The 57,671-nt window shown below is 58.0% G+C and carries 48 protein-coding genes (2 of these 48 only partly in view); 39 read left to right on the forward strand and 9 right to left on the reverse strand.

Going from position 1 to position 57,671, the window contains the following annotated elements; translation table 11 throughout:
- Together R3F07_03825 and R3F07_03830 are read left to right on the forward strand one after the other, a co-directional pair.
- A protein-coding gene (locus R3F07_03825; GenBank protein ID MEZ5275492.1) for an ATP-binding protein crosses the window boundary here: on the forward strand, positions 1 to 1,356 show its 3' portion. It extends 1,551 nt beyond the left edge of the window; the window shows 1,356 of its 2,907 coding nt (coding positions 1,552-2,907); its start codon lies off the left edge, out of view; the stop codon is at positions 1,354 to 1,356.
- 145 nt (positions 1,357 to 1,501) lie between these two features.
- On the forward strand, positions 1,502 to 4,465 hold the full coding sequence (locus tag R3F07_03830; GenBank protein ID MEZ5275493.1) for an ATP-binding protein: 2,964 nt from the start codon (positions 1,502 to 1,504) through the stop codon (positions 4,463 to 4,465).
- A 6-nt stretch (positions 4,466 to 4,471) separates the two neighbouring features.
- Here the strand turns inward: R3F07_03830 and hflX are convergent, their stop codons facing one another.
- The 3 genes from hflX to R3F07_03845 form a co-directional block, all read right to left on the reverse strand.
- Positions 4,472 to 5,743 (reverse strand): GTPase HflX, encoded by a 1,272-nt coding sequence (hflX, locus tag R3F07_03835; protein MEZ5275494.1) that lies wholly within the window; start codon positions 5,741 to 5,743, stop codon positions 4,472 to 4,474.
- Positions 5,744 to 6,045: 302 nt separating this feature from the next.
- Complete coding sequence (gene ppdK, locus R3F07_03840; GenBank protein MEZ5275495.1) at positions 6,046 to 8,826, reverse strand: pyruvate, phosphate dikinase; 2,781 nt, start codon at positions 8,824 to 8,826, stop codon at positions 6,046 to 6,048.
- Between the two features lie 176 nt (positions 8,827 to 9,002).
- Positions 9,003 to 10,118, reverse strand: a complete 1,116-nt coding sequence (locus R3F07_03845) for a hypothetical protein (protein MEZ5275496.1) — start codon at positions 10,116 to 10,118, stop codon at positions 9,003 to 9,005.
- 235 nt (positions 10,119 to 10,353) lie between these two features.
- Between R3F07_03845 and R3F07_03850 the strand changes: the two genes are divergently transcribed.
- The 6 genes from R3F07_03850 (at position 10,354) to R3F07_03875 (ending at position 19,370) form a co-directional block, all read left to right on the forward strand.
- Complete coding sequence (locus R3F07_03850) at positions 10,354 to 11,853, forward strand: sulfatase-like hydrolase/transferase (GenBank protein ID MEZ5275497.1); 1,500 nt, start codon at positions 10,354 to 10,356, stop codon at positions 11,851 to 11,853.
- A gap of 214 nt (positions 11,854 to 12,067) precedes the next feature.
- Entirely contained in the window at positions 12,068 to 12,955 is an 888-nt protein-coding gene (locus R3F07_03855; protein ID MEZ5275498.1) for a TRAP transporter TatT component family protein, read from the forward strand.
- A gap of 31 nt (positions 12,956 to 12,986) precedes the next feature.
- On the forward strand, positions 12,987 to 14,027 hold the full coding sequence (gene dctP, locus R3F07_03860) for a TRAP transporter substrate-binding protein DctP (protein MEZ5275499.1): 1,041 nt from the start codon (positions 12,987 to 12,989) through the stop codon (positions 14,025 to 14,027).
- Positions 14,024 to 15,910, forward strand: a complete 1,887-nt coding sequence (locus tag R3F07_03865; protein MEZ5275500.1) for a TRAP transporter large permease subunit — start codon at positions 14,024 to 14,026, stop codon at positions 15,908 to 15,910. Before dctP ends, R3F07_03865 begins: the two co-directional genes overlap by 4 nt.
- Before the next feature lie 70 nt (positions 15,911 to 15,980).
- Positions 15,981 to 17,126 carry a cytochrome P450 gene (locus R3F07_03870; protein ID MEZ5275501.1) on the forward strand — a complete coding sequence of 382 codons (1,146 nt, stop codon included), beginning with the start codon at positions 15,981 to 15,983 and terminating at the stop codon, positions 17,124 to 17,126.
- Positions 17,127 to 17,315: 189 nt separating this feature from the next.
- Positions 17,316 to 19,370: a hypothetical protein gene (locus R3F07_03875; GenBank protein ID MEZ5275502.1), complete on the forward strand. Its 2,055-nt coding sequence runs from the start codon at positions 17,316 to 17,318 to the stop codon at positions 19,368 to 19,370.
- A 66-nt stretch (positions 19,371 to 19,436) separates the two neighbouring features.
- On the opposite strand, the gene R3F07_03880 is transcribed toward R3F07_03875, so the two are convergent.
- Positions 19,437 to 20,807 (reverse strand): MFS transporter, encoded by a 1,371-nt coding sequence (locus R3F07_03880; protein ID MEZ5275503.1) that lies wholly within the window; start codon positions 20,805 to 20,807, stop codon positions 19,437 to 19,439.
- A gap of 206 nt (positions 20,808 to 21,013) precedes the next feature.
- On the opposite strand from R3F07_03880, the gene R3F07_03885 reads away from it, so the two are divergent.
- The 3 genes from R3F07_03885 (at position 21,014) to R3F07_03895 (ending at position 25,982) form a co-directional block, all read left to right on the forward strand.
- Entirely contained in the window at positions 21,014 to 21,895 is an 882-nt protein-coding gene (locus tag R3F07_03885; GenBank protein ID MEZ5275504.1) for a xanthine dehydrogenase family protein subunit M, read from the forward strand.
- Positions 21,892 to 24,690, forward strand: a complete 2,799-nt coding sequence (locus R3F07_03890; protein ID MEZ5275505.1) for a molybdopterin-dependent oxidoreductase — start codon at positions 21,892 to 21,894, stop codon at positions 24,688 to 24,690. Before R3F07_03885 ends, R3F07_03890 begins: the two co-directional genes overlap by 4 nt.
- Positions 24,691 to 24,812: 122 nt before the next feature.
- Positions 24,813 to 25,982: an adenylate kinase gene (locus R3F07_03895; protein ID MEZ5275506.1), complete on the forward strand. Its 1,170-nt coding sequence runs from the start codon at positions 24,813 to 24,815 to the stop codon at positions 25,980 to 25,982.
- Positions 25,983 to 26,037: 55 nt separating this feature from the next.
- On the opposite strand, the gene R3F07_03900 is transcribed toward R3F07_03895, so the two are convergent.
- Both R3F07_03900 and R3F07_03905 read right to left on the reverse strand, forming a co-directional pair.
- A complete protein-coding gene (locus tag R3F07_03900) occupies positions 26,038 to 26,274 on the reverse strand; it encodes a hypothetical protein (protein MEZ5275507.1) in 237 nt (78 codons plus the stop codon).
- Positions 26,275 to 26,340: 66 nt separating this feature from the next.
- On the reverse strand, positions 26,341 to 26,571 hold the full coding sequence (locus R3F07_03905; protein MEZ5275508.1) for a hypothetical protein: 231 nt from the start codon (positions 26,569 to 26,571) through the stop codon (positions 26,341 to 26,343).
- 475 nt (positions 26,572 to 27,046) lie between these two features.
- Between R3F07_03905 and R3F07_03910 the strand changes: the two genes are divergently transcribed.
- Positions 27,047 to 27,943 carry a hypothetical protein gene (locus R3F07_03910; GenBank protein MEZ5275509.1) on the forward strand — a complete coding sequence of 299 codons (897 nt, stop codon included), beginning with the start codon at positions 27,047 to 27,049 and terminating at the stop codon, positions 27,941 to 27,943.
- A 574-nt stretch (positions 27,944 to 28,517) separates the two neighbouring features.
- On the opposite strand, the gene R3F07_03915 is transcribed toward R3F07_03910, so the two are convergent.
- Positions 28,518 to 28,991 carry a hypothetical protein gene (locus R3F07_03915; protein MEZ5275510.1) on the reverse strand — a complete coding sequence of 158 codons (474 nt, stop codon included), beginning with the start codon at positions 28,989 to 28,991 and terminating at the stop codon, positions 28,518 to 28,520.
- Between the two features lie 147 nt (positions 28,992 to 29,138).
- A complete protein-coding gene (locus R3F07_03920) occupies positions 29,139 to 29,531 on the reverse strand; it encodes a hypothetical protein (protein ID MEZ5275511.1) in 393 nt (130 codons plus the stop codon).
- Between the two features lie 401 nt (positions 29,532 to 29,932).
- Between R3F07_03920 and R3F07_03925 the strand changes: the two genes are divergently transcribed.
- The 22 genes from R3F07_03925 to R3F07_04030 all read left to right on the forward strand — a co-directional run bounded on the left by R3F07_03925 (position 29,933) and on the right by R3F07_04030 (position 49,434).
- Positions 29,933 to 30,718, forward strand: a complete 786-nt coding sequence (locus R3F07_03925; protein ID MEZ5275512.1) for a hypothetical protein — start codon at positions 29,933 to 29,935, stop codon at positions 30,716 to 30,718.
- Positions 30,718 to 31,014 carry a hypothetical protein gene (locus tag R3F07_03930; protein MEZ5275513.1) on the forward strand — a complete coding sequence of 99 codons (297 nt, stop codon included), beginning with the start codon at positions 30,718 to 30,720 and terminating at the stop codon, positions 31,012 to 31,014. The genes R3F07_03925 and R3F07_03930 overlap by 1 nt, the downstream gene beginning before the upstream one ends.
- The gene (locus tag R3F07_03935) at positions 31,014 to 31,364 is read left to right on the forward strand and encodes a hypothetical protein (protein MEZ5275514.1); all 351 of its coding nucleotides are present in this window, start codon (positions 31,014 to 31,016) and stop codon (positions 31,362 to 31,364) included. The genes R3F07_03930 and R3F07_03935 overlap by 1 nt, the downstream gene beginning before the upstream one ends.
- A gap of 114 nt (positions 31,365 to 31,478) precedes the next feature.
- Positions 31,479 to 32,834, forward strand: coding sequence for a DEAD/DEAH box helicase (locus tag R3F07_03940; GenBank protein MEZ5275515.1), 1,356 nt, complete (start codon positions 31,479 to 31,481; stop codon positions 32,832 to 32,834).
- Complete coding sequence (locus R3F07_03945; protein ID MEZ5275516.1) at positions 32,758 to 35,280, forward strand: phage/plasmid primase, P4 family; 2,523 nt, start codon at positions 32,758 to 32,760, stop codon at positions 35,278 to 35,280. Before R3F07_03940 ends, R3F07_03945 begins: the two co-directional genes overlap by 77 nt.
- A 122-nt stretch (positions 35,281 to 35,402) precedes the next feature.
- On the forward strand, positions 35,403 to 35,681 hold the full coding sequence (locus R3F07_03950) for a hypothetical protein (GenBank protein ID MEZ5275517.1): 279 nt from the start codon (positions 35,403 to 35,405) through the stop codon (positions 35,679 to 35,681).
- The gene (locus tag R3F07_03955) at positions 35,674 to 35,835 is read left to right on the forward strand and encodes a hypothetical protein (protein ID MEZ5275518.1); all 162 of its coding nucleotides are present in this window, start codon (positions 35,674 to 35,676) and stop codon (positions 35,833 to 35,835) included. The genes R3F07_03950 and R3F07_03955 overlap by 8 nt, the downstream gene beginning before the upstream one ends.
- Positions 35,836 to 36,648: 813 nt before the next feature.
- Entirely contained in the window at positions 36,649 to 37,128 is a 480-nt protein-coding gene (locus R3F07_03960) for a hypothetical protein (GenBank protein MEZ5275519.1), read from the forward strand.
- 75 nt (positions 37,129 to 37,203) lie between these two features.
- Positions 37,204 to 37,527 (forward strand): hypothetical protein, encoded by a 324-nt coding sequence (locus R3F07_03965; protein MEZ5275520.1) that lies wholly within the window; start codon positions 37,204 to 37,206, stop codon positions 37,525 to 37,527.
- A 350-nt stretch (positions 37,528 to 37,877) separates the two neighbouring features.
- Positions 37,878 to 38,012, forward strand: a complete 135-nt coding sequence (locus tag R3F07_03970) for a hypothetical protein (protein MEZ5275521.1) — start codon at positions 37,878 to 37,880, stop codon at positions 38,010 to 38,012.
- A 477-nt stretch (positions 38,013 to 38,489) separates the two neighbouring features.
- Positions 38,490 to 39,488 (forward strand): hypothetical protein, encoded by a 999-nt coding sequence (locus R3F07_03975; protein ID MEZ5275522.1) that lies wholly within the window; start codon positions 38,490 to 38,492, stop codon positions 39,486 to 39,488.
- Between the two features lie 14 nt (positions 39,489 to 39,502).
- On the forward strand, positions 39,503 to 40,036 hold the full coding sequence (locus tag R3F07_03980; protein MEZ5275523.1) for a hypothetical protein: 534 nt from the start codon (positions 39,503 to 39,505) through the stop codon (positions 40,034 to 40,036).
- Between the two features lie 2 nt (positions 40,037 to 40,038).
- Positions 40,039 to 40,230 (forward strand): DUF2997 domain-containing protein, encoded by a 192-nt coding sequence (locus R3F07_03985; GenBank protein ID MEZ5275524.1) that lies wholly within the window; start codon positions 40,039 to 40,041, stop codon positions 40,228 to 40,230.
- A 202-nt stretch (positions 40,231 to 40,432) separates the two neighbouring features.
- Entirely contained in the window at positions 40,433 to 42,082 is a 1,650-nt protein-coding gene (locus tag R3F07_03990; protein ID MEZ5275525.1) for an AAA family ATPase, read from the forward strand.
- Complete coding sequence (locus tag R3F07_03995; GenBank protein MEZ5275526.1) at positions 42,075 to 42,455, forward strand: hypothetical protein; 381 nt, start codon at positions 42,075 to 42,077, stop codon at positions 42,453 to 42,455. The genes R3F07_03990 and R3F07_03995 overlap by 8 nt, the downstream gene beginning before the upstream one ends.
- 1 nt (position 42,456) lies before the next feature.
- Positions 42,457 to 42,912 (forward strand): hypothetical protein, encoded by a 456-nt coding sequence (locus R3F07_04000; protein ID MEZ5275527.1) that lies wholly within the window; start codon positions 42,457 to 42,459, stop codon positions 42,910 to 42,912.
- A gap of 76 nt (positions 42,913 to 42,988) precedes the next feature.
- Positions 42,989 to 43,312, forward strand: a complete 324-nt coding sequence (locus R3F07_04005; GenBank protein ID MEZ5275528.1) for a hypothetical protein — start codon at positions 42,989 to 42,991, stop codon at positions 43,310 to 43,312.
- 475 nt (positions 43,313 to 43,787) lie between these two features.
- Positions 43,788 to 45,788, forward strand: coding sequence for an SNF2-related protein (locus R3F07_04010; GenBank protein ID MEZ5275529.1), 2,001 nt, complete (start codon positions 43,788 to 43,790; stop codon positions 45,786 to 45,788).
- Positions 45,763 to 46,821, forward strand: coding sequence for a tyrosine-type recombinase/integrase (locus tag R3F07_04015; protein ID MEZ5275530.1), 1,059 nt, complete (start codon positions 45,763 to 45,765; stop codon positions 46,819 to 46,821). Before R3F07_04010 ends, R3F07_04015 begins: the two co-directional genes overlap by 26 nt.
- 7 nt (positions 46,822 to 46,828) lie before the next feature.
- Entirely contained in the window at positions 46,829 to 47,038 is a 210-nt protein-coding gene (locus R3F07_04020) for a hypothetical protein (GenBank protein ID MEZ5275531.1), read from the forward strand.
- Between the two features lie 866 nt (positions 47,039 to 47,904).
- On the forward strand, positions 47,905 to 48,957 hold the full coding sequence (arsB, locus tag R3F07_04025) for an ACR3 family arsenite efflux transporter (GenBank protein MEZ5275532.1): 1,053 nt from the start codon (positions 47,905 to 47,907) through the stop codon (positions 48,955 to 48,957).
- Between the two features lie 9 nt (positions 48,958 to 48,966).
- Positions 48,967 to 49,434, forward strand: a complete 468-nt coding sequence (locus tag R3F07_04030; GenBank protein MEZ5275533.1) for an arsenate reductase ArsC — start codon at positions 48,967 to 48,969, stop codon at positions 49,432 to 49,434.
- Positions 49,435 to 49,604: 170 nt separating this feature from the next.
- On the opposite strand, the gene R3F07_04035 is transcribed toward R3F07_04030, so the two are convergent.
- A complete protein-coding gene (locus R3F07_04035; GenBank protein MEZ5275534.1) occupies positions 49,605 to 50,069 on the reverse strand; it encodes a hypothetical protein in 465 nt (154 codons plus the stop codon).
- A 671-nt stretch (positions 50,070 to 50,740) separates the two neighbouring features.
- Between R3F07_04035 and R3F07_04040 the strand changes: the two genes are divergently transcribed.
- The 5 genes from R3F07_04040 to R3F07_04060 form a co-directional block, all read left to right on the forward strand.
- Positions 50,741 to 51,142, forward strand: a complete 402-nt coding sequence (locus R3F07_04040) for a heavy metal-responsive transcriptional regulator (GenBank protein MEZ5275535.1) — start codon at positions 50,741 to 50,743, stop codon at positions 51,140 to 51,142.
- Between the two features lie 555 nt (positions 51,143 to 51,697).
- Positions 51,698 to 52,117, forward strand: coding sequence for a hypothetical protein (locus tag R3F07_04045; protein ID MEZ5275536.1), 420 nt, complete (start codon positions 51,698 to 51,700; stop codon positions 52,115 to 52,117).
- A gap of 105 nt (positions 52,118 to 52,222) precedes the next feature.
- Positions 52,223 to 53,497 carry a TolC family protein gene (locus tag R3F07_04050; GenBank protein MEZ5275537.1) on the forward strand — a complete coding sequence of 425 codons (1,275 nt, stop codon included), beginning with the start codon at positions 52,223 to 52,225 and terminating at the stop codon, positions 53,495 to 53,497.
- Positions 53,498 to 53,508: 11 nt separating this feature from the next.
- On the forward strand, positions 53,509 to 54,612 hold the full coding sequence (locus R3F07_04055) for an efflux RND transporter periplasmic adaptor subunit (GenBank protein ID MEZ5275538.1): 1,104 nt from the start codon (positions 53,509 to 53,511) through the stop codon (positions 54,610 to 54,612).
- Between the two features lie 18 nt (positions 54,613 to 54,630).
- On the forward strand, positions 54,631 to 57,671 hold the 5' portion of the coding sequence (locus R3F07_04060; GenBank protein ID MEZ5275539.1) for a CusA/CzcA family heavy metal efflux RND transporter. 67 nt of this gene lie beyond the right edge of the window; only the first 3,041 of its 3,108 coding nucleotides appear in the window; the start codon lies at positions 54,631 to 54,633; the stop codon falls past the right edge of the window.

Raw genomic sequence — 57,671 nt, forward strand, 5'->3', positions numbered from 1 at the left:
GATTTCAGTGCGATGAGGCGGGGAAGTTTTTCCCTTCAGCTGAAAACGGTTCTGCTCAGGAAACTGGTCGAGGAGGTGGTGGGCACGGTCAGTCCCATGGCCGACCGCAAAGGCCTCCGGTTTGATTTCTCGATCGCGGATGATCTGCCTGCCCAGGTGCTGTCGGACGGTGTCCGCCTCAGGCAGGTTCTCTACAACATCATCAGCAACGCGATCAAATACACTCCACGTGGGCGGGTGACGTTCGATGTGCGTCCGGATCCCTTGGAGGCGGCATCGGCGGAGAGGTCCGAAGGTCGGGTTGTTGTCCTGTTTCGCGTGACGGATACGGGCCTCGGTATTCCGGACCACGTCAAGGGTCGTCTCTTTGAGGCGTTCTTTCGAGCGGGTTCCAATTTCGCCGAAGACGAAGGTGGAGCGGGCCTTGGCCTGGCGATTGTCCGGCGTTTGTGCGAATTGATGGAGGCATCGATTTCCGTCGAGAGCGAGGTCGGGAAAGGAACGACCGTCGAAATCCATGCGCCCTTTGAAGTGACCCTGGCGGATACGTCTGCCATGGAATCGATAATTCCGCCCCTGGATGGGGAAGAAGGGATGGCGCCGCCCGTTTTGGCCTGGGAACTGCCGATGTCCATCCTGTTGGTCGAGGACAACACCTTCATTCAGGGTCTTTTCGCGGAATACCTGAGGAAGATCGGTTACCAGGCCGATATTGCGGACAACGGTCGGGACGCGGTCGCCGCCTGCCTCCAGACCCAGTATGATCTGATCCTGATGGATCTGAAGCTGCCGGAGATGTCGGGGCCGGAGGCGGTCAGGGAAATCCGGCGGATTTCCGGGGACGGCGAGCATCCCTGGATTATCGGTTTGTCCGCGAGTACCCGGGACGAGGACATCAATGAAGCCATGAATGCCGGGATGAACGATTTTCTGGCCAAGCCGATTGATCTGCGAGGGCTGGTCGAGACGATCCTCTTCAGCCCCCTCGGCAGAGGAATCGCGGAAGAGCGGGATTTCCTATCCCGGAACCCGGTGCTGGATGAGTCGGTGGACGATTGGACGACGGTCGCGGGTGCGCCGAATCGTGAGCGTGCGTTTACCCTGTTTGTCCTGGAGACACCGGCTCTGCTGGAGGAAATGCGGCAAGCCCATGCGGCCGGTGACCTCGCCAAGGTTCGAAATCGTGCACACTACATCAAGAACAGCGGCCTCTACCTGAAGGAAAGGGTTCTGACGGACCTTTGTGAGGCCATCTGTGCGGATGCTGACAGTGACCGCAGCCGTGAGGTCGGCATTGGATTGGATGCGCTGGAAGAACTGGTGGTGGCCATGATCACGGCCGAAGCCATGGGTTAGGCGCCCGGGTGCCTCACCCGCAGGACGACCGGCCCAGACAAATCATCGACATCGGCAGGGGGTTCGGTCTATTCGTATCGGGGAGTGGAAGGGCGGGAGTTCTTCCCGGAATGAGAGTTGCAATGAGAGTTACCCGAATTCGCGAGTGGAAGCTTACAATCTAGACGATCTCAGTTGGGCTCTGCAGCAGGACTATATCCTCTTCCTGTCGGTGCTGGGCTGGATGCTTGGAGGACTCGTCGCCTGGGGCAATGCGACGTCGGATGATGCTTCTCCGGAGATGCCCTGGCGGCTCCTCGCCATCTTCTGCATGACGCGTGCTTTTGATGGCATATTGGGGATTGCTCTGCTTTTCGGGTCGAGTGGCTGGTTCGAACTGGCCAAACAATTCTTCCTCGTTCTGGGTTACACCACGCTCTTTGAGCTGGCCCGGACGATCTTCAACGCTGTCCATCATCGAAGGGTCCCGGTCTTCACCTCGGTCACCTTTGGGCTCGCGTTTCTGGCCGGAGTCTATGCCGCCGGCCAGGCTGCAGTGTTTGTTTTTGCCGGGTTTGGAACGGCGGCGGGAGTCTGGGCCGGGTTCAGTTTCTTCGGTCGCCGCCGCAGCAGTACGCGGGTGCTGGGTTGGACGGCGATTGTCCTCTTCCTCCTGGGTCCGTCCGAATTGCTGTCGGAGGCGGGTCTCCAGGTGTTTTTCCAGCTTCCGATCAACGACAGCCCGATCAGTTTCCTGGGTTTGCCGAGCGCGGTTCTGGGCAACCTCCTGGCGTGGATCATGGCTCTGGGACTGTGGATGGGAGTGGTTCTGGCACGGCGCTATGTGTCGAAACCCCTGACCGGATTCGCCCTGACCTCGGTCGCCCTCTGGCTCTTTCCGACGGCCCTGATCGTGATCCTGCTCGGCGGCTATTACCTCCTGAACTGGAATGCGGAGCGCGTTCAGCGGTCGGTGCAGACTTTTTATCTTTACCGGGTCCAGACCGCCGCTCTCTCCATCAATCCGGAGGACGTTTCCGAGCTGACGTTCACCGAATCCGATCGGGAATCCGATGTTTACCATCGGCTCCAGCGCCAGCTTGCCGCGATTCGCGATGTCAGTGAGGATGTCCGCTTCGTCTATCTCTGGACGGTCCGCGAGGGCATGCTGGTCTACCCGGTCGACAGTGGAGATGGTGGGGCCCGTCCGGAAAGCCGGTCGGCCTTTGTCCGGCGACGGGCGAGCGTCAACGACGAAGAAGCCTATCTCAGGGACTACTCTTATTTCATGGGTCCGTTCCAGGATCGGATCGGCACGCTGGTGGTCGCCAACGGCCCCATCCCGCATGTCGACGGTAGCGGAACCCTCTGCTGGCTGGGCATGGATATCAATGCCGACAACTGGTTCTCTTCCTATGCCAATGCCCGGGTTCAGACCATTGCGATTGTCGGACTCTTCTCGGCCCTGGTGGTCTTCTTCCTGGCCTACCAGATGTTGCGTGAGTCGGAGGGCGATCTGGTGGTGGCGAAGGAGCGGGCGGAAGCGGCGGACCGGGCCAAGAGCGAGTTTGTGGCGGTCATGAGTCATGAGATCCGCACACCGCTTCAGAGTGTTCTCGGGTATGCCGAATTGCTCGCGCGGAGCCAATTGACGCCCTCGGAGACCGGTTATCTCGACGCGATCCGTTCCCAGGGCCGGACGCTCCTGAGGATCGTCCAGGATATTCTCGATTTCAGTGCGCTGCGCAAAACCAGCTACACCCTGAAAAGTGAACCGGTCCACCTGCGCAAGATCATCGAACTGACCTTCAATACGGCCCGGCCGTTGGCCGACAAGAAGGGACTCGACTACCGTCTGGATATCCATCCATCGGTTCCGGCCGTGGTCGACGGAGACGGAGTAAGGCTGCAGCAAATCCTGCTCAATCTTCTCGGAAATGCGGTCAAGTTCACGCCTTCGGGCAGCATCACGCTCGACGTCACCCAGCTCACGGTCAACCGGACGGTGAAGCCCGCGATAGCGATGATCGAGATGAGGGTGACGGATACCGGGATCGGAATCCGTCGCGAGGACAAGCTCCGGATGTTTGAGCCCTTCACCCAGTTGGGATTGTCCCAGCACGTGCCGCGCGAAGGAGCCGGCCTTGGCCTGGCCATCGTCAAGCGGCTCTGTGAGCTGATGGGAGGATCGATTGATCTTGAGAGCGAGCCGGGCGCGGGGTCCCGTTTCCGGATCGTGATTCCGATGCCGGTCATTGCGGAGGAGGCCGACCCATCCGGGCGCGGTGGGTCGACCCTCCCCGTCGAAATGGACGAGGCGACCGTCAATCTCGCGGCCATGGTGCCCTTGCGGATCCTCGTGGCGGATGACAATCCTTTCATCCGCAACCTCCTGGTCGAATACCTGAAGCAACTGGGGTATTCGCCGCTTGCCCTGTCGACGGGCGGTGAAGCGGTGCGCAACTGGAAAGGACACGATCTCCTGATACTCGATCTGAGAATGCCGGAGATGGATGGCGTGGAGGCGACGGCGCGGATTCGTGCGGAGTCCGGTGATCGTGAACGGCCGTGGATAATCGGCGTTTCGGCCACGCTCCAGGAGCCGGAGATCGAGAAGGCGATGGAGGCGGGGATGAATGATTTCCTGGGCAAACCCTTCTTTGTCTCAAGCCTGCAGGAAGCGATCCAGGCAAGCCCGGTCTTCAATCCGGATGCCGGATCCAGTAGAAAATACGATCCGAATGATGCCGGTGACGAACCGGTTAAGCCCGGGGATCCGTTGGGAGATGAGGATGAGCCGCCGCCGGCATCCTCGTGGCAGCCGCCGGCAAACAACGGGGGCATCTACTCGTTCGGGGTCCTTGACCCGGCCTTGGTGCAACAGGCGGTAGACGAGATTCCGACTTTGTTTGACGAGATGAAGGAGGGCCTGGAGGCGAACGATCTGGAAAGGGTCCGGGATCGGGCCCATTACCTGAAGAACACCATCTTTGCCCTGAAGATGGACGAATTGTTCGAACCCTGTCGGCAGGTTCATGATCTGGCCGGTGCCGGCCGCGTGAACGAAGCGGGCAAGGCGCTCGGCCTGCTGCGGGCGACCTTCGAGGAATGGAAGACGAAGCAGGGATAGCCCGGATCAGAGCCGGAATCCCTCGATCAGGCCGGCCATCGATTCGGGGAAATTGCCCTTGATGTAGACGCCGTCGTCACGTGTATCCTGATTGGTGATACCACCGACTTCATGGATGCGCGAGATCACGTCGTACCGGTCGTGGGGAATGAGCAGTTCGTAGATGGAGGCTTTCTCGTTGAGCAGGTCGGCGATCCGGTTGATCAGGATGTCGAGACCTTTCCCGGTGACCGCGCTGACGCAGATGGCGTCCGGGTGGTGGGAGCGGATGGCGTCGAGGTCGGCCGGCTCGCAGAGGTCGATCTTGTTGAGCACGGTGATGGTGCGTTTCTGATCGGCATCGATCTCGGCCAGCACCCGCCGGGTGGTGGCGGCATGCTTGTCCATGTCGGGGCTGGTCACGTCCATGACGTGGATGAGGAAATCGGCAACCACGACTTCCTCAAGGGTGGCCTTGAACGCCTCGACCAGGCGGTGGGGCAGGCGTCGGATGAATCCTACCGTATCGGTCAGGAGGACGGACTGGCTGCCGGGCAGATCGAGCTGGCGGGTCGTCGGGTCAAGGGTGGCGAAGAGCTTGTTCTCCGCCTGGACACTGGCACCGGTCAGCGCGTTCAGCAGCGATGATTTCCCGGCATTGGTGTAGCCGACGATCGATCCGGTCGGCACCGGGATCCGGACCCGGCGTTTTCGCTGGGTCTGCCGATGCTGAACGACCTCCTTCAGTTCCTTGCGCAGATGGGTGATGCGGTTGTTGACCAGGCGTCGGTCGGACTCCAGCTGAGTTTCGCCCTGGCCGCGTGCTCCGGTGCCGCCGCCGCGTTGGCGGCTGAGGTGGGTCCAGGCACGGGTCAGGCGGGGCAGGGAATACTCCATCCGGGCAAGGGCCACCTGGAGGATGGCTTCCCGCGTATGGGCCCGGCTGGCGAAGATATCGAGGATGACCTCCTGGCGGTCGATCACGCACATCTTCGATTCAGCTTCCCAATTGCGTTGCTGGACCGGGCTGAGATCCTCGTCAAAAACCAGGACGTCGGCCTCGACCGCGCGGGCCTGTTCGAGGATGCTCTCGGCTTTGCCGCTTCCGACGTAGAGGGCGGGATTGGGGGAGCGCAGATTGACCAGCGTGTTGCCGACAACGGCGATATCGAGGTTTTCGACCAGGTCCCTTAGTTCATCGAGGAGATCGGCGGATTCCTTCACCGACATCTTCTGGTGGTGGATTCCCACCAGAAAGGCTCGAGTTGCTTTTTTTTGTATTTCCTGGGCGCTGATCATTCAGTGGTTCATTTCCCGACGCCACAATCTCAGGCCGGAGCCTATGCGAGTCAAGGGGCAGGGCGGGGGTTGAAGAAGAGGTCGGAAATCAGGTCAGGGCGGGACACCGGGATTTGGGGAGAGGACGGTGGACGGATTCTTCGAGGAAGAGGACAGGAAGAATAGAAGAAGGGAAGGTTGAGAAAGAGGGCGGTCTCCGGCGCGGATCGGAAGGCAGGGTCGGCGCTTGAGCGGTGCGAACTGCAGAAGAAGGCCCGCTCCGGTCAGGGAGCGGGCCTTTGAGAGAAACGACTTGGGAGACCTTACTTCGCCTTGGCCGCGAGGGCCGCCTGGGCGGCTGCGAGGCGCGCAACGGGCACCCGGAAGGGCGAACAGCTCACGTAATCGAGTCCGAGTCGATCGCAGAACTTGACGCTCGAGGGATCGCCTCCGTGCTCGCCGCAGATGCCGAGCTTGATATCCTTGCGGGTGGAACGACCGCCCTTGACGGCGAACTCCATGAGCCTGCCAACGCCGGATTGATCGATGCTTGCGAACGGGTTGCTCGCGACGATCTCCTTATCCTGATAGAAGGGCAGGAACGAGCCCGAGTCGTCCCGGCTCATGCCGAGGGTCGTCTGGGTCAGGTCGTTGGTGCCGAAGCTGAAGAACTGGGCATCCTTGGCAATCTCATCGGCCACGAGGGTGGCCCGGGGAATCTCGATCATCGTTCCGACGAGATAGGTCAACTTGACCTTTTTCTCCTTGGAGACCTCGGCGGCGACCCGGTGGACCACTTCAAGCTGGGCCTGGAGTTCCTTGGGAAAACCGACCAGCGGAATCATGATCTCGGGCTTAACCTTGATCTTCTTCTTCATGACGATGGCCGCGGCCTCGAAGACGGCGCGGGCCTGCATCTCCGAGATTTCCGGATAGACGATGCCGAGACGGCAGCCCCGATGGCCGAGCATGGGGTTGAACTCGTGGAGTTCCGCCACGCGCTTGGAGATGGTCTCTGAGGAGACTCCAAGTTTGTTGGCGAGTCCGTTGATCAACCCACCTTCGTGCGGGAGGAATTCGTGGAGTGGGGGATCGAGGAAACGGATGGTGGCCGGAAGGCCCTTGAGCTCCTTGAACATGCCGACGAAATCTTCGCGCTGGTAGGGCAGGAGCTTGGCCAGGGCGGCTTTGCGGGCATCGGTGGTTTCCGCCAGGATCATTTCGCGCATCGCGTCGATCCGGTCCCCTTCGAAGAACATGTGCTCGGTCCGGCAGAGGCCGACGCCCTTGGCGCCAAAGGCGACCGCGTTGGCAACCTGCTCCGGGGAGTCGGCGTTGGCGCGGACACTCATGCGGGTGGCCTTTTCGCACCACTTCATGAGGGAAGCGAAGTCCTGATAGCTGCGGCTCCTGGCGGGCTTGAGCGACTTGTTGATCAGGACCTGGACGATCTCCGATGGGGCGGTGGCGAGCTCCCCGGCGTAGACGGATCCGGATGTTCCATCAATCGAGATGAAATCCCCCTGCTTGAAGGTTTGGTCGCCGACGGTGAGTGTCTTGGTCGCGTAATTGATCTGGAGATCAGCCGCGCCGCAGACGCAAACCTTGCCCATCTGGCGGGCGACGAGGGCGGCGTGGGAGGAGACACCGCCGCGGGCGGTCAGGATGCCTTCGGCCGCGATCATGCCGCGGAGATCCTCGGGTGAGGTTTCCACGCGCACGAGGAGCACCTTTTCGTTCTTTTCTGCGGCGAGGACAGCCCGTTCCGCAGTGAAGTAGATACGGCCGGTGGCGGCGCCCGGTCCGGCCGGCAGTCCCTTGGCGATCAGCTTGGCGTTCTTGATGGCCTTGGCATCGAAGACCGGGGCGAGAACCTGGTCGAGCTGATCGGCCGGAACCCGCTTGACGGCCTGTTCCCAGGTGATGAGGCGCTCCTTGGCCATTTCGACAGCGAAGCGGACGGCGGCGAGGCCGGTGCGCTTGCCATTGCGGGTCTGGAGCATGTAGAGGACACCTTCCTCGATGGTGAACTCGAAGTCCTGGACATCCTTGAAGTGACCTTCGAGCTTCCTGCGGACCGCCTCGAGTTCCTTGAAGGGTCCGGGCATGAGCTTCTTGAGCTCGGCCACGGGCTGGGGGGTGCGGACACCGGCGACGACATCCTCGCCCTGGGCATTGATCAGGAATTCACCATAGAAGACCTTCTCGCCGGTTGCGGGATCGCGGGTGAAGGCGACGCCGGAGCCGGAATTGGATCCGGTATTGCCGAAGACCATGGTCTGGACGTTGACGGCGGTGCCCCACTCGTGGGGGATGCCGTACTTGCGCCGGTAGACGATGGCGCGGTCATTCATCCAGGACCCGAAAACGGCGGATACGGCGCCATCCAGCTGCTTCCAGGGATCGGTCGGGAATTCCTTGCCGGTGCGCGACTTGACGAGGTCCTTGAAGCGGGCGACCAGGCCCTTGACCTGCTCGCCGTCGAGATCGTTGTCCTCAACGTGTTCGCGACCCGGGAAGAGCTCCGCTTTGTAGGCCTCGATGACCGCTTCGAACGGTTCGTGATCCTCGTTCGGGCGTTTCTGGACGCCCATGACGACGTCGCCGTACATCTGGATGAAACGGCGGTAGCAGTCCCAGGCAAAACGCTCGTTCTGGGACTGAGCGGCGAGGGCCAGGACGGTTTCGTCGTTGAGGCCGAGATTGAGAATCGTGTCCATCATGCCCGGCATGGAGTCGCGGGCCCCGGAGCGGACGGCCACCAGGAGAGGCTTCTTCAGGTCGCCGAATTTCCGCCCGGACTGCTTCTCCATCGACTGGATGCCGGCCACGATCTGGCTCTGAAGGACAGCGGGGTAGGTCCGCTTATTTTCGTAATAGTAGGTGCAGACTTCAGTCGTAATGGTGAAGCCGGCCGGAACGGGAAGCCCGATCCGGGTCATCTCCGCGAGGTTGGCTCCCTTGCCGCCGAGGAGCGGTTTCATGGTGCCATTTCCGTCGGTCTTCTTGCCGAAGAGGTAGACGTATTTATGGGCTTTGGCCGTCTTGCCGGCGGCTTTGCGGGCCGGCTTGCGGGCGGTCTTGGTGCGTGCTTTCGATGGCATCCGTGGGTCCTTTTTTGGTTTGGTCTGACTCTGTATTTGGAAACTCCCGTTGATCGACGGAAAAAGGGAGGGTTTTGTAGCAAGGGCCCCTTGGGTGTCAATGGATTATAACCCCAGGGTCCATTCCGGCCTCCTGGACCCGGTCTGGGCAGGTCGGAGGGATCGAGTTGCCGGCCTCAGAAGATCCGTCCAATCTTGAGGGTCAGGATCCGGTTGCGGCCGCCGCGCTCCTCGATTCTGACGACGCCATCTTCGAAGACGAGAATTCCGGTTCCGGCATAGTCGGCCGGAATCTCCAGAAGGAACCCGGCATACCTGAAAGCCTGGCTTTCGTCTGCATCGATGTAGCGGATGAGCCGGCGGTCAAAGATCCTTCCCTTCTCCACCAGGGCCGGTTCCGGCTGGTGCAGGCCGGTGGTCCCGAATTCGAGGCCGCGGTAGAGGATCTTCCCGTTCTCAAGGTGGGCCCAGTGGCTCACCCAGGGGTAGTCCTTGGTCGACCAGAGATAACCGAGGAGCAGACCTTTGTCCGGATTGGCCGCCGTGATCCAGCCGACCGGCTCTTCGATGATGTAGGAAACCACCCAAGGCACGGCGCTGGGGTCCAGATGGCGCATGTCCACCTCAGTGCCGGAGGGACTCAAGGCCGCCGGCCAGCGGACTTCGGGGTCCTCGGGATTGGGCAGGGGCGTCGCTTGCATGAACCCCCGGGTGCCATTGCAGTCGACGATGGTCGAAGGGCCGAGGAATGGTGCCGCGATACTCGGATGCTGGACGCAGTTGTAAACCCGACCCAGTGGCCGGGTGTTGATGATGGTCTCCGTGACCACGAAGCAGGACTGATCACCAATCAGCGCGACATCGCGATCGACCCGCAGACCCGCCATCGGGAGAGTCGCGGACAATCGGGCTGTCGTGCGATCGGCTTCTCCAGCCGGTGGCGGGTCAACGTGCCACCAGACGACTGAAGCCTCTCCGTGTGGGCCCATCCCGTGGGCTTCCTCGGCAGGGGTGGCGGGTCCCCATCGGTCAAGGCAGAGGAAGTGACCCATCCCCCGCGGATCGGGTGTCGGCGGCAGTTCCGGGGTCGGACCGAGGCTCCAGGAATCCCAGTTCAGCGGGTTGAGGTCGCTGTCCGTCAGGGTGAAGGAGGCGATCGATCCGCCGCCCAGATCCGTCACCAGGCGGGCCCGGGCGTTTTCCAGAATCAAGGAAGGTCGCGGATCGGAAGCGTTCATGTTCGTCGGGATGGAAGCGGCGGTCAGGGCGAGGAGAAAGGGGACGCTGCGCATGAGTAAGTGAGGTTCGGGGTGACTGGATTGTGAGATCAGGACAGGCCGGCAGGCAATCCCGATTCCCGCTTCGATAATGGCCGAGGCAGGTCTTGTAGAGGCGTGGCTCCGTCTTCGCCTGGCCAGGCTCAGGCACGCAAGTGACGCGCTCGGGTGAGCGTCCGCTTTCCCGGTTTATGGCATGGAAAATCGAGACTGGCCGTTCCTCTCGTATGCGTAAATTCTCATGCCCGAAATGCGTCGTCCCAATCTCATCTTCATCCTGACTGACCAGCAACGCTGGGACACGATCGGTGGGTGGGGATATTCCCATATGTTCACGCCCGCGGTCGATTCGCTGGTTGAGGGTGGACTGTCCTTCACCAATGCGCATTGCCCGGGAGCGACCTGTGTGGCTTCTCGTGCGGCGATCTTCACCGGCATGTATGCCCACAATACGGGCGCTTACGCTTTCAAGAATTGGGGGCACCAGCCGAACTGGGTCGAGGATCTCGCTCGCGTCGGCTACCATTGCGCCAACATCGGCAAGATGCACTTCATCCCGCGCGACGTGCCGGGCGGCTTTCATGAACGGGTCGTCGTGGAGAATCCGACCAATCGCGCGGCCGAAAACGGTCAGCCCGATGATGATTGGGGAAAGTTTCTCGCCGCGAACGGACTGAAGCGCCCCAACGGACGCCACCGAACCGATCCGCAGTGGAAGGCGAAATTCCAAGGGGTGCCCTGGGAGTGGGATGAGCGTTTTCACAGCGACGCCTTTGTCGGCGACTCGGCGGCGAATTGGATCCGGAGACGGCCGGTTTCGGATCAGCCCTTTTTCCTCGAGGTCGGCTTTCCCGGTCCCCACGAGCCCTGGGATCCACCGCAGTCCTGGGTTGACCGGTACGCGGACTGTGTCCTGCCGGTTCCGGTCGATTTTCCGTGCACCCTGGAGGGTCGCCCCCCTCATCATAGGGCGACCAGGGAACACCATGCCAAGACCGACCACGAATCCCGTATTGCCATGCCGGAGGCTGAACTGGAGGACGTGATGCGGATGCGGCGGCACTATTATGCCAAGATCTCCTTTGTTGACCACCAGGTGGGCAAGGTTTTGTCGGCCCTCGAGCAAGCTGGTCATCTGGAAAACTCAATCGTTGTCTTTGCCTCGGATCATGGGGAGATGCTTGGTGATCATGGCTCGGCCTACAAGTGGCTGATGTTCGAGTCGGTGACCCGGGTGCCTTTGGTGGTCAGGGATTTTCGAATGCCGACTGCCGGGATCCGCACCGATGATCTGGTTTCGCTGATCGATCTTGGGCCGACATTCCTCGACCTGGCCGGGATTCCCGTGCCGACGCGATTGGAGGGGCGCTCGCTGCGACCCTACCTTACGGGGGAAGGTATCGAACCCAGGGAGGCTGTCTTCTGCGAGGACAACTACCTCGTCATGATGCGCAAGTCGGTTGACAAGATCGTTCATACGATCGGCGCATCCTACGGTGAGTATTACCGGCTGGACGAGGATCCCGGGGAATGCTGCAACCTCTGGGATAATCCGGAATGGGTCGAACGGCGAAAGGCCCTCCAGATCGAGCTGTTGGATTGGCTGGCTTCCAGCGCCTACCACAACGGAGGTTTCAAGACAGGTGAATCCGTCCAGGGAGGTGGCGATTACCCCATCCGCTGGCATGCCGACGGCGACGCCCGACTCCACGGAGCGAATTTCCGCCCGAAGGGGCATCGCTTTCACTGACAGGGTTGGGACACGACTTGGCCGCGTCTTCCTGGCATGGCTCCATTCCCCTGAAGGGACCCTCTTTTTGAAGAGGGCGCGCGCAAGACGCATCGCCACAGTTTCAAGCTCCTGAGGAAAATTCTCTGGATTCGCTGATCCGAATCTCGGTCCAGCCTCGCATGGGTGGATGATGAAAATGCATTTGCCGGTTCACAGGTGGCTTTCAACGGCCTTGGTCGCCGTAATCCTCAGCGGTTCGATGACGGGCTGTTCGGTCAAGAAGATGTCGGTCAACATGATCGGCAATGCCCTGGCGGGAGGGGGGACGACTTTTGCCTCCGACAATGACCCGGAATTGATCAAGGCGGCCGTGCCTTTCAGTCTGAAACTGATGGAGAGCCTTCTGGCCGAGAGTCCGGAACACGAGGGCCTGCTCTTTGCCACGGCCAGTGGCTTCACCCAATACAGCTACGCGTTCGTGCAGCAGGATGCGGACGAGCTTGAGGACGTTGACCTGGCGGCCGCCCTCGAGCTTCGGGCCCGGGCCCGGCGCCTTTACATCCGGGGTCGGGATTATGGATTGCGTGGTCTGGAGGCACGACACCGGGGTTTTGCCGCAGCACTCGCCACGGATCCGGAGGGAACGGTCCGGCTCGCCGAGGTGGATGATGTGCCGCTGCTCTACTGGTCGGCCGTTTCCTGGGCCGCCGCCATTTCGGTCTCCAAGGATGATCCGGATCTGATCGCGGATCTGCCCCAGGTCGAGGCGCTGATCGACCGCGCCATGGTCCTGGACGAAGCGTTCGATTTCGGAGCGATCCACTCCTTTCTGATCACTTATGAAATGAGCCGGCCGGACGGGCAGGGCGACCCGACAAGACGGTCTCGTGCGCAGTTTGCCCGTGCGGTTGAACTCTCGGGCGGAGGGCTGGCCGGACCCTATGTGTCCCTGGCGGAGGCGGTCACGGTCCAGGAACAGGATCGGGAGGAATTCGAATCCCTCCTGGCCCATGCCCTGTCGATCGACCCGGATGCGCGGCCGGAGTGGCGCCTGGTCAATCTGATCATGCAGAGACGCGCGCGCTGGCTGCTGTCCCGGAGCGACTCACTCTTTCTGTAGGCATAACCAGGATACAAAACACAAGGGAACGATGAAAGACAAACGACTGTTTCTAACGGGGTTGGTGCGCTTTGGCCTTTTGTCGGCCGGTGTCCTTGCCTCCGCCCTGATCCTCTCGGCGGCCGACCGGCAAAAAGTCAATCTCGGGACCCTGGCTCCGCGGGGTTCCATCTATCATCAGGCGCTTCAATCGATGGGCGAGCAATGGCGCGAGGCCCCCGGTGTGGAGGTGCTGTTGAACATCCACACGGATGGGAGGCTGGGCGGGGAGGCCGACATGGTGCGTCTGATGCGCAACGGCACCCTGCAGGCGGGACTCTTCACCGCGGTGGGTCTGTCCGAGATCGAGCCGGGAGTAGCCGGACTCCAGAGCTTTCCGATGGCCTTCCGCGATCTCGCCGAAGTGGATTACATCAACGAGAAGCTGGGCCCGATGCTGGAGGAGCGTCTCGCGGCCAGGGGTTTCGTGGTGCTTTTCTGGCTGGACGCGGGCTGGGTGCGTTACTTTTCGACCGTGCCGCTGGCCGGCCCGGAAGACATGAAGCGGATGAAGACGTTTGTCTGGGCGGGAAACCCCGACCAGGTCGACATGATGAGGAAGGCCGGCTACAAGCCGGTCGCCCTGGAGACGGCCGATATCGGCAGCGCTTTGCGCACCGGTCTGATCGAGGTGGTGCCCTCGCCGCCGATTTTCGCCCTTGCGACCCAGATCTATCGCCCGGCGCCGCACATGCTGGAGTTGAATTGGGCGCCGCTGGTCGGTGCGGCCATTGTCCGCAAGGATGTCTGGGACGGCCTCGCGCCCGAGGCACGGGACTATCTCCGGAGCGTGGCCAAGGAATCCGGTTTGAAGATCAAAGCCCGGAGCCGTCAGGAGAGCAGTGAAGCAGTCGCGGCGATGCAGGAACGGGGTTTGGTGGTCCATGCGGTGTCGCCGGAAATGGAGACGCAGTGGCGGGCGGCGGCCGAGGTCCTGTATCCCGAGATCCGGGGAACCCTCGTCCCTGCAGATATTTTCGATGAGGTCCTTCGGCTCCTGAAGGACTACCGGGAGGGTTCTGCGATCCGATGAGCTCGCTGGTGCTGACGTCGGGGAGTAGCGGAGCCGCCGGCCGCGAGTGGATCGGGTGGCGTCGGTTTCTGACTTTCGGCGAGAACCTTGCCCTGGTGGCCGTCTTGCTGGCGCTGGTGGTCCTCCCTTTGCTGGAAATGGTGCTTCGCCGGTTTGATTCCGGCGTTTCCGGCTCGATCTCGTTTGTGCAGAAATTCGCTCTGGTCGTGGGGATGATCGGCGGAGCGATCGCCGCGAGAGAAAACCGGCTGCTTTCGCTGTCCACCTTCACCACCTTCCTGAAAGGCAGGGCGCAGTCCGTTGCCCGTTTCTTCAGCTACTCGTTTTCGGCGGTTCTCTGCGCTTTTCTGGGATTCGGGAGCCTCCAGTTTGTCTTGAGCGAGCGATTGGCCGGTGGAGTCATCGCCTACGGCATCCCGATCTGGATCTTTCAACTGATCATGCCGGTGGGGTTTGCGGCGATCGCCGGCAGCCTGATCTGGCACTCGGCGCAAAGCTGGAAGGGGCGAAGTGTCGGGCTGTTGTCTGCCCTGGCCGTGGTCGTGTCGGTCATGGTGCTGCCACTTGAGCCGGCCCGGATGGTCTTGCCCGCCCTGATCGGGTTGTTGGTGGCGACGTTCCTGGGGGCGCCCATTTTCGCTGTTCTGGGAGGAGTTGCCCTGATTCTTCTCTGGGGTGCCGAATTGCCGATCTCGTCGATCGCGATCAAGCACCACTCCCTGGTTGATCAACCCCTGCTCCCGACTCTTCCTCTTTTTACTCTGGCAGGCTACTTCTTGGCGGAAGGCGGTGCCTCCCGTCGGCTGGTGGCGGTCTTTCAGGGTTGGTTCGGACACCTGCGCGGCGGCCCGGTTGTCGCATCGGTTCTGGTCTGCGCATTCTTTACCTCGTTCACCGGTGCTTCGGGGGTGACGATCCTTGCTCTGGGCGGGCTCCTCCTGCCGGTGCTCATGCGGTCGGGCCTGACGGAGCGGCGAGCGTTGGGGATTCTGACCGGCTCCGGTTCGCTCGGCATGCTCTTTCCCCCCTGCGTGCCTCTGATCGTCTACGCGATGGTGGCGGGAATCATCTCGGCAAATCTCGGGGTGCCTGTCGACATCAGCATCGAGAAGATGTTTCTCGGTGGGATCGGGCCGGGAGTGTTGATGGTCGTTCTGGCAGCCGGATTGGGTTGTCTTCAGTCGCCTGCGATCAAGGTTGAGCGACCGAAGTTCGATCTGAGATCGGCCTGGGCGGCGCTGTGGGAAGCCAAGTGGGAATTGATGCTGCCGGTCGTCGCGCTCGTGCCCTTCTTCACGGGGCTGGCCGTCCCGATCGAGGCGGCGGCGCTCACCGCCTTCTATGCCCTGTTCATCGAGACGTTCGTCTATCGCGACCTCCGTGTGTTCCGCGATCTTCCCCGGGTCATGACGGAATGTGGACTCCTGATCGGAGGCGTCCTGCTCATCCTCGGTGTGGCCATGGGGCTGAGTTATTACCTGACCTTTGAGATGATCCCGGATCAGGCGGTCGACTGGGTACAGGCCAACATACACTCGAAGCTGGTCTTCCTGCTGGTCCTGAATGTCTTCCTTCTCCTCGTCGGCTGTCTCATGGATGTCTTTTCTGCGATCGTCGTGGTGGTGCCGCTCATTCTGCCGATGGGCCTGGCCTTTGGAATCGATCCGGTTCACCTCGGCATCATCTTTCTGGCGAACCTCGAGCTTGGCTACCTGACCCCGCCGGTGGGCATGAACCTCTTCCTTTCATCCTACCGTTTTGACAAGCCGGTGCTTCAGGTTGCCCGGTCCGTCATCCCGATCCTGCTTGTCCTCCTGGCCGGGGTCCTCGTGATCACCTATTTTCCGGCGCTCACCACTTTCCTGCCGGGGCTGCTGGACTGATTTCCGACGGTCCGTTGAGTGGACGGGGAAATCGTTGACCTCACGCCGGTCATCGCGGATGAAGGGAAACATGTCGTCCTGCCCCCACGATCCTTTTGAAAGGGCCCGTATGGAGAAGGGCGTGCTCGCCGCTGATCTGGACGGTGACACCATCCCGATGATCCTCAGGCACAAGGACGTCCGCGAGGCTTCCCGAAACTGGAAAGTCTTCAGCTCGGATGCGCCTTTCCGCGTGCCCATCCCCTCGGAGGAAAAGAACCGCAGTGTCCGGCAGTTGCCGATTGAGACCGATCCTCCGGAACACACGGAGTGGCGCGCAATCGTCGAACCGTTTTTCCGCCGACCCAAGGATCCGGACTTCATTGAAAAGATGAGTCACCTGATCGGTCGGCTTGTGCAGGAAACCTGCAGACGAGACCGCATCGAGGTGGTTCGCGATTTTGCATTGCCGCTCCAATCGCGCGCCCTGACTCATCTTCTAAATGTGCCCGAATCGGAGGCCGAGATCTGGATTGGCTGGGCTGTGCACGTTTTCCGTGACGGTGAAGACGGTGAACCGAGAGGGATGGAACTGGAGGACTATATCCACGCGCAAATCGACCGGGCGGCGGCCCATCCCGGCGACGATTTCTTCAGTGCATTGACCCGTGCCGAATATCGCGGGCGCCGCTTGAGCCGGGACGAAATGGTCGGGTTTGCCAATCTCACGTTTGCCGGCGGCCGCGATACCATCATCAATACGGTCGCCTGGATTGTTGCCTACGTGGCGGAGCATCCGGAGGCGCTGGCTGCTTTGCGGGACGATCCCAGGTTGATTGTGTCGGCCTCGGAGGAGTTTGTGCGCGTCATTTCCCCCCTCACGCATATCGGCCGGGTTTGCCCGGTTGATACGGAGGTGCACGGTTTGAAAGTGAAGGCGGGAGAGCGCGTCTCGCTCTGCTGGGCGTCGGCCAACTTTGACGAATCCGTTTTTGACGCTCCCCAAGAGATACGCCTCGACCGCCGGCCCAATGCGCACATGGCATATGGCAGCGGGCCGCATCTTTGCCTCGGGGCATTCCACGCCCGTCTGATCATCCGCACGCTATTGCAGACGCTCTGCGACCGGGTCGGCTCGGTGACGATCCTGGATTTCGAGGAACGCGCGCCGAGCGAGGCGGACTTTCAGCGCAGTGTCGGTTATGAGTCACTGACCGTCCGGATGACCGGGCGCTAGATCCACCTTTCCACCGCCGGGATCCGCACCCATTCCGAACGGGATTGTCCTGCGACGCGGGAACGGATTTCCTCTTGTTCCATGAGCAAGGTGTGCCGTTGTGTCCTGAACTCGTTTTTTTCAGTGTGTTTTGGGGGCGCTTTGGCCGCCGCGGATTATCGCGTGGCCGGTGACCTCGACTCCCCACAAGTGTTGTTTGGACTTGAGCGCCTCGAGCGGGCGGTCAAAGCACGGGGTGACCGGGTGATTCCCGGTTCCGGCAGCGGCGGCCCCGTCAACCTCAGGATTTCCATCGAACCGGGCGGTCCGCAAGATGATCCCGAGAGCTATCGGATTGAGGGTCCGACCGACGGCGGGGCGCTCACGATTCATGCGGTCGATTCGCGCGGCGCGATGTATGGCCTGCTCGATCTATCGGAGCAGCTCCGCTCGGGGGTTCATCCTGACGAGATCGTGCCGGTCTCGAAGACCCCTGCCACCTCTTTCCGCGCGATCAAGTTCAACCTGCCCTATATGTCTTATCGTCGGGGTGAGGCACTTGAGGTGCACTGGGACACGTGCCGCGACCTGGGCTTCTGGGAGTCGTTTCTCGACATGATGGCGGAGAACCGCTTCAACGTCCTTACCCTCTGGAGCCTGCATCCCTTTCACTACATGATCCGGCCGGAGAGCTTCCCGGAGGCCTGTCCGTTCAGCGACGAGGAATTGGCCGAATGGAAGGCGATGTGGACCGGCCTCTTCCGGATGGCGAAGGAACGGGGAATCGAGACCTATCTGGTCAATTGGAACATCTTCGTCTCCCCGGAGTTCTCGAGGGCGCATTGGGCCGCCGACTACAGTCAGGAGTGGCAGATTTTCGGGGCAGGGGAGACGAGCGACCTGATCGAACGCTATACCCGGGAGGTTGTCACCCAGGTCATCGATGAGTATCCCGACCTGACCGGTCTCGGAATCACCCTGGGCGAGCGGATGGGCGGGATGGACGCCGATCAACGCCGGACCTGGCTCGAGCGCACCTTTTTTGCGGGGATGAAGGAGGCCGGCCGAAAGATCAAATTCCTCTACCGGGCCCCCCTGTCGGCCAACAGTGGTTCGGGCGGTTCGACCAGCAGGGAGAACGACCTGAAAACCCGTCGCCAGATTGACGGGATGGATTTCGTCGAGCCCCCGGTGTATGTTTCATTCAAATACAACTGGTCGCATGGGCACTCTTCGCCCAAGCTCTATATCGTCCACGGCGGAGAACTCTCCGATGCCTACTGGAACCCGGTTCCGGAGAATCACCGGGTGGTCTGGACGATCCGGAACGAGGATTTTCACTTTCTGCGCTGGGGCCAGCCGGACTTCATCCGGCGACACATCAAGGAGGCCAATATCAGGGAGTATGTCTCCGGCTACATGATCGGCTCCGAGATGTACATCCCGGCCTTTGACTACATCACGGCGCCCGGTCCCCACAAGACGTGGCGCTACGCGTTTGAGCGCCAATGGCTCTTCTACTCGACCTGGGGGCGCCTTCTTTTTGACCCCGCCACGCCGGATGCTTTCTTTGAGATGGAGTTGGAGGAGCGGTTCGGTCCGGGTGTCGGGCCGGATCTCCTGAGGGCGTGGAAGATGGCCAGTGATGCCCCCCTGCACTTCGCGTGTCAGTACGAGGGACACAACGACCACTCGCTTTATGCCGAGGGGTTCTGCACCTGGCAGGAGCATGTCGATTTCATATCGGTCGACCGTCTGATCGAACGTAAAGCGCTCGATGAACGCTACATGAATGTCCGGGAGTTTGTCCGGGGAGGTGAACCGATCATTCCCGGGATGCTCCCGCCGCCGGTCCTCGCCGATGTGCTCGACGGTAATTCCCGGGATGCAATGGCCATCGTGGGGCGTCTTCGAAGTGCCGGTCCAATCTCACCGGTTCTCGCTGCCGAGTTGGCCGATATCGAGGCCTGGGCGGACTATTCGGCCTATTTTGCCGCCAAACTCCGGGGTGCGGTCGCCCTCGAGCGTTATCGGCAGAAAGGCGGAGAGGCCGACCGGGTCGAGGCGGTGAATCATCTGGAATCGGCGGCTTTGCATTGGGCTGCGCTGAGCGACGCCGCCAGTCGCTACAATCACCGGGAGCTTGCCTTCCGGACCTATGACCGTGTCCGCTTTTCCTGGGCCGGACTGCAGGATGCGGTCAACGCCGATATCGAGATCGCCCGCCGGGCGGCTCCCGGTGTCTCGCCGGCGTCGGATCAATAAAGCGAAAACTGTCTGCGGGAAGTCCGGTCGCCCCGGTCGCTTTCGGCGGTCCGAACCTGCCGGAGCTCATCCACCCCGGTCTTCGCGCGGTGGCGAAGCAACCTGCACGGTATCGGCCTCACGGTGACGCAGCGACAGGTAGAGGATCCCGGTAATGAAGGCGAGAGCTGCCAGAAACATCAACGAGGCGTTCCAACTGAAGGTCTCAGCGAGCAGCGGCATGATCAGGTTGGCGCACATTTCACCGACGATGTATCCGAAGAGGCCGACAAAGCCGACCGCCACCCCCGCGGTTTTCAGGGAGACAAAGTTCAGGGTCAGGATGTTGACGATGAGCTGGGGGCCGTAGATCAAGGTCCCCATCAATCCCGTACAGATGAGCAGCAACGGGTAGCTCTTGTTGCCCATATAGAACAGAACCAGCCCGGCGAGGAGAGCCAATCCCGCGAACCCGACCACGGACTGCCGGTTCGGCAGGGCGACCGACAGCCACGCAAAGAAGAACGAGCCGGGGATGGCAATCCATTCGAGACTGCTGAAAGCCATGGAATACTGTGCCTGGCTGAATCCCATCTCGGTGCCGAGAAAGGCGGGCATCCAGTTCAGGATGCCGAAGCGCAGGAAGTAGAGCAACGCGTTGATGCAGGCGACGGTCAGGACGACGCGATTGGTGAAGACATCCTTTCTGATGATCGCCCAATAGGAGGTGGTCGCCTCGTGATGGATCTGGGGCGTACCGGCCTCGCCGTAGATATCGTCGAGGGTCGGCAGGCCTTCCTTGTCCGGGCGGTCCCCGCCGATTTTCCAGAAGAGAAAACTGATCGCCAGGACGACAGCGCCGGGGACCCAGAAGGCGACGGCGAGGTTCCCGGGTCCGGTCCATGCCAGCAGGCCGGTGATGATGAGCGGCAGTCCCGCGCCCCCGAGATTCTGGGAGGTATTCCAGATCGCGATGCCGGAGCCGCGCGTCTTGTTGGGGTACCAGTTGGCGATCATAGTCATCGACGCCGGAGCGAGGGCCCCTTGAACCATGCCCAGCAGGAGCATCGCGACGAAGAGCAATGGAAGGCTGCGGATGAATCCGATCCCGATGCAGATTCCGGCACTGACTCCAAGCGCGAGGGAGAAGGTCTTCCGCAAGCTGGTGCGATCAACCACCATGCCCATGAAGAACCTGCCAAACCCGTAGGTAATGGTGAAGGCGGTCAGGATCAGGCCTACCTGGGTGAGACTCCATCCGTTGGCCAGGCGCATCTCCTCGCTGGTCAGTTTGAAGTTGTTGCGCACGAGATAGGCGCAGACGTACCCGACGTAGGCCACGAGGAAGACGATCTTCCGCCGCGCGAGGTAGCGGGCGAAGGTTTCGGGGCGCTCGCTGCGAAAGGCCTCGGATGCATCCGGGCCTTCGGCGGCGTGGTCGGATCGATCAGGCTTCATTCAGACAAGCGGGAGAGAGGGTCACGAAGGACGGGGGCGGGTGGAGGGTGGGGTTGGATCCCGATACCTCAACATGAAACACCGCAATGGTATCCCGCAATCACCAAGATCGCGGTCGGATCAGGTCCCGGATCCGCGAAGGGCGGGCGATTCACCCCCATCTCACAGATTGACTCGGCTGCCCGGAATGGGCCTAGTGTTTGAACATGCAGCCGTTCCACTATCACGCCCCGGGAACGATGGTTGAGGCAGTTTCCCTGTTGGCCTCGGCACCTGAGGATTCCAAGGTCATTGCGGGAGGTTCGGATTTGCTGGTCCAGATGCGCCGCGGGAGTCTCCACCGGTCCCATGTCGTCGATGTGAAGCGGATTCCTGAGTTGAGTGAACGCACCTTCGACCCCGGGGCCGGGCTGCGGTTCGGGGCCGCCGTTTCGTGTGCCGTGCTTTGTGAAGATGAACAGCTCAGACGCCATTATCCGGGGTTGATTGATGCCTTTTCCCTCATTGGCGGGGTGGCCACCCAGGGGCGGGCCACGATCGGCGGCAACGTCGGCAACGCCGCGCCGAGTGCGGATTCCATTCCTGCCCTGATCGTGCATCGGGCGACCGTGCATGTCGTCGGCTCAAAGGGATCGCGGACGATTCCCCTCGATCAGTTCTGCAAGGGGCCTGGCACCCATGTTCTCGCCTCCGATGAGATATTGGTATCGTTCCACGTGCCGGCGCCGGCTCCATCCTCGGCAGGCGCCTACCTCCGCTTCATTCCGAGGGGAGAAATGGACATCGCGGTGGCCGGAGTTGCGGTCTGGCTTCGGCTGGATGGCGATCAGATCGCTGAGGCGCTCATGGCTCTTGCCTCGGTCGCCCCCATTCCCTTGCCGGTGCCGGCGGTCTCCGAGTTTCTTGTCGGGAAGAAACCGACGCAGGACCTTCTTGCTGAAGCTGCGGTCATCGCGTCCAATGCTGCCCGACCGATCACCGACCATCGGGGAAGCTCTGAGCAGAGACGTCACCTGGTCAAGGTGCTGGCAACACGTTCGATGGAGACGGCGCTCAGACGAATCAGCGGAGGAGGGCGATCATCATGAACATCGCATCCCTGCCCGTCCGCTGCACTCTTAACGGTGATGCCACCGAGTTCCTATGTCGACCGCACCAGAGCCTGTTGGAGGTTCTGCGGGACGTACTCGGTCACACCGGCTCAAAGAACGGATGCAGTGATGGCAACTGCGGCGCGTGTTCGATCCTCCTTGAGGGCCGCCTCGTCAACTCCTGCCTTGTCCTGGCCGCGGAAGTCGAAGGAAAGACCATTGTGACCGTCGAGGGACTTGCGGAAAAAGGACGCCTGGACGTCATTCAGCAGGCCTTCATCGAAGAAGATGCTCTGCAGTGCGGGATCTGCACGCCGGGCATGGTGATGGCCTGCCGCGCCCTGCTCGACAGGCATCCGGATCCGACGGATGCGGAGATCCGGCTGTGGCTGGCGGGAAATCTTTGCCGCTGCACTGGTTACGAAACCATCATCCGGGCGGTGAAACGGGCGGCGCTCATCCAGGCAGGCGCATCGGGTGATTCGCTTCCGCCGGCGGCCACCACCGACCCATCGAAGCTGGAGAATTCCATAATCGGCAGTCGGCCGCCGCGAAAGGATGGTCGGGCCAAAGTGACCGGAGCGGCCATCTACGGGGCGGACTTCCATCAAACTGGCGCGTTGGTCGGACTGGTGCTGCGGAGTCCCCACGCCCACGCGAATATCCGGTCCGTCGACACCTCGGCTGCCGAATCCCTTCCGGGCGTCCGTGCCGTCATCACGTCACGGGACCTGCCGCAAAGCGAGGACCTGATGGCGCGACTCGGCGAATCGGTCGAGAATTACCGGTTTCTCTGCGACAATACCCTGGCGTCGGCGAAAGCACTCTACGTTGGTCACCCGATTGCCGCCGTGGCGGCGGTCAACGAGGACGTGGCCCGTGAGGCTCTCGCCCGGATCAAGGTCGACTTCGAGGTACTTCCGGCCGTGACCGACGTTCGCGACGCGATCGAACCGGGTGCGCCGCTCCTGCATGAAAACCTTCGGACTGATGGGCCGGACGGGATGGCGGAGCAACCGAGCAATATCGCGACTCACTCGCGTCAGATCAAGGGCGACCCGATTGCCGGGTTTGCCGAAGCCGACCTGGTCATCGAACGGGAGTACCGGATCGAAACGGTCCACCAGGGCTATATTGAGCCGCAGTCCACGACTGCGGTCTGGAATGCAGAAGGGCAAGGATCGGTCACCGTCTATACGACCACGCAGGGTGCCTTCGACATGAGGGGACAGATTGTCCAGATGCTGAAGCTGCCCGAGGACCGGGTTCGGGTGGTTCCGACCGAAATGGGCGGTGGTTTCGGCGGCAAGGTCCGGGCCACGCTCGAGATTCCGGCCGTCATGCTTTCACGCAAATCCGGCCGGCCGGTGAAGATGACGCTCAGTCGGACGGAGGTTCTTCTTGGAACCGGACCATCTCCCGCCGCCTTTGTCCGGGTCAAACTCGGGGCGGCAAAAACCGGGCGGCTGGTTGCCGCGGAAGCGTCCCTTTACTATGAAGGGGGCGGCTATCCCGGGGCCATGATCGGAGCCGGCGTCCAGAGCATCCTGGGAAGTTACGATATCCCCCATGCGCGCATCGATGCCTACGATGTGGTCGTCAACAAACCGATGGTGGCGGCCTATCGCGCGCCCTGCGCCCCCCAGGCGAGTTTCGCGGGTGAACAGGCCATCGATGAGATCGCCACTGGACTGAAGATCGATCCGTTGCAGTTCCGCCTCATGAACACGGCGTTGAACGGGACGGAACTTGCCAATGGTGTGGTCCATGCCGGCATCGGTTGCCGTGAGGTTCTCGAAGCCCTGCGGGATCATCCGCACGCTCGCAGCGAATTGACCGGGCCTCATACCGGCCGGGGTGTCGCCGTGGGGTGCTGGGGCAACTGGGGGGCCCGTTCCAGCTGCAAACTGGACGTTCTGGCCGATGGGACCGTCAGTTTCGTTACGGGATCCGTTGATGTCACCGGGACGCGGACCAGCCTGGCCATGCAGGTGGCGGAGGTGCTGGAGATCCCGCTGGACCGGATCCGGGCTCGTTTCGGCCATACCGACGAGGTCGGGTTTGCCAATACTAGTGCGGGCAGCCGGACTACGGTGGCGACGGGGGTGGCCGTTCTTCGGGCGGCGGGGCTGGCCTTGGACGCCATGAAACAGCGGGCCGCGACTCTTTGGGACACCGTCCCCGGGAACGTGACCTACTCCAGTGGACGGTTCACCTTGACCGGCCGATCGGAAGCCATCGCCTTCTCCGACCTGGCGGCGAAACTCCCGGACACCGGTGGAATCATCTCGACGGTTGGCGATGTGAACGTGGAAAAGTGGGGAATTGCCTTTGCCGCACACATGGTCGACGTGAAGGTGGATCCGGAGACCGGCAAGGTTGAGATCCTGCGCTACACCGCCGTTCAGGACGTGGGCCGCGCCATCCATCCCTTGCAGATCGAGGGTCAGATCCGGGGAGGCGTCGCCCAGGGGATCGGTTGGGCTCTGTATGAGGGTTACGACTACAACGCGAAGGGCCAGATGATGAACGCATCACTTCTTGATTACCGGATGCCGACGGCCATGGATGTCCCTTCCATCGAGACCGTCATCATCGAGGTGCCATTTCCCGACCATCCCCTGGGGAGCAAGGGGGTGGGCGAAGCCCCGATCATCCCCCCGCTCGGCGCCATCGCCAATGCGATTTTCAATGCGACCGGCCGGCGGGTCACCCATGCCCCCATGACATCGCGGCATGTCCTCGAGGCACTCGACGTCATCGAGCCACTGACCAAAAACGGCCGAAAATGAAGAACGCGATTGAATGGTCTCCTGTTCGACAGGAAATGAACCAGTCGGATCCCGCGCGGCCGGGAGATCCGGTTTCCCGATCTGGTCGGCTGGATGTGCTCAACGGTAAGTCCTGAATCCCCATGCTCAACATTGCCTTATTTGGTCCACCCGGTGCCGGCAAGGGCACCCAGTCGGAGTTTCTCATCCAGAAGTACAAGCTCTTCTATATCTCAACGGGAGATCTCCTCAGAAAGGAGTTGGCTGCGAAAACGGCACTCGGACTGGAAGCGCAGAACATCATCGCGTCCGGCGGTTTGGTCTCCGATGAGATCATTGTCCAGATCATGGAAAAGACCATTGCGGAGAACTCCCAGGCCCACGGGTTTCTCTTCGACGGTTTTCCCCGTACCTACATTCAGGCCTACATTCTCGAGGGGCTGATGATCAAGCTGAACACCTCGCTGACCTGCCTGATCGACCTGAAGGTTCCCGAGGAAGTATCGGTCAAGCGTCTGCTCAATCGTGGAAAGACTTCGGGCCGGAGCGATGACAACGAGAAGGTGATCCGGAACAGGCTGAAGGAATACAACGAAAAGACTCTGCCCGTGCTCCAGTTCTACCAGGACAAAGGCGTGCACTTCGAGGTCGACGCAACGGCATCGATCGAAAAAGTCAGCGAGCGCGTCGAAGAGATCGTTCAGCATGAGCTCAGCAAGAACCTCCTGAATATCGTACTTTTCGGCTACCCCGGGTCGGGACGCGGATCACAGGGAAGGGCTCTGGCCGAGAAGTACGGTCTGGAGTATGTCGCCACCGGGCCGATGCTGGAGCAGGAGGTGGTCAAGGGGACTCCGCTCGGGCGCAAAATCAAGGACCTCTACGAGAGCGGTCAGTTGGTGACCGACGAAATCGTCGTTCCGTTGATCGAGCAGAAGCTCGAATCCTCGAAGGACGTGAGGGGCTTCATTTTCAAGGGGTTCCCACGCACCCTGGTGCAGTCCTATATCCTCGACGGTCTTCTGAAGAAACGGGGCACCCGGATCTCCCGGGTCATCGAAATCGAGGTCCCCACTCTGGAATTGATCCGGCGGCTGGACGAGCGCAGCAAGACGGACAAGTGCATGCCCTACGACACCAGCACGGCCAAGATCGTGAAGCGATTGCAGGAGCATGAGCAGAAGACCGTTCCCGTGATCAACAAGTACAACCAGTTGCACGGGGTGACCAAGATCGATGGCATGGGCCCCTTCGACGAGATTTTCCAGAAGCTCTCCGCCGAGGTTGAGGACGGATTCAAGGGACACCGGTGACCTGGTGTCCCGTCCGCACCCGGTGAGACCTTCCCGGTTCGACCGTGCGCATCGTTCAGTCCCAGGAAAATCCGATGCTCATCGTGATCGCGTTGTAGGTCCCATCTGTAGGGTTTCCGGCGCTGTAGCTCACGGAGAAGCTCTTATCCGCAAACAGATGATCGCCCGTGCCCAGCAGAAAACAGAGTCCGCGACGATTCTGCTCGCCCCATCTCCGATTCCAGTGACATGGACACCCGGCTCCCGCCTTGGCGTAGAAGCTCGATTCACGGTTGGGGTAGAGACGGGTCACCAACAGGTACTGGGCGAACGCCTCGGACGCGGGGTTGGCGCACGCCTTATGACCGGCTCCTCTCTTCTACGCCGGGTCCCCCATCGGATCCCGATGGGTGGTGGAGGTGGCGGGAGTCGTTCCGAACGAAGTGACAAGACCGGGTCCCGCGAATGCGGGAAACCGGAACACCGCAGGTGAGACCCGCCGGTAGACAGTCTCTCGCAAATCGTTCAGCGATTTGCTGGCGACGCGCACCAATTCCGCATTGCGGAATTGGTGGAGGTGGCGGGAGTCGAACCCGAATCGGGTGTTCATCTCATTTCATCAGAAATCCGTAACATGCGTATAAATGGTATGTTAGGAAATTGTGATGAAGAAGGGAAATGAAGGCAAATGCACCAAAATGAGGCCGTTTTGGCAAACTTTTGGCAAACTTCCGGAATCGAGGATTTCCGTGTGAGCCGGAATTTGTCTGCTCCTCGGCGGTGAAAGGTTGCGTATCCAATTGAACAGTGGTCCCCCACCACCTAAGTGTGGGGATGCCAATCTCTGTGGCCTATGGCCGGAGTCCCGCCCCATACCCCTTTGGGAGCGGTACTCGGAGGCTTTCGCTCTTGATACGATCAATGCTCCAATCCTCGTCAAGAACTGACATGAAGAGGAAGGCGAGATGTGACCACGAATTTGTCTGGAACACTAGGCTCTACTGGACATTCTACCACCGCTCTAGCCTCGATCGTTGCAGACCTGACTGAACACCTCTCAAAATGCAGGCATAGGACTCCGAAATATGGACACTATTCTTGTCATACTCGGCGGTTTAGCGTTGGTGGTTCTAGGTTTCGTCGCCACGCGGAAAGAACAGTCAACTAAGATTCGTCTCTTGGTGATGGCCGGGGGTGTTTGCGTGATCTATGGGTCGTGGCTTAGTGAGCGCGATGCAGAGCTTCAGACATCGAGACTCATTGATCTGAATACGATGAATCTCAGTCTAGCAGAGAGGAATGCAGCACTGACCGAAGGCATAGCGCAAATGTCGGAAAGGAACGTCCAACTTTCGGAAGATATCCGAGGAAATGCAACTGGGGGCAATGCATTCTGTTACTTGACCCCGCTTCAATTTGGTTCGGGAAGTGTTCGATTGCTTCTGCAATTGGGGGAAGGCGAAAGATATCCGATCCCCGATCTCCGTGTTCGAGTTCTCGATAGAAATCGGCAGAATGCGATGAGGATTGAATTGTTCCGAAAGATCAAAGTAGACCGTCGCAACAATCCTGGTCTTCCTAGAGGCTTCAATCTCTTGGATGAAGGAAACGAAGCCTACCGAGATATCTGGAAGGCGATTGACGAGCGATGCTTTGAAGAGGTCTATTCGGGGACGTTGCCTATTAGGGGGCGTCCTCAGATTTTCGATCTCGAGCTGGAATCACCCATCCAGCGATATCACATCGAATTCAACGCTCGGAACGGGTCCTGGTGGCAGGAGCTCGTTTTCGTTCGGCGCGACGAAGACTCCGACGGTTATTTTCCGTGGATTGTTGCCTCCCAGGTAAGCCTCGGTGCGGGAAGGGTCATCGAGGATGTGCCGGACGGCTTTCCTCTAACCGAAGAAGGGGTGGTGGAATGGGACGGAAGGCCGGACAAGCCTCGTGTGACCGATAGCGATAGTCCTTACGTTGTACCGTAGGGATATCCTCTCACGGCGACTTAATACAACAGACGAAATAACCGTTGCCGGATGAAAAGACAGAACAGATCGATACTATCTTCAAGGAGCGGGATAGACCAGATTCTCCAGGAACAGCGATCGCCGTTATCCGGAATGGGAAGCCTCTCTACGAAAAAGGGAGCGGGACCCTTAATCTGGAATGCGGTATTCCCATCAGACCGGATACCGTCTTTCATGTGGCGTCCGTATCCAAGCAGTTTACCGCGATGGCACTTGTTCTCCTGGAGGTAGATGGGAGGCTATCGCTGGAGGATTATGTCCGCATCGCTCTTCCTGAGCTACCGGAATATGGTCACGCGATAACGATTCGAGATCTGCTGCAACACAGCAGATCTGCTTAACCAACAAAATCCCTCCATCTGAGCTGATCTCTCCACCGGCAAAATCGACTTCGATCATGCGGCCATTTACGCTTGAAGACCCGATGCCATTGAGGCATATATTCTTCATCGCGTGTTTGGTTTGTTTATTTGCTACCCGCTGACTGTCAGAGGGTAACCAGACTCGAGATACGCTTTTCGAAAAGTCCGGACTAGGGTTCTTTAGGTGGTGAGGCTGTCCTGAAATGAGGCCCAGGAGATTGGTCAAAGTTAGCTTCTGAGTCACCACCCCCGCCGCCAGAGGGCTTGGTCAGTTTTTCGAGCTGCTTTTTGTCGATCGAATCGGAGGAATCGATGAGAAGCTGGACTTGCTTCGTGAGTGTCTCCTGAGAGGCGGCCAGAGTCTTGATGTAGGCGACCACTTGGGAGAGCTCCTTGTTCTCGTCAACTATGGCCGACTCTCCCTCTGATGGCTGTAGGTATTTACGGGTTGAGTAGAGGGGATCTACCTCGGTCTTGCGCCGCTCCCATTCGTCCACCGCCGCCTCAAGATAGGGAACCATCCATGAGGATGGCGATCGGTTGTCAGCTGCTGCGGCCTTCTTGAGCCGTTCGAAGAGCTCCCCGGGCAGGGTGGCCGTATAACGAGTGCTATTGTCGATCGATGCTGAACGAGGTCTTGTCATGATTTTAGGAGACTAACGCATCTTTTGGATTATTCCACCATTTTCTGCTTGCGTAGTCATCGTTAATCATCACTAATATGCAGCGATGACGAACGCAGAACAAGGAATCATAACAGTGACCATTAGGGTTCCGGAGGGAGTAAAGACTCATTTGGATGCGATGGCTAAGGACCAAGGGAGCAGGTCGTTTTCGTCCCTGGTGCGGCAAATCTTGGAGGAGCGACTAGCAGCGGCCAAAGACAAGGAGACAGAAGCGTGAACCTCCATCGCACCGAGAACGGCCTGGAGGTCCACCACGGCGGTATCCCTAATGACCGCGAGATTGTGTCTTTGCACGAACTTGCCACTGCCCTCAACAGTGTGGCCAAGGCATCCCGGCAGATGGTCGCTTTCGCCGAAATGCTTTTCTGGCGTCTGCCCGCGAAGGATCGCACTGAAATCCTCGGTGTTTCCTCGAGGACAGAGCGAAGGATTCGTCGGGATCGAGTGGTCCGGGATGTGTTGGAAGGGAGGGCCGATGACAGGGTTCCCTTCTTTCACCGTTTGGGGACCTGGCATCCGCCCTACCTTCTGCACCCGCCGGTAGAAGCAGGGAACCTCAGTCGTTTCAGAAAAAAATGAAAACGAATTTCAGAATAAGAAAATATTAATCATGACCCTCGCAATCATCGCCCTTAGCGCCACTTCAGGCGCCGTTATCATCGTGGTCGCGGCACTGATCCTACAGCGGTGGAACAAAGTGCGATGGCTGCGTAAACATCAGAAATGCATGGAGATGGAACTCCGAGCGAAAGCGGTTTCAGGAAATAATGTGCTCCCGCGGAAAGTCTGAGCTCAGGCAATACCTGGTGACGACTCCTTAACTGCAACCGCTCGACACAGATGTGAAAACTGCGACATCCCGACCTTGAGCAGTCAACTCCGTCACCCTTTCGCCCGACATGCCTGGCAGAATCTTCAGAAAAAAGATCAAACCCAAAGAAGAAAGAAGAACTATGAAAATAAGTAATACTAACTCGGGCGGCTTTAAGCCTTGCCCCGATTATTCAGGGTCCGCGGTTTGTGTGGACGTCACACCTCCTCAGACGGTGCATAGCCAGTATGGAGACAGAAAGGTCTTCAAGGTGGTCTTTGAGGTCGATGAGGCACGCGAGGACGGCAAACGGTTCGCTGTATGGAGTGCGCCCTTCACACCGAATCTCGGTGAGAAGGCAAACTTTCGGAAATTTACCAGAAGTTGGTTTGGCCGCGACCTGACCGCACAGGAACTCGATGAGTTCGAGACCGAGGATCTGATCGGAAAACCAGCCCACCTGGTGGTCTCGCAGCAGGAAGCGGAGAACGGCAACACCTACTCGAACATCGTCGTCATCAAGCCGGACAAGAGCACCTCGCCATTGAAGCCCAGCGGCGACTTCGTCCGCAAGAAGGACCGCGAAGACAAGCCGACCGAGGGCAGCGGGTCTCGCTACTCGCGGGTCGAGCAGCCTGAAGGCGCCAGCCGCGAAGACTGGATGAAGACTAAGGTCCATGTCGGAAAACATGAAGGCGTGGAACTCGGTGAGCTCGATGAGGATGCCGTGATCACCCTGATCGAAAATTGGCTGCCCGGGTTCAGGGGCACGAAGAAACCGCGGGCTGCTGACAAACGCTTGGCCGCGGCCCTGGTCGAGGCCGAGAAGGCTCTGAATACGACCGCAGAGGAAGAAGAGGAGAGCCCCTACTGATGAGCACCATATCTGCACCTGTCATCCGAGTTCGACTGCGCGGAGTTACTCGCCCGGTTGAGAGACCCATCGGCGTTGTCGGTGTGTCGGTTCTCAAGGAGAACGACCTCCACGTGGTTTCGGCCAAGCACCTAGGGTGCGGCGCCAAGACGTGTAGTGGAGCCGACTTCGCTGGGCTGTTCGAAGAGGACCGCCAAGCGGCGATCGAATACTTGGAGAACGACATCCGCATGACCTACGACTGTGCCGTGCGCATGGGCGTGGTCTTCAAGCAGGATCTGGTCGCCGCCTACTGATGCCAACTCTCAAGGAAAGATTGGCCGCCAAGTCAGCTACCAAACAAAAGGGGATCCGGATTACTCGGTCGGACCCCTCGGAGGCTCCGGCGAACCGCCCCGAGCGGCCGGAGCCCAGGGAACTCGGGAGGACACACGGCGAAGACATTCCTTTCGATCAGCAACCAACCGAGGAACCGGCGGCGAGCTGGCACGAAGTGCGGACAGCCCTGGACACGACGGATCTGGGGATCTGGATCGACCAGGAACACGCGTGGATCGCAGTGGAGAGCCGCAACGGCCAACCAGGACTGATCCTGATCTGCCGCCTGCCCCTGCTGAACAACCGCAAAGAAAACGAACCCTACTAGAAATCACGCAGCTGCAGACCCCGCTCATCCTGCCGCCCCGAGGCGAACCTTTCCAGCGTCAGGCTGACGGTTCTCTGCTCTGCTGGAACTGGGAAGACACAGAAGAACAGGAATATGAAACTTGATCCACACCAACAGGCCGCCGTCGACCTGATGCAGGGAGGCGAGAACGTCTTCGTGTCAGGCATGGCGGGGACCGGCAAGAGCGCGGTCACAGTGGCCTACCTAGGCCAATCGTTTCAAGCAGTGGCGGTGTGTGCGACCACTGGTATCGCGGCCTTGAACCTGCAGCAACAGTTCACCGAGCGGGCTGGATTCCCGGTGGCCGTTCATACCATCTATCGATGGTCCGGCATCCAACTGGGCCCGAAGCCAGGGCAGCCGTTCCAGCAATACTACGATTACCTGATCCACACCATGACCCGCAGTCGCCTGGCTGCCTTCAGGCGCATCGAATTGGCCGAATGCGTGGTCATTGATGAGATCAGCATGTTGCCGGGTCGGATATTCAGGTTTTTGGATTTCCTCTTCCGGATGCAGCGTGGGGTCAATGAGCCATTCGGCGGCTGCCAGATCATCGCGGTCGGTGACTTCCTGCAGCTGCCGCCAGTGGCAAAGGATGGCAAATATGATTGGGCGTTTCAGACCGAGCTATGGCAGGCCATGGGGTTCCAGAATATCTACCTCACAAGAATTCATCGTCAGGATGAGCCAGCCTTCATCAATACCCTCAACGATTTCAGGGAGGGCAGGATTCGCGGCGAGACCGCCGAGATAATGATGAAGCGAATCGCCCGGTTTCCCGACCGCAAGATTCTGCGGCTCTTCACTCACAATGTTCAGGTCGATAAATGGAACGCTTACCAGCTGGGCGAAATCGATGCGCCCGAGCATGTGTTCGAAGCCACACTGACCGGCAACGAATTCGAGCAGAAGTATCTCAGAAAATGCCTGGTCACTCCGACGCGCCTGGTCGTCAAGATCGGGGCTCGAGTGATGGTGACAACCAACCTGTCCCAGGAGGGCCAGCTGGTGGCCGTCAATGGCCAGTGCGGCACGGTCAACTCGGTCAGGGAAACCTGGATCGGTGTTGAGCTGGATGGAGGCAAACAACTGGCAATCGAGAGATATACCTGGCAGGCCGACGCCCAAAACGACGATAGCGCCAAGTTCACCCAATACCCGCTGCGGCCAGCGTATGCGCTGACCATCCACAAGTCGCAGGGCCTGACGCTGGACAGCGCTCTGATCGACATAAGGGCGGCACGTGAACCAGGACAAGCCTACGTGGCGGTGAGCCGTTTGCGGCGCTTGGAGGGTCTTCATCTCAAAAGCTATTTCAAGGGGATTTTTGTAAGCCAAGATGCCATCAACTTCTATCGCAACATCGCCAATGACCCTGCGCGAAATCCTACAGGCCCAGAGCCAGCAAAACAGTCGACCAACAGACCCGTTCTGCGGGCAGGTTAGCCTGTTTGACAGCGCGTTTGACTCCGAGCCTTCGGACTCCCCAAGGCTCGGGACGCTGCTGGACATGATTCAGGACGGCGAGTGGGCAGATGAAGTCAACCGAGTGCGGCAGGTGCTGGCCCGTGGCAACCGCAAGGCATATGATGACGCCAAACGCCAACTGCCGGCCTTCTGCATGTCGGCCTTGGTATCGACCCGGGACAAGGCCGTGCCAGTCGCTGATCGCATTCAACAACACAGCGGAATCCTGCAGGCTGACTTTGATCGAAAAGACAACGGGCAACTGCAGGATCTAGTCGAAATAGCCCAACTGCTCCAGGATGATTCACACGTCGTTTTTGGCTTTATCTCCCCATCAGGCGAGGGCATTAAGTGCGGAGTTCGCATCGACGGTAGCCGCCACCTTGAGAGCTTCCAGGCGGCCGAGGCATACTTCCTGAAGAACTATGCCCTGCAGATTGACCGCTCTACCAAGGATCCGGTCAGACTCTGCTTCGTCTCGCACGATGCCAATCTCTGGCGAAATCCAGAGGCTGAGATTTTGCCGATTCCGAACAAGTCCAAGGTCCGCAATGTTGAGACGTGGCATCCTCCGCTCGAGAACACGGCTGAAGACATCCGCGAAATGCTTGGATTCATCCCAAATCGGCCGGACTACGATACCTGGTTACGAATTGCCTCAGCCGTCTGGTCCGCATTGCCGTTGGAACAGGGCACCAGGTTGTTGATCGAATGGAGTCCGGAAGAAAAGGTGGGCGAATATGCCAAGAAATGGCCCCATCGGCTGACCGAGGTTCACGTCGGCACCCTGGCCTGGTATGCCTCACAGCACGGCTTTGATGCCAGAGCGGCCGCCAGGCGCAAGCGCTGGGCCGGTCGGATCAGATTTGCGGCTGACAATCGGAATGGCGGTGAAACCGAAGACCTCGGAATCGAGCCACAAGAGGTCGCGGCCGTGGAAGTATCACGCGAGATCGTATGGGATTGCCTCGAGCGGATGCAGCGAGGCGATGCCGAACTGTGGGCGATCACCATGCGTGGGCACCTTGTGTATGATCACTATGCAGAATGCTGGCGTCGATATAAGGATGGGCTCTGGGAACGTGACGACCTGCATCAGGTGCGAATCGATTATATAGATACTCTCACGAGAGCATATAGAGGGCTCAAGGATTCTATTATAGATGATATTGCCCGCACACCGGCACCTGATGGCGAAAAGGACGCCCGATTCAAGCAGCTGGCTAAGGCTGATTCACGGATAGCCAGGCTATCCATGGCAGGCTATGCCAACGGCGGTCTGGACTTGTCCCAGAGCCTGCCGGGTATGGCTGTCCGAGCCACGGCGTTTGACAAAGCGCCGTACCTGCTGGCGCTCAAGAACGGTGTCATTGACTTTGAGAAAGGCGAAAAGCGCGAATTTCGGCCTAAAGACATGCTAACCGTCAGGTCGCCGATTGCCTATGATCCGGATGCCACCTGCCCGGAGTTCGACGCATTCCTCGAGTTCTTCCTGGACGGCAACCAGGACGTGATCTCCTTCCTCTGGCGGGCCATCGGCTACAGCCTCACCGGTTGGGTCGACAAAGACGTCCTGTTCTTCTGCTACGGCAAAGGCGCCAACGGGAAGAGCACCTTCAATAACGTGCTTCGCATGCTCCTGGGCGAACTGATGACCGTCATCGATGTCGGCACGCTGCTTGATAAACGCTCCGACGCCAATCTCGACTACAAGAAATCCATGCTCGAGGGCAGGCGGGCAGTTGTGACCGATGAGATTCCCGAAAACAAGCGACTCAACGAATCCATGGTCAAAACCCTGATCGGTGGCGAAGAGATTGTGGCCAGAAGGCCGTATGAGCGACCCTACACGTTCGAGCCCACGCACAAGGTCTGGATGGTCGGCAACCACAAGCCAACGATCACAGGGACCGATCTGGGCATCTGGAGGCGCATTCTGCTGATTCCCTTCCTGGTCACGATTTCCGAAGAGAAACGCCGAGCTCGACATGAGGTTCTGGCTGAGTTCAGAGCTGAGCTGGCAGGCATCCTCAATCGGGCGCTTAAAGGATTTGAGGAGATGCGCAAGATGAACGGACTGAAACCGCCCAAGGAGGTTCTGGAGGCAACGGCCCAATACCGGCAGGACTCAGATCAGTTGGCTTCTTTTCTGGAAGAACGAACCCAGAAGGATTCGGCGAATGAGATCAAAGCGACCGCTCTTCTCAAAGCCTACCTGGCATGGTGCGAGGACAACGGTGAGCTCCCTCTTTATCGGTCATCAAAGAAGCTCGTAAATCATCTGCGAGAACGAGGATTTCATATCGAAATCGGACATGCGCGTTCACGAGTCATCGTTGGGATTCGACTCACTCCAACTGCACCCTTGGGTGAACATGGTGAAGAACAAACCGGAACTTTCGCAGAATTCAATAATGAGGGTTGAGGCAAATATGAGGCCAAAAGTGGTGAACTTGGTGAACGTTGAAGAAGGTTTCCGTATACTTTCGAATATGAATAGGTTTTTATTTATAGTACAAGGAGAGAAGGTACCGGAAAACCGGGTCAATGTTCACCAAGTTCACCAAATGGGGATTCGGAGGGAAGATGCCGCGTTTGACGCTCGATGAGCTCAGAAAAGGCAAAGTCAGCGATGCAACCCGCCAACTCAATCCGGGACTATTCGGTGCTGGTGCTATGGGTCGATTGGGTGCCAAAGATTACGGCAAATCGAAGGGAACACTGGAGCGTAAAGCACCGCCGAAACGCAGCCGCAAGAGTCGCGCTGCAGGAGGCCCTCAATACTACATCACAGGTCACTGCACACCTGGGATCACGAATGGATGACGACAACCTCGCTCATGCGTGCAAACCACTCAGAGACGCCATTGCCGACAACCTCGGCATCGACGACGGAGACCGCCGCCTGCGCTGGAAATACGGCCATGTCGAAACCCGCGAAGAAAAAGGCACCGCAATGCGAATCCAAAGGCCCCAATGACCTGGCCTGAAGAAAACTCTCCCAGCCTGCAGCCGATCGGCCCTTGCTGGTGCCTGGTGGTCGCTGCTGCTGATTGCCGTGGTCACTGGGATGGCTTTGGGGGATATCCTAAAGAGCGACGAAATTGAAAACGGGCCGTCAGATACCACTATCGGCATTGGCGACCTTCTATGATCGGACCCCAATCGCGTGCCTACTTAGCTGAATCGGGTGTCACGGTTCAGACAAACCTCAGTGTTTCTGGGTTCCCCCGCTATTGGGCAAGAGAAAGGTAGGATGGTTATTACATAGCCCGTGAAGGTCGTCCCCCCGGAGCCCCCCCCTTGTTACCTATTTATCCATAAGTAACCGAAAAAGGTTAAATCGCTGGTAGTGTCGGAGTTAGTCAGCCGACCGGACCAAGCGGACCGGGGGCGTGAGGGGTTGAGACTCCGGCAGCTCAACCGGCACGGGTGCATTGACGCCGAAGTCGGAGTGGTGATCCTGATGGAGACGTGAAGTACATGTCTGCGCTAATGATAACGCATTATCAATAAGGCGCGGTGGCGTGATGTCCTGGGATGAAAGGACCGGAGTTGATACCGGGCGGAAGCGGATGTCGGACCAAGGACTCAGTGTGTCCTTGGAGAACCCAAACGGGTCAGGCGAGGTATCGGGAAGGTGCACGTCGAAACCTAGCAGAGTAAGGGCCGACTACCCGTGACTGGACAGAGTCCAGAGGGACAATGAATCCCAAGGAAATCCCCTTACGGTTGTTCTCTCATGCGCCTGCATGGTGCGGACGCACGTTGAACAACTGAAAAGGAATAAGATATGACTCAACCACAAGTTGATGTACCCGCTCTGATCTCTGATGTGATGAGCTTTGAGGAAATGCAGGTGATCCTGCGACTCGCAGCACTCAAGGAAGAGAAGGGCGAGGAATTCAAAGCAGCAAGGGAAGCGTTCATCGCTGCCTTGCCCGTCGCGACCAGTGAGCAGGTCAAGGCTCTGGTGGCGCTGGCTCGCGTGGAGGCCGAGTATCCTGAAGGCATCAAGCCCAATCAGGATCTTCGGCTCACGAGCGAACAGCAGGACCAGATCAACGCGGCCAAAGAGGAACGGGCCGACGAGTTGACCGCGAAGAAGGCCGAGATCCTCGATGAACTCAAAGGAGATGGATCGAGGTTTGTGAGCTTCAAAGTTCGGGCCACGGCCAAACAGACCACGAAGACTTTGCGCTTTGTGAAGAAGCACGGATCAACCGGAGGGGGAAGCGGGCTTGTTGACCAGCTCCGCCGTGAGCTTGCGTAGCGTGAGCAAGTGCCTGTCACGAATCGTGGCGGGCACCACTCACCCTATGTGAACCAACCGAAAGGAGAAGAAGATATGGCCAAGACACAACCAGGCTACATGCCGTGGTATGACTTCAAGTCGTCCACGCCACGCCGTCCGAAGATGCGTTCGGATGCCTACAGGAACGAAAAGCGACCTCGCCGACGTTCGTGCGAGTTCTCGCTCACGCTTATCTGTGACAAGATCACTTCGAGCAAACGCAAGGGATCGATCCGGCTGGTGGAGGTGTTTCCCGAACTGACGGGCAAGCTACTGACTTTCACAAACCGCGAAGCCGTGGCGATGGATCCGGCCGTTGCGCAATGGTTGGAGACCAATTGGTCGGGTACCCTCAGTGGTGCGCAATCCGGGTTCTGAGGAAACCGAAAAGGACAATTTTCATGGGTCACGCCGTCAATGGCGTGGCCTTTCTTGTAACCAGAAACAACGAAAGGTGAGGTCATGATTGATAGAAACAGGCAGGGGTTGGACAGCCTCCGGGCAACCTGCTCCGAGCTGGTGGGGGAGGTGCGTCGAGCACGTGGAGATCCCGTTACTCAGGCGGAATTCGACCGACTCAAATTGATCCGGGATGAAAGGACGCTGAAGGGTCCGACTCACGGTACGCTCAAGGAACCGGGCCGACCGGGAGTGATAAGTTCGGCCGAGATCATCCAAGCTGCTCAGCAAGCGATGGAGCGCATGCGTCTGGCCCGAGAGTTGGAGGGATGAACATCGAGATACGGCGTTACAAGCGGACTCGGTTTTGGGCCGTCTACGTCTCAAACGAACTGCTTGCGGTCGTCGTCTACAAACGCGGAGCCGAGTCGATCGTTAAGGCGATCTCGGTCGGCGACAACTGAGGGCCCCCCAAAGACCTGACCGAGACCTGATCCGACCGTGGGCGAGGTCAGCAATCCCGCAAACGTCCTGATGATGGTGGCGCGGGGTAAGCCTCACCCTTGAGGCAGTCATCAGGGCACAGAACGAAAGGCAGAAGATGGGTCTTATCTACAAGGCACGTGGTCACCAAGTTGGTGGCCTGAACTCTGAGATCGCTTATGAGGATCTTGGATCATTCAAGTCGGAGGTCGTCGTGACGGGTCGCCGCAAGAAACCGAGATTCCGGGTCAACATGATCTTCACTGATCGAGCGACAGGACTTCGGGGCGTTGGAAGGAACAGAACCTGTGCCTTCCATGCCTGCATGGCAGAGGTGGCCCGTTTCCGTTACTCACAGTGGAAACGGTCCCCGAAACCCTCGCCGATCGTGGACATGAGTGTCCTTCGCGCGGCTTGATGTCATGAGCGAGACACAACAAGACCAACTGAGTCGGGCTGTGGATTCGATCAGGATCATTGACTTGAGCATTCCGTCGCCGGGTCACCGGGTCAAAGACGCGAACGTAGGTGCGGAGGTCGATCGGATGAAGCATGCATCGTCGGGCACGGCCTCGGTGACGAAACCTCTCTACTCCCGAGATCAGGCATCAGCCTTCTTCGGGGAGATCAACCAGGTTCGGAACTCCATCCGCAGGTGGTATACGATGAACACCAGCCAGTGGGGCAGGCACAGGGCGATGAATGTCTCCGGCGGAAGGCTTGAGAGGTTCCGTGAGCAGTTCGTCGCGTGGAAGCAGACGCTGCGAAGTGCCGTCACCCGATTGGGAGACACATCCCAGGACGGGGAGCCCTTCACCTACACGGTTGAGACTCGGGACCGGGAGGAAACCATCACAGCGTTCACCCCATGGGAACTGATGGCGCGAGTGGCCCCCTATGCTCTGGGTGATTGGTATGACGCCGATCAGTACCCCACCTGGGAGGAATTCCTCAGGCTCTACGAAATGGATGACTTCGAGGTAATCTCGGTGAATCCGGATGACCTGCCGGTTTCAATCTCCCAAGAGGAAAGGGATCGGCTGCGGGAGGAAGCGCAGAGCCGGTTGTACCAGCGGATGCAGGAGAGTTCCCTCTCATTGGCGAACCAACTCCTGTCATTGGTGGCCAACATGGCGACCGTGCTCTCCAGGGAGAATCCACGAATCTTTGAGACGCTCACGACGAACATCGCCGAACTGTGCGATAACGCCGGCGCTCTCAACGTGGCCAATGACCCGGCCATCAACGAGGTCATCGAAAGAGCCCGCGGCCTCACCGCCTACCGGGCGCGCGATCTGCGGGCGTCAGCTGAACTGAGGCAGTTTGCCTCTCACGATGCCCGTGAGGTCGCTGACACCATCCAGAACGTGGCAGCCCGTCTCAGGGGAGGGGGAACCCGAATCCTGGATCTTGATAGCACCGAAGACACTGAAGAATCACGGCAGCGGTCAGCATAAAACAAAAGGATAGTATGTCACACTGGTCAGATATCAGAACTGAGTTTGTCTCTCTCAAGACGATTGAGGCGGCGCTCAAGGAATTGGGAAACGGGAGGACTTGCCTCCTGCTTGATGAGAAGATTGCTCTCGGATATGGCGGTAATCGTAAGGAATGCGACTGCGTCATCCGTGGTGGGATCCACTACGACGTTGCGGTAAATGTCAGCAAGGAGGACGGGAAGATCAGTCTGACGACTGACTTCTACACCTACAAGAACGGCGGCCCGAAGGAGGACAACACGCGGCCGGTTGGTGAAGTCCTGGGCGGGGAGTTCTCGAAGTTGAAGGCCTATTACGCCGCCCACAAGTCGTACGCAGAGGCGCGACGGCGCGGAATCCGAGCCTCCATGCATCGGGTCAATGGTGGTAGCCACGAGATGAGGGCACGAAACGGCAGGTGGCAGGCAGTTAATGCCTCCATTTGGACGAGAGTGAAGAACCGACTTCCGTTCCGGGAGACAAAACAGGAGAACGCGTCGCGCCTTTGGGTGCAGTGCGAAGTTTGATCATGAAGACGATCATCATCGAGTGTGACCTGGAGACAGGGGCGACAAAGATCGAAGCCCATGGTTTTCAGGGTAAGCAGTGTGAAGTAGCCACGCGCCCGTTCGAGGAGGTCCTTGGCATGGTCGACAAGCGGGTGGCCAAACGCGAAGTGGTAAAGAGGGAACAGCCGCAGTTCATCCGGGCGCGTGAATGAGAAGCCCCATGCAGCTGATAATTCACTGCGATTTGGCCACGGGGGATGTGCGGTTTCTGCACGATGATACACTCGCTCAGATCGTACCGGGCGAGATGAGGACGACCCGAGCCTCCAATATCGTATTCAACCACGATAGGCAGAAGTGGGAGGTCCACCTGTCATCGGGAGAGGTGGTCTATTCGTCGGCGAGCAACCGAGAGTGCTACGGCTGGGAACGCAGGCACTTCAACAGACCACCGGGAAAGTGACAGAAGCTGAATGTTTATGCGCCCAAATGGGGAATGATGGAAGTCAACGAGAGCAAAAGGGCTCAATGAAAGAACAACTGAAAAATTGGATCCGGGCAGGTTACGCTTGCCTTGATGTCCTCACCTATGAGGAAAACAGGGTTCAGGCTGCTATCGCGGATGCAGTATTTGAACTGAAGAATGAATACGCGGTCTTCACTTGGTCTGTAACCAAGGGACTGATGCGTTTGCCTCGGCCGGAGAGCGATGAGTATTGGGATCCCGAACTGCAGGACGAGTTTGGGGTCCTCGAAGCAATCGAACAGCTCAACCCGTTCTCGGTCATCATGCTTAAGGACTATCACATGTTCATCGAGCCGACCAACGCTGTGCATGTGAGGCAGATCAAGGATCTGCTTGAGCACTGCCGCGGCCAGCAGAAAACGGTGATCCTTTTGGGGTGTCGCAAGATCATCCCGCCCGAGCTGGAAAGGGAGATCACGATTGTCGACTTCCCGCTCCCGACCGAGGCGGACTTCGATGTCATTATCAACCGACTGATCGAGCAGAATCCGAAGCTTGAGCGTCCTCAGGATGAGGATCTGATCCACACCTACGACTCCCTGAAAGGGCAGACAACATTGCAGGTCGAGAATTCGATCAGTATCTCAGCCGTCCAGGGCAAGGCGTTTGCTCCGGTAGTCCTGGCCGAGGAGAAGAGTCAGAATATCCGGCAGTCCGGGCTGTTGGAGGTTGTCCCGATCACGGTGACAAGGGATGACATCGGAGGGCTGGAGAACTACATCGACCATTGCGATCAGGTTCGTGGCCTTCGCCGACCCGAGGTGCAGGCGCGGTACCCCAACCTCAGATCAAGAGGGGTGATCCTTACCGGTCCCCCGGGAACAGGGAAGTCGCTCGGTGCCTTGGTTACCGCGAGCATCCTGAAACTGCCGCTCTACCGGCTGGATGTATCCAAGCTCAAAGGCGGGATCGTCGGCGAATCGGAGACGAACATGAGGAATGTCCTCAAGCTCCTGCAGGCGAATGCACCCTGTGTCTGTCAGATGGACGAGATAGAGAAAATGCTGGCAGGGGTGGAGTCGTCGGGAAGGACCGACGGTGGCACGACTTCAGGAATGTTCGGGCAGTTGCTCACCGAAATGGAATCCGGGCTCGATGGAGTCTACTTCATCGGCACATGCAACGACATGACTGTCCTCAAGCCGGAACTGCTCCGCAGATTTGATGAATTCTTCTTCGTGGACTTCCCGAACGAAAAGGAAAGGGAGATCATTTGGAGAATCCACCTGGGCAAGCAAGGGCTCAATGTGGATGAGTTTGATATCGAGACCCTGTCTGCGGTCAGTGACGGCTACACAGGGGCGGAGATCGAGAAGAGCGTGAAGAAAGGGATCCAGTTCGTGGCGTGGAAGGATGAAGATCCGACCACTGGCTCCATGGTGGAGGCTGTGGGGCGCACGACACCGATTTCCACCACAATGAAGGAAGAGATGAATCGCCTACGTCAGTGGTGTTCGGGTCGTACCCAGACCGCTGGTCGGGCGAGTAACATCACGCAGCAAGTAGCACCCAAGAACATGAGAACAATCGATGTCTGAGTTCAGGATTCAGGATCTGAGTCCTCGTGTATCGTTCTCCGCACGCGAGGTACTAACGGGCCTCATCAGGCTTCATTTGGCCGAAGCCTTTCTGAAGCAGAAGAAGAGAACGAAGGGAACGGCATCATTTGTCGCGATCAGAGATCAGACCCTTGTGATCGTCATTTTTGCCACTGATCACGATGGGATGTTCGGCGCCTCTTTCTCTGACCCCCGGTTTCGGGCGATAGCCGAACATCGATCAGGGTCGGAACTGAACAGGATTATTGCGCCGTACATGAAGATGATCGGGTTCAAGCCGGCCAAGGAAATCAAGACGGACCAGCAAAGATGGTCAGAATATGTAAAGAACAGATTAGGAGGAAGGAATTGATATGAATAGCAAAGATACTCCGGAGATATTCTCCACATTGAAGAAACTGTCTGACGACAAGAAGCAGCTGATAAACAACTACGTTCGTGAAACGCACGGCCGACCGAACGTAGCGATTTGGGCTGTGAAGAGTAACGCAGAAGAGCAAGAGGAGCTGAATAGTCAGATCAATGCTGCATTGGAGAGCGGCGATTGGTCTCACTTCAGTGTCGGGAAGACCGAAGGACCACAAACACCTACGGTTAAGGACAACGAGCCCCAGTCTGACCGAAAGGTTGAAAAGGCCGATTCAAGTCCTTCCAGACCTCCCAGTGAAAGCGAGGTGTTCGAATCGGTCACACCTGGTTTCGGAGATCGAGTCAGGCAACTCATCGATGCGGAGATCGATCGGCGGGTAGCTGATGTTCGTGTCCGAGTAAGGTCAGAGGTAATCGCTGAACTCAGGTTGTGCGGATGAATCGCCTCAAGGGATCTCTTGCAATTGACCTGATGACGAACGCCCAGCGTGGGGCAATTCTAATAAAAGTACATATATGTGGATACAATTCAACGACTGCTTCTTTAGCATTGTAGAAGACAGCTACAAGAAAACCAATCTGCTCGTAAGAGCACGTCGGCGTGGTCACCTTGAGTTGATTGTGGGGCCAGATGTTCATATCGAGCATACCCCGAATCGCGATTATCTCTACCGGTGCTCCCTGCCCAAAGAAAAAGTGGCAATGATTCTTCACGATCGTATAGCCACTATCGACTATCCGAACTTTAAGGATTCGGTGAGGTCCAGACCGCTGGAAGAACCCTATTGGAACGTCTATTCAGCGCTGATGGAAGCCGATGATAGAAGGTCTACCACGTGAGGATTGCGATATCTTCCTGACGTCGAGCGGAGAGATTAGGGCTCCAACCGGCAGAAGGCGAATGGAAGACCGAGGGTTCGATAGCGCGGACCGAGGATTCCTTTTTATGATCGGAGGGCGGACACCAGTTTCGCTATCGATGGAGTCGGGGCACCTGGGGGACATCCGAAGGCGGATTAACAGTGGTCGTTTTGCGATTGAACCTAGGTGCTTTCAGGCAATTGCCGAAGTGCTCGATCAAACCGATACGGATCGGGCTCCCTTGATGCCGGCGGGTGATCTGGCACTCATTGGTGAAGTTGAGAGTGGAAGCAGCCTGACTTGCACGACCTCACAGTTCGGCTTCATAGCAGGCCGGAGTTACAGAGTTGTTCTGAAGGAATATGTCTTTGTGAAGACTTTTGTGCGCAGGCGGGTGCATTGGGAAGAGGGACGAGGAAATCACGTGGTTCGGCATATGTGCTCTTTGCGAGGCGTGGATAGGAAGCTCGTGTTTGAGAACGGCAAGCAGTTCCTTGGCCACCCGGAAGACGACAACCTTGACCATATCGCTGACACCAGGATCTGGGATGTATTCCAGAGGCCGGAAATCCAGACGATTGCCGAGACACACACTGATGAGTTCCAACAAAACCTCAGTGTTCTCACTGCGATTGAGGAGATGGGTGGATTCACCTACCTCTCCGGTCAACGGGACTACATCGCCCGGATGGGAATCAAGGACTACGGATATGCCGTGGGGGAGACAGGCGTGGGCAAGACGCTCATCGCCATCTCCATGATCACCCTGAAGGGAGCTGACCGGACCCTGATCGTCGCACCGCAAGGCACCATCAGGGGAGACGAGCACACCACCAGTCAATGGTTGTCAGAGTTGCGAAGATTCGCTCCGTTCCTCCGAGTCTTCGAGCTGTTTAGGAAGGAGGACTACGAAAGGATCATACGACAAAATGGCGGCGGGCTACCAGCGGGTGTCTACCTCACCTACTACGAGGCCATGTTCCAGAACGAGGCCGTTGAGAATATCCCAACCGATTGTTACGGGTTTCCAAAATGGAGCGATGCAGTCTTGTTTGCTAAGGCGAAGGTCCCTGGTTCCGGATCGGGTGGCGGGTACGAGTTTATCGCGGGAGTGGGGGAACGAGTCAGTGGGATTCGATGCGTTGCCCGGCCCTCGTTGGCGACATTGATAGGAGATTCCTTCGACATGATCTGTCTGGATGAGGCTCAGTATTGCAAGAACTCCTCATCTAATCGGACGAGGGCTTTCGTTCAGTTGGAGGCGCGTTACCGGTTTGCTTTCTCGGCAACCCCCATTCCCAACACGGTCCGTGATCTCTTCCCTGTCATGGGCTGGTTATGTGTGCCGAAGTGGTGGAGGGGAGGGTGCGCTAATGCGGCGTGGCCCTATCGACTGGAGGATGAGAGCCGGTTTGCCGCGCAATTCACCTCGATGGAACGCGACTATACCCGTGAGCAGCTGAATCGACGGGCCAACGCACGATGGCGGGGGAGGTGCGAACGGTCGTCACCAGTCATTGCTTCTCCGGTTCGCCTTCTGAGACTGCTTCAGCCGACGATGGCATTCATCGCCAAGCAGGACTGTTCGCCGGTCTACGTGCCGCCGATCATTCGGGATATCCGAGTTAAGATGGGTAAGGGGCAACGGCGGCTCTACGGCTACTTCATGGACCCCGGGAATATCCGCAGGCTTGATGGTAGGCGGTATCGCGACCAGCGCATAGCAGCTGGGATACAAGCCAACAGGCTGCGGGCGGTCTGCACCGACCCTGCGAATGTCGATGCTGAACACGGTGGTCCGGTTGTGCGGTCGAGTTTCAACCCGAAACTGATCGCCGTCCTTGAGCTTGTGCAATCGACGTTGGCGAAAGGTCAGCAGGTGGTGATCGTAAACTCCCGAATCGGTATCACCCACGAGGTCGCGCGCAGGCTTGAAGAATGTGGTGTCCCATATTCCAGAATCGACTCCACGAAATCGGAAAAGGCTAGGGAGGCGGCACAGTTCAAGGCGGGGGCGGCGAGGGTCATGCTAATGGGCATCAATTGTGCCTCGGGCTATTCGTTCGACCAGTGCAGCACGCTCGTCATTTCGTCCATCGAATACACCCCGGGTTCATTCACCCAGGCAATCGGTCGTGTAGACCGGGTGACCAGCCGTGGGTCCCAGATCTACTGTGTCCTCTGCGACCACACCATCGAGTCGATGATGTTCGACACGGTCGCCATGAAGGATGACGCAGCCAGAATTTGCCTGCATGGGGAGCGAATTCCGAGGAGCTTCATACCGGTGGACATGGAGGAAGTCCTTGCCGACGCGATCACGTCCTGGAGTGACGTTGGCGAGTCTCCGTTTGAAGATGAGTGTGAGGAGCAATGGCCCCGGCTCAGGGATGCCATCAGACGATCTGTAATCCACAGAAGATCGGAGTATGAGAACAAGGCTCAGGAAGAATAGAGGAGGCACCTATTCGGTAATTGTCAGAGACGCCAACGGTCGCGAGAGGTCGATCGGGACAGGTGCCACTAACAGGGAAGATGCGGTCCGAATCGCCAGTGATTCAGGGGTTGAGACTATCCAGATGGCGGGGGAAGCTGGCCTACTGAGGGATCGGGCGATTTCGATCCTCATGGCCAACAAGAAGCTCAGCTGTGAGGACGCGGTGGTGGAATACCTGAAGTCAATGCGACTTCGGGGAAGGTCGCCCGCCACAGTAGAGCATACGAAGGTTATGCTCAACCAATGGGTGAGGGTCTGTGGGACTAGCGAGACCATGATCGGGGCGGTCACCGAAGAGGACATCGATCGGTTCATCAACGCTGAGGATGAGACCGTTCTGGCTACCCGGAAGTCCAGACTCAGCGCACTTCGTGGCATGTTTGAATGGGCACTTGAGCATGGCCTCCGGATTGGGAATCCAGCCGGGAAGAAACGGGTGGCCATCGACATGAGAAGGCTGTCACATGCTCAGAAGGAGCCTAGGGTGCGTCAGCCTATCAGCCCGGAGGAGTTCGCGAGGATTACAGGGGTAGCCGAAGGTTTCTGGGCCTATGCCGCTCAATTCTCCTATTGGACCGGGATGAGGATGGTCGACGTCTGCACTTTGGAATGGGACCAGTTTACCGAGACTGAGATCATCGTCTGGACGAGGAAGAGCGGGGCAAGGGTGGCCCTTCCCATGAACGATCCTCTGATTGGAGGGGGAATCCTCTTCGATCTGCTCGGAAAGATCCCGATTCTTAGCCCAAAGTTTGTCTTTCCAGTCGAACGGGTTGTTGCGATTGATCCGTCAGCCCGGCCGCAGCTGTCGGTGCAGTTTGGACGCCTCCTGAAGCAGGCGGATGTTTCAGGGAAGTGCTTCCATTGCTTCCGGCACTCTTTCGCAACTCGCCTCAGCCTGGCGGGAGTGGATCTGTCCTCTGTCGCTCGCCTCATCGGACATCGGAGCGAAGAGACCACGAAGGTCTACACTGTCGGAAGAGACCTATAAGTGGGGTGTGTTCAAGTTCGATAGCGAACTCAGCAGCCCTTGGTTTGACAAGCACCTTGAGTCGGTTGTGGAAGCAGGTATGGTTTGGTTTCGAAATGACTTTATGGCCGAACAGGAAGCGGTGGAACGTGATCGAGAATGCAGTTTTGATCCGCAGTTGCTTCGCAAACGCCAGAAGCGTTTCGAGTGGTTCGACGAAAAGATTATCGCGATGTGAAACCTACACGCAGAAATGCAGCGGCTCTTGCTGAGACGTGGAGACCAAGAACCACGCCCCTCCCTCAAACCCACTTGGGAATAGTCCAATCTTATACCCCTGACTTGAAAATGCCAAAAAAAAAGGGTCGCCGAAAACCCTCACGTTCCCGCACCTCAGGAACCCCAAAGTACATAGAGCGTAAGCGCCTAATTCGTGAACAGCGCGAGCGTCGTAATCTGGCCTTGGGCTTGAGTGCTGCAACAATGGCAGTTACTGGCGTCTTTGGATATGTCAGGCACCGCGCTCTTGAGAATGATGGCTATTTCCAAATTTCCTCAGGATCCCTTCTCTGCGTCGGTCTACTCGCGGCAGGTGCCGCCTGGAGTTTGTTCGATTGGTTGAGGCACAGGTAGTCTGAATAAGCGATGATGCTCCATCGATATGAACCGCTTTCAATACCACACCCACGAGCATCAGAGTCGGGGGATGGTTTGTTGGCATGTGGCGAATTCTCGCTTTCACCTGGGTGGGAAGACACCGCTTTACATACATTTCTGGTGCTTAGGGGGGCCGGCCGGACTATCCCTCATACTTGCGGCCATTTACTCTTGATAACCCGACGCCCTTGAGGCACATTCTCTTCATTGCGTGGTTGGTTTGTTTATTTGCTACCCACTGACTATCAGCGGTTAATCAAGCACGCGATACTTTTTTACGAAATATCCGGGCTAAGGGCCTGTCGGACTTAGGAAACGTGCACCCAAGATAGGCTGTTGAAGGCATGCTGCGTTGCGTATTCGACAGATTCTGCGCCGTCGTCTGCAAATACAGGATTCTAGCTCAGACAATCGCTAAGTCCGCCAGACTCCTAATCCATTCCTCTTATGTCAGAAGCTGTCGCCAAGAACATGTCATTTCTCGACCGTTACCTGACGGTCTGGATTTTCGCAGCCATGGGACTCGGGGTTCTCCTGGGCCAGTTCGTGATCACCGACCCAGCGGCGTTTTTCGCTCCGCTCACAGTGGGCACGACCAACCAGCCCATCGCCATCGGCCTGATCCTCATGATGTATCCTCCACTGGCGAAGGTGAAATATTCGCAGTTGCCGAAGGTCTTTGCCGACACCCGAATCCTTGGTTTGTCGTTGGTGCAGAACTGGATTGTCGGCCCGGTGCTCATGTTCCTGCTGGCTGTGATTTTCCTGCGCGATCGGCCGGACTATATGGTGGGGCTCATTCTGGTCGGGATCGCCCGTTGTATCGCAATGGTGCTCGTGTGGAACGAACTTGCCAAAGGCAGCCGCGAATACGCCGCCGGTTTGGTCGCCCTCAATAGCATAGCGCAGATCCTCTTTTACAGCGTGTTCGCGTGGGTCTTCATCACTGTGTTGCCGCCGTATTTCGGTCTCGAAGGCCGTGTCGTCGAGATAGCGATGAAGGACATATTCTGGAGCGTGATGATCTATCTGGGCATTCCTTTTGCCGCCGGTGTGTTGAGCCGCGTGATCCTCGTGCCGCTTAAGGGTGAAGAGTGGTATGATCAGGAGTTTATCCCGCGTATCTCGCCGATCACACTGACGGCATTGCTCTTCACCATCGTGGTGATGTTTACCTTCAAGGGTGAGGCCATCGTGGACCTACCGCTCGACGTGCTGCGCATCGCTATTCCATTGACGCTTTACTTCGTTCTGATGTTCTTCGTCAGCTTCTTCATGGCCAAGAAACTCGGAGCCGACTACCCGCGCGCGACAACCCTGGCCTTTACTTCTTCGGGCAATAATTTCGAGTTGGCGATTGCGGTGGCCATCGCGGTCTTCGGTCTCAACTCGGCTGTGGCTTTCGCGACCGTGGTTGGACCGCTTATCGAAGTGCCGGTTTTGATCGGCTTGGTGCATGTAGCTCTACGGTTTCGTCGGAAGTTCGACCCAGTCCCCTGATACTTGATCATGTCGAGACCTTCCATTCTCATTCTGTGCACTGGAAACTCCTGCCGCAGTCAAATGGCTGAAGGTTTGCTGCGAGCCGCAGCGGGCGACATCGTTGATGTACATAGTGCAGGGGTTAAGCCTTCTGGCGGAGTGCATCCACGTGCAATCGCGGCGATGGCCGAAATAGGCATCGAAATTTCAGGGCAGACCTCGAAGCATTTGGATCAGTTCCTCAAACAGCGGATTACCACGGTCATCACCGTTTGCGGAAATGAAGACGATACCTGCCCTACATTTCCAGGGAAAGTGAACCGTCATCATTGGGGCTTTTCAGACCCGAGTCATCATGTGGGCTTAGAGAACGAAATCACAGCCGAGTTTCGCAAAGTGCGAGACGAGATGAAACGTATCTTCGACGCCTATGCAGTCGGATTGCGAGAGGGCGCCGCATTCGCCACCACCAAGCCCCCTGTCGTCGATGGTTGAACCGGCACCGGATTGAGATGAGATCCAATGGATTGAAGATTGGCCGCGAATTTCCAATGCTGGGCGATCCTACCTTCTGCTGCGCCCATTCAGTCAGAGCTTTTCTACTAAGGCATCAAGCCCCACTCTACGGTGCGACCTTGAGTTTCAGCAGTTGCCGGATCCGCAGTCTATTCAGAGGTTGCTCTGACCGCGGCGGCGACGTTGCCGAGGCAACAGGATCCCTGGGGATTGCGGATCTCGCAGGCGCAGTTGCCGGCCTTGATTTCCGCCTTGATGCGACCTGGAATTGTTGTGTTGCCGTTCGCACCAATTTCATCCCGCAACATGCCTTCGGTGAATCCAAAGCAGTAGCATAGCGGCCGTTCGGGTCCCGATGTTTTCTGGGTGATTAATTGGCGGAGCTCGCGAGTTTCGAACCGTCGGCCAATGGCAGAGAAGTAGGCGACTTCACATTCCGGGGATGGGCAGAAGTAGTAGGCCTTATCTGCTGAGACACTTTCAATGAAAAACGGCCTGAGTTGGTGCTTGAGCAAGCGAGGGGTGACTGATTTCCCTTTTGCCTTACACGAGGGGCATTCAGCTTTCTGTGATCCTTTCGTCTCGGTTTCTGAATTCTGCCAGCAATCTTTCATGGATGGTTTTCTGGAGCGTTGTCGGGAGGAAAGCCTGTGGCCCTGATAGCAGAGCGAAGACGGGGGAGGTCTGTCACCGCAGGATCAAACAGTATGACGGCCTCCTTGTCCGCGTAGGTGACTTCTGCCGCCAATACTCCATCTTCTCTGCGGAGCGTTGACGCTATCATGGTTGCGCAGGCCGCGCAGTCCATTGAAGGGATGGAAAACCTGATTGAATCGGATTCTGCTCCTTTTCTTGAATGCATCATCGATTGGCTATCGGAAGCTGTGATGGCCACTCTCTCTGCAAACCAGGGGTAGGCTGCGAGTCCGACGGTGAGGAGGGTGGCGATTGAGAGTAGGGTCACCGTAGTTCGCTTGGGTGGAGCTTTTGTGGAGCACGATTCGCCTGCCGCGCAACTGCTCCTGGATCGCAGAATCAGTACCCACGAGGCTCCGAGAAGACCAAAGGTAAGGGCGAGAAGCAACGGCCGGTAGGCTGCAAACCAGGATGCCGCCGCGAATCCTCCTAAGCCAACGGCAAGCATGACGACCGGTCCGATGCAGCAGAGGGAGGCCGCAAAGGCGGATGTTAGCCCCGCACCGATGAACCAGAGGGTTCGCCTTGATTTCATGTGGAAACTCTACACCCTGTAGCATACTTCAGGGTCAAACTCAGTTTTTGGGCAATGACAATCGGCGAGCTATCGAAAAAGGCGGGTGTCAGCGTGGAAGCCATCCGGTATTATGAGCGGGAGGGCATTTTGCCGCGAGCGTATCGCTGGAGCGACAACAACTACCGTGATTTTGATGAAGACGCTCTGATGCGCCTAAAATTTGTCCGATCAGCCAAGGATTCAGGATTCACATTGAGAGAGATCAGAAAGCTGATGGATCTCAATCTAGTGCCCGGTGAGGCCTGTGCAGATGTCGAGAAAATGATCGACCAGAAATTGGAGGTCATCGAGTCGAGGATTGGCCGAATGCGCCGACTCGAAGCGAACTTGGTCGAAATGCAAAAGGCATGTCGTGCCGGGCTTGTTGACGGGAAATGCCCAGCTCTGTGGCAGTTCAGTGCGAGCCTGGAATAGGTTTCAGCAAACGGACAAACCGTAAGACGTACAATGTGCCAATATATTACCCGATTCAGAGTTCACTCCCTATGATTCGGGACTGGCCAAGCGCTCCGAAGGCGGCGGGACGGGGACCAAACGCAGAATGAACGCTTAACGACAGTCCGAATACTTCGGTGGTGGAACCTCTAGCGAGTCCGAATCCCACCACCAGACCGCGATCGGCAGTAGTTGGCCCCCAAGTGACTGCCAAGCAGAAAGTAACATGCGTTGGAAAGGCTCACTCATCTGGGAGTGCTGGTGCGATGTAACGGACGGACCTCTGTGTCGAATGCTTTTGGCAGTTCCAAGATGCGCTGGGATAGGCCAGCTAGGTTCACCCAGTTTAGGACGCCACTCGTTCTGCAAATTGCGGATTGAACACTGGATCAAGTAGACGTGGCTGGTTCAGAGTCCAGTAACCCTCGACCATTGGGGATCAATACCTCCGGGGATTGAGAGTCTCTGAAAATTGAGTGAATCGCCGATGTAGCTCTTGACAAAATGGCATAGTCACAGTTGGTAACTATCTTAGTGCCGAAGAAAGTAATCACAATATGGCTCTCAAGCCTGTTTGCGCTGAACGCGGTTTTTGGTGCGTACGGCGGGTTACTTCTGTGCATCCATCAGAACCTGATTGTTCATACGGAATCGGGTGTGGCAGGCGGCTTTCGTTGTGAGGCTGGGTCCAACAATGGACTGTCCGATTTTTCTTGTCTTTCCGGGTCTGAGCCCTGTTTGGACGTCGAACTCATTGGAGGAGCTCTTCCGGCGTTTAGAGCTGGAGAGTTTCATTCCATATCCAGCGTTACGCAGGTCTGCGGCATCGTAGAAACGGCTGCTGACCCGGTTTTTCCCCTATTTGAAGTTGCCAAAGCAGTGCAGCTTCGGGCTCCGCCGGTAGTGCGGGCGACGAGTGTTCTCGTCGCGCAGGTAGTCAATCTGCGCATCTGATATCCTGATAGAGTTAGGGTCGAAATCCATTCCGTGGGAATGGCTTTTCGGAATGCAGCACCCTCCGAGAGGGTCTGTTCATCTCAACTTTTATCAGGATCATTGATGCACCGCCTATTAAAACGTAAACAAGTTCTATCCATTCTCCTTTGTGCTCCGATTGGAGCTCTTTCTGCCCAAGAATTCGACGCAAGCCGTCAATCGACCATCAGTTACGAAATCGCCCTGAACCGGGCAATTGACACTGATCCCGAATTGCGGGGATTTGAAGCCAGAGTGGAAGCAGCAGAGGGTCAGGTCGAACAGGCCAGCCTTCGACCGAATCCTGTCGTAGGAGCAGACATAGAGAATTTCTTTGGTTCGGGTGATTATCGCGATGTGCAGGGTGTGGAGCTCACCCTCGGTGTGGCTCAACTCATCGAGACCGCAGGCAAGCGGGCCAAGCGAACTGAGCTGGCCCGCACCTTACGGGACAATGTCGCTTGGGATCGCGAGCTCAGGCTCGCTGCAGTCGAGACTGCTGTCCGGTCCGCATTTGTCGATGTGTTGCTCGCTCAGAAGTGGCTCGATCTGCGAGGGGAACAGCTCAACCTCGCAAGGCGTAGCGAAGCTGAGACGGCTCGCTTGGTTGATGCTGCCCGCTCCACGCAAGTTGAGCTGACCCGTGCCGGATTGGCCGTGCAGCAGCAGGAATTTGCATTGAAGCAGGCACGACTGGCGTTGAATGCAGCCCGTGGCCGACTGGCGGCTCTGTGGGGCGATTCACCCAGTACAGAGTTCAAGGTGACCGGATCCGTCGAGTTGGAAGCACAACTGCCCGAGCTGGCGCAACTGGTAGCGATCCTGCCACAAAGTGCATTCCTGGCGAGATACGACGGGAACAGGCGCATCCAGGAAGCGTCGCTCACCCTGGAGGAGGCAAGGGCCACGCCGGATGTCGAAGTTTTTGGGGGAGGGCGATATTTCAATGAAGGAAGCGGCGATGCCGCTTTTGTGCTCGGCATCGCGATCCCGTGGCCACTTTTCGACAAGAACCAGGGGAATATCCGCACAGCTCGGGCAAAGCTACGGTCCGTTGACTACGAACGAGAGGCTACGCGACGCCAACTCATCATCAAACTGACCGACGCCTATCAGGAACTGGCTGCAGCGTCCGAGGAAGCCCGCAGCGTGCAAACAGGTCTCCGCCCAGCAGCTGAGCGGTCAATGGCGGAAACAGAGGAAGGTTTTGAGCGCGGGCAATTCACCTTGCTCTCAGTGCTGGAGAGTCGGGCAACGCTGTTCGAGATCAGTGAGATCTATCTTGATGCGGTCACTCGCTATACCGTCGCACAGGCACGAATCGAAATGCTCACACGCCCGGCGAAGCCAATCCATTAACCCTTTCAAAAATGAAATCCATTACATCCCACTCATCAACGAAATACATGCGCCACGCATTCTGCCTGACATCGCTCCTCATTGGCTTGGGTCTCGCATCGAGCGCCCAAGCTCAGTCACAGACGGACCACGGAACGGCCGAAGAACATGGACACGATGAATCCCATGCAACCCGAAATGACCATGATGCTCATGGCACTGGAAACGAAGACAATGGTCATGACATTGGTTCAGAAGGCCATGAAGATCGCGGGGAAGGAGAGGGTGAGCATGGCGACGAACATGGTGGCCCGATCGAACTTTCCCCCGCCGACATGCTTGACTTTGGCATTCAGGTCGAGGCTGCAGCGTCCGGAACGATCCATGACGAGCTTCGTTTGCAGGGTGAAGTGCGTATGAACGAAAACGCCATGGGGCATGTCAGTCCGCGTTTCGGTGGAGTTGTCACTTCGATCAATAAGCGCCTCGGTGATCGTGTTTCACAGGGCGAAGTTTTGGCGGAAATGGAAAGCAATGAGACGTTGCGACCATTCCAGCTGGTTGCGCCTCTGGATGGGACTGTGGTTTCTTTTCACATCACGCCAGGCGAAAGTCTATCCGCGGGCGAGGTCGCCTATACTATCGCAGACACGTCGACAATTTGGGTGGATCTTCGGGTCTACCAACGCGACTTACCTAAAGTGCACCATGGACAGGCACTTCGCATCTCTGCCGGACACGAATACGAGGAACTTGAAGGCGAGATCTCGTATGTGGGTCCTGTCATCGACGAATCGAACCGGACTGGATTTGTTCGTGCCGAATTGGAAAACCCCGACGGAACCTATCGCCCGGGACTCTTCGTAATTGGAAATGTCCTGCTGGACGCTCATCAGGTGCCAGCCATGGTCCCCCGCTCAGGAGTTATCTCCATGGATGGGGAGTCTGTCATCTTCGTGCAATCAGAAGATGGTCACGGGTTCGAAGCACGAGTGGTTACGCTCGGGCGAACGGACACCGAAAACGTCGAGATCCGAACAGGTATCCAACCCGGCGAACTCTACGTCGCCAAAGGTGGATTTTTCCTCAAGGCCGATTCGCAGAAGGAAGACTTCGGCGATGGTCACGGTCATTAGAACAAAAGGATTTTCGCCATGAAACGGTTAGTCGAATTTGCGTTACACTCACGTCTCCTCGTCGTCGTCCTGGGGCTGTTCATGATGGCAGCCGGGTTCTGGGGCTATACGAAGCTTCCTGTTGATTCCTTTCCCGATGTGTCTCCAAATCTGGTTCAGATTTTTACAGTCACCGAAGGTCTGGCACCCGAGGAAATCGAAAAGTATGTCACTTTTCCAGTCGAGTCCTCCATGAACGGCTTGCCGGGCGTGGAGAACATCCGGTCGGTCTCCAACTTCGGACTCTCTGTCGTCAACGTGTATTTTGAAGACGGCATGGACATCTATTTCTGTCGACAACTCGTTGCCGAACGCCTGACCGAGGCCCGCGAGTTCATACCAGACGGATTTGGGGAACCCGCGATGGGTCCCATTTCGACTGGTATGGGCCTGGTGCTCTTTTATTATCTGGAGGACACCACTGGCCAATACTCGTTGACCGACCTCAGATCGATTCAGGATTGGATAATCAAGTTCAATCTACAGAACGTTCCCGGTGTCACCGAGGTGCTCGGTATCGGAGGATTTGAAAAGCAGTTTCACGTCGAAGTCGAACCGCTCGCCCTGGAGCGGTACGGATTCACTGTCGGCCAGGTCATTGAGCGCATTGAGGACAACAACCTCAATATAGGCGCTCAGTTCATCGAGAATAACAACGAGGAATACGTGGTCAGGTCCGTTGGTCTCGCAACCTCACTCGATGATATCCGCTCCATTCTGATGGGCAGTTTCGATGGAATACCGGTTACAGTTGGCGATGTGGCCGAGGTGAAGGAAGGAGCTGCCATCCGGCGCGGTCTTCAGACAAAAGATGGTATTGCGGAAGTCGTATCCGGCCAGGTCATCAAGCTGTTCGGGACGAATGCGTCAACCGTCATTCAGTCGGTTGAGGAGAAGATCGCCCAGATCAATGAAAGCCTGCCCGATGGGGTGACCATCGTCCCCTATTATGAGCAGAAAACACTCGTTCAGTCAGCTGTCAGGACGGTCACTTCTGCACTGGGCCAGGGAATCTTGTTGGTCGCTCTCGTGCTCGTTATTTTTATGGGCGGATTGCGTCCGACGATTGTCGTAGCGACAGCCCTTCCATTTTCGGTTCTGTTTGCGACCCTTGGGATGTACTATTTTGGAATCTCGGCGAATCTGATGTCGTTGGGAGGCCTTGCCATAGCCATCGGCATGTTGGTGGATGGCGCGATTGTGGTCGTCGAGAACGTTGATCAGCATCTGAGGACGGCTTCACCCCACGAGGCAAGGATGACAGTTGTCTCCAGAGCATGCAGTGAGGTCGCGCGGCCCGTCGGCTTTGCTGTTGCCATTGTAATTCTGGTTTTTCTCCCTCTCTTTACGCTCACTGGAGTCGAGGGCAAAACCTTCCGTCCGTTGGCCTACTCGATCGCCCTGGCGATGAGTGGCGCGCTTATCTATGCATTGATCGTAGGGCCGACTCTGGCCTACTTCCTGATGCGGGGTCCAAAACGGAAAGGCTTGGACGATGGATCCAGTCAACCCAATGAGAGTTTCATCGTCCGCATATTGCAGGCCCCGTACCGGCCTGTTGTTGGTTTTCTGGTGAACCATCGATGGATCGCTGTGCTGGGGGCGACTCTTCTGCTGGGAGCGGGGCTGTGGATATTTCCGAAGTTGGGCACCGAATTCACGCCCGAACTCAACGAGGGCACCATCGTCGTGAAACTTAAAATGGCGCCATCGATATCCATTGATACTTCCAAGCAGATGACACAGGCGATCGAACGTCGAATTCTCGATGTGCCAGAAGTCAGAAAGATCGTCACACGAATAGGTCGTGGAGAAGTGGGTGCGCACGCCGACCCGATCAATGCGGCAGAACTCTACCTAATCCTGTCACCTGCGGAAGAATGGCATCGGCCGTACGATCAGGAAGCGATGGTTGAGCAAATCCGCGAGGCCATTGGTGACCCACCCGGAGTAGTCGTGAACTATACCCAGCCGATCGAGATGTCGGTGGATGAATTGCTTGAGGGCGTGCAAGCCGAACTCGCTGTGAAGCTGTTCGGTGAAGATCTCGACGTCCTGCTTGGAAAGGCCAATGAAATCGCCGCGTCACTCGGGTCAGTCGAAGGTGCGCGTGACGTTCAGGTCGACCAGGTAACGGGGTCCCCGCAGTTGCTGATTCGGATCAATCGTGGAGCTGCGGCCCGATACAATCTGAATGTGGGCGACATACAGCGTGTCATCCAGGCCGGCATTGGCGGGGCAGAGGCCGGCCTTATCTTCGAGGGCATTCGCAGGTATGAAATCGTCGTACGCTATCCGGCTGCCTACCGCTCAAGCTTGGGTGCGATCAGTGAGACAATTATCCGCAGCCCAGATGGCTCCCTGGTCCCCCTCGATGAAGTGGCCACGGTCGAGGAAATTATCGGCCCCCGCCAGATTACGCGCGAGCGAAGCCAGCGTTTTATTGCGATTCAATGCAATGTGAGCGGGAGGGATATCGGCAGTTTCGTGGAGGACGCGGAGAAAGCGATAGCTGATCAGGTCGACCTTCCAGCTGGATACCTGACCACCTGGGGCGGTTCCTACAAGTTGCAGCAGGAAGCAAACAGGCGCTTCGCGGTTGTTATCCCCATTACTCTGTTGCTCATTCTCCTAATGATCTATGCCGCGTTGGATTCATTGCGGAATAGCATGCTTATCCTCTTGAACATCCCGTTGGCGCTCGTTGGCGGTGTCGCCGCGCTCTGGATCGCGGGAGAAAACCTTTCTGTGCCTGCCACGGTAGGATTCATCGCCTTGTTTGGTATCGCTCTGGGTAACGGCCTGGTCCTCATAACCTATACCAACCAATTGCTTCGCGAAGGCATGGAAATCGGAGCGGCCTCGGTCGAAGCGGCTTGCCGGAGACTCCGGCCGGTCTTGATGACTGCCATTACGACCGGCCTCGGTTTGCTTCCGCTCCTTCTCGCGAATGGCACGGGCAGCGAAGTGCAGCGACCGCTGGCGCTGGTGGTCACCGGTGGCCTCGTCAGTTCGACACT

The organism is Opitutaceae bacterium (genome assembly GCA_041395105.1).
GTDB lineage: Bacteria > Verrucomicrobiota > Verrucomicrobiia > Opitutales > Opitutaceae > B12-G4.

Excerpts from the sequence above, each read along its gene's own strand:
- R3F07_04050 (MEZ5275537.1), top strand. The coding sequence starts at position 52,223 with ATGCACCGCCTATTAAAACGTAAACAAGTTCTATCCATTCTCCTTTGT.
- R3F07_03970 (MEZ5275521.1), top strand. The coding sequence starts at position 37,878 with ATGAACATCGAGATACGGCGTTACAAGCGGACTCGGTTTTGGGCCGTC.
- R3F07_03915 (MEZ5275510.1), bottom strand. The coding sequence starts at position 28,991 with ATGACAAGACCTCGTTCAGCATCGATCGACAATAGCACTCGTTATACG.
- R3F07_04000 (MEZ5275527.1), top strand. The coding sequence starts at position 42,457 with ATGAATAGCAAAGATACTCCGGAGATATTCTCCACATTGAAGAAACTG.
- R3F07_03910 (MEZ5275509.1), top strand. The coding sequence starts at position 27,047 with ATGGACACTATTCTTGTCATACTCGGCGGTTTAGCGTTGGTGGTTCTA.
- R3F07_03845 (MEZ5275496.1), bottom strand. The coding sequence starts at position 10,118 with ATGCGCAGCGTCCCCTTTCTCCTCGCCCTGACCGCCGCTTCCATCCCG.
- R3F07_03870 (MEZ5275501.1), top strand. The coding sequence starts at position 15,981 with ATGTCGTCCTGCCCCCACGATCCTTTTGAAAGGGCCCGTATGGAGAAG.
- R3F07_03980 (MEZ5275523.1), top strand. The coding sequence starts at position 39,503 with ATGTCACACTGGTCAGATATCAGAACTGAGTTTGTCTCTCTCAAGACG.
- R3F07_03930 (MEZ5275513.1), top strand. The coding sequence starts at position 30,718 with ATGAGCACCATATCTGCACCTGTCATCCGAGTTCGACTGCGCGGAGTT.
- R3F07_03935 (MEZ5275514.1), top strand. The coding sequence starts at position 31,014 with ATGCCAACTCTCAAGGAAAGATTGGCCGCCAAGTCAGCTACCAAACAA.
- R3F07_03895 (MEZ5275506.1), top strand. The coding sequence starts at position 24,813 with ATGCTCAACATTGCCTTATTTGGTCCACCCGGTGCCGGCAAGGGCACC.
- R3F07_03885 (MEZ5275504.1), top strand. The coding sequence starts at position 21,014 with ATGCAGCCGTTCCACTATCACGCCCCGGGAACGATGGTTGAGGCAGTT.
- R3F07_04035 (MEZ5275534.1), bottom strand. The coding sequence starts at position 50,069 with ATGAAAGATTGCTGGCAGAATTCAGAAACCGAGACGAAAGGATCACAG.
- R3F07_03950 (MEZ5275517.1), top strand. The coding sequence starts at position 35,403 with ATGTTCACCAAGTTCACCAAATGGGGATTCGGAGGGAAGATGCCGCGT.
- R3F07_03940 (MEZ5275515.1), top strand. The coding sequence starts at position 31,479 with ATGAAACTTGATCCACACCAACAGGCCGCCGTCGACCTGATGCAGGGA.
- R3F07_04005 (MEZ5275528.1), top strand. The coding sequence starts at position 42,989 with ATGTGGATACAATTCAACGACTGCTTCTTTAGCATTGTAGAAGACAGC.
- R3F07_03865 (MEZ5275500.1), top strand. The coding sequence starts at position 14,024 with ATGAGCTCGCTGGTGCTGACGTCGGGGAGTAGCGGAGCCGCCGGCCGC.
- R3F07_03880 (MEZ5275503.1), bottom strand. The coding sequence starts at position 20,807 with ATGAAGCCTGATCGATCCGACCACGCCGCCGAAGGCCCGGATGCATCC.
- dctP (MEZ5275499.1), top strand. The coding sequence starts at position 12,987 with ATGAAAGACAAACGACTGTTTCTAACGGGGTTGGTGCGCTTTGGCCTT.
- ppdK (MEZ5275495.1), bottom strand. The coding sequence starts at position 8,826 with ATGCCATCGAAAGCACGCACCAAGACCGCCCGCAAGCCGGCCCGCAAA.
- R3F07_04030 (MEZ5275533.1), top strand. The coding sequence starts at position 48,967 with ATGTCGAGACCTTCCATTCTCATTCTGTGCACTGGAAACTCCTGCCGC.
- R3F07_03985 (MEZ5275524.1), top strand. The coding sequence starts at position 40,039 with ATGAAGACGATCATCATCGAGTGTGACCTGGAGACAGGGGCGACAAAG.
- R3F07_04055 (MEZ5275538.1), top strand. The coding sequence starts at position 53,509 with ATGAAATCCATTACATCCCACTCATCAACGAAATACATGCGCCACGCA.
- R3F07_03905 (MEZ5275508.1), bottom strand. The coding sequence starts at position 26,571 with ATGAACACCCGATTCGGGTTCGACTCCCGCCACCTCCACCAATTCCGC.
- hflX (MEZ5275494.1), bottom strand. The coding sequence starts at position 5,743 with ATGATCAGCGCCCAGGAAATACAAAAAAAAGCAACTCGAGCCTTTCTG.
- R3F07_04040 (MEZ5275535.1), top strand. The coding sequence starts at position 50,741 with ATGACAATCGGCGAGCTATCGAAAAAGGCGGGTGTCAGCGTGGAAGCC.
- R3F07_03955 (MEZ5275518.1), top strand. The coding sequence starts at position 35,674 with ATGGATGACGACAACCTCGCTCATGCGTGCAAACCACTCAGAGACGCC.
- R3F07_03995 (MEZ5275526.1), top strand. The coding sequence starts at position 42,075 with ATGTCTGAGTTCAGGATTCAGGATCTGAGTCCTCGTGTATCGTTCTCC.
- R3F07_03960 (MEZ5275519.1), top strand. The coding sequence starts at position 36,649 with ATGACTCAACCACAAGTTGATGTACCCGCTCTGATCTCTGATGTGATG.
- R3F07_03890 (MEZ5275505.1), top strand. The coding sequence starts at position 21,892 with ATGAACATCGCATCCCTGCCCGTCCGCTGCACTCTTAACGGTGATGCC.
- R3F07_03965 (MEZ5275520.1), top strand. The coding sequence starts at position 37,204 with ATGGCCAAGACACAACCAGGCTACATGCCGTGGTATGACTTCAAGTCG.
- R3F07_04015 (MEZ5275530.1), top strand. The coding sequence starts at position 45,763 with ATGAGAACAAGGCTCAGGAAGAATAGAGGAGGCACCTATTCGGTAATT.
- arsB (MEZ5275532.1), top strand. The coding sequence starts at position 47,905 with ATGTCAGAAGCTGTCGCCAAGAACATGTCATTTCTCGACCGTTACCTG.
- R3F07_03850 (MEZ5275497.1), top strand. The coding sequence starts at position 10,354 with ATGCGTCGTCCCAATCTCATCTTCATCCTGACTGACCAGCAACGCTGG.
- R3F07_03925 (MEZ5275512.1), top strand. The coding sequence starts at position 29,933 with ATGCCTGGCAGAATCTTCAGAAAAAAGATCAAACCCAAAGAAGAAAGA.
- R3F07_03945 (MEZ5275516.1), top strand. The coding sequence starts at position 32,758 with ATGACCCTGCGCGAAATCCTACAGGCCCAGAGCCAGCAAAACAGTCGA.